General features: G+C 61.0%; 53 protein-coding genes and 1 tRNA gene (2 of these 54 only partly in view). 33 read left to right on the top strand and 21 right to left on the bottom strand.

All coding sequences use genetic code 11. The annotated features are described in order from the left end of the window. A protein-coding gene (locus tag TM1040_RS08995; RefSeq protein WP_011538275.1) for a GNAT family N-acetyltransferase crosses the window boundary here: on the top strand, positions 1–191 show its final stretch. Its footprint begins 421 nt before the window's first position; 191 of the gene's 612 nt are visible here — the last part of the coding sequence; the start codon falls outside the window, past its left edge; its stop codon occupies positions 189–191. A gap of 79 nt (positions 192–270) precedes the next feature. On the opposite strand, the gene TM1040_RS09000 is transcribed toward TM1040_RS08995, so the two are convergent. Next, complete coding sequence (locus TM1040_RS09000) at positions 271–720, bottom strand: GNAT family N-acetyltransferase (RefSeq protein ID WP_011538276.1); 450 nt, start codon at positions 718–720, stop codon at positions 271–273. After that, positions 717–1658 carry a nucleoside hydrolase gene (locus TM1040_RS09005; protein ID WP_011538277.1) on the bottom strand — a complete coding sequence of 314 codons (942 nt, stop codon included), beginning with the start codon at positions 1656–1658 and terminating at the stop codon, positions 717–719. The genes TM1040_RS09000 and TM1040_RS09005 overlap by 4 nt, the downstream gene beginning before the upstream one ends. A gap of 98 nt (positions 1659–1756) precedes the next feature. Between TM1040_RS09005 and TM1040_RS09010 the strand changes: the two genes are divergently transcribed. Continuing rightward, entirely contained in the window at positions 1757–2671 is a 915-nt protein-coding gene (locus TM1040_RS09010; protein WP_011538278.1) for a hypothetical protein, read from the top strand. Here TM1040_RS09010 and mazG read toward each other — a convergent pair. Then, on the bottom strand, positions 2658–3500 hold the full coding sequence (mazG, locus tag TM1040_RS09015) for a nucleoside triphosphate pyrophosphohydrolase (RefSeq protein WP_011538279.1): 843 nt from the start codon (positions 3498–3500) through the stop codon (positions 2658–2660). The two genes, TM1040_RS09010 and mazG, sit on opposite strands and share 14 nt — an antisense overlap. A gap of 62 nt (positions 3501–3562) precedes the next feature. Between mazG and TM1040_RS09020 the strand changes: the two genes are divergently transcribed. The 3 genes from TM1040_RS09020 (at position 3563) to speB (TM1040_RS09030) (ending at position 6725) form a co-directional block, all read left to right on the top strand. Next, complete coding sequence (locus TM1040_RS09020; protein ID WP_011538280.1) at positions 3563–4726, top strand: M20 aminoacylase family protein; 1164 nt, start codon at positions 3563–3565, stop codon at positions 4724–4726. Between the two features lie 89 nt (positions 4727–4815). Next, positions 4816–5781, top strand: a complete 966-nt coding sequence (gene speB / locus TM1040_RS09025) for an agmatinase (RefSeq protein ID WP_044026708.1) — start codon at positions 4816–4818, stop codon at positions 5779–5781. Beyond that, entirely contained in the window at positions 5778–6725 is a 948-nt protein-coding gene (speB, locus tag TM1040_RS09030; protein ID WP_011538282.1) for an agmatinase, read from the top strand. The genes speB (TM1040_RS09025) and speB (TM1040_RS09030) overlap by 4 nt, the downstream gene beginning before the upstream one ends. 272 nt (positions 6726–6997) lie before the next feature. On the opposite strand, the gene TM1040_RS09035 is transcribed toward speB (TM1040_RS09030), so the two are convergent. Next, entirely contained in the window at positions 6998–7327 is a 330-nt protein-coding gene (locus TM1040_RS09035; protein ID WP_011538283.1) for a hypothetical protein, read from the bottom strand. 72 nt (positions 7328–7399) lie between these two features. On the opposite strand from TM1040_RS09035, the gene prfA reads away from it, so the two are divergent. The 3 genes from prfA (at position 7400) to TM1040_RS09050 (ending at position 10157) form a co-directional block, all read left to right on the top strand. Continuing rightward, the gene (gene prfA / locus TM1040_RS09040; protein ID WP_011538284.1) at positions 7400–8452 is read left to right on the top strand and encodes a peptide chain release factor 1; all 1053 of its coding nucleotides are present in this window, start codon (positions 7400–7402) and stop codon (positions 8450–8452) included. Continuing rightward, positions 8449–9285, top strand: a complete 837-nt coding sequence (gene prmC / locus TM1040_RS09045; RefSeq protein ID WP_011538285.1) for a peptide chain release factor N(5)-glutamine methyltransferase — start codon at positions 8449–8451, stop codon at positions 9283–9285. Before prfA ends, prmC begins: the two co-directional genes overlap by 4 nt. A gap of 221 nt (positions 9286–9506) precedes the next feature. After that, the gene (locus tag TM1040_RS09050; protein WP_044026709.1) at positions 9507–10157 is read left to right on the top strand and encodes a DUF4167 domain-containing protein; all 651 of its coding nucleotides are present in this window, start codon (positions 9507–9509) and stop codon (positions 10155–10157) included. Positions 10158–10259: 102 nt separating this feature from the next. Here the strand turns inward: TM1040_RS09050 and rsmA are convergent, their stop codons facing one another. The 6 genes from rsmA to lptF all read right to left on the bottom strand — a co-directional run bounded on the left by rsmA (position 10260) and on the right by lptF (position 17909). Continuing rightward, positions 10260–11102, bottom strand: coding sequence for a 16S rRNA (adenine(1518)-N(6)/adenine(1519)-N(6))-dimethyltransferase RsmA (rsmA, locus tag TM1040_RS09055; protein WP_011538287.1), 843 nt, complete (start codon positions 11100–11102; stop codon positions 10260–10262). Between the two features lie 149 nt (positions 11103–11251). Next, complete coding sequence (gene pdxA, locus TM1040_RS09060) at positions 11252–12232, bottom strand: 4-hydroxythreonine-4-phosphate dehydrogenase PdxA (RefSeq protein ID WP_011538288.1); 981 nt, start codon at positions 12230–12232, stop codon at positions 11252–11254. Then, positions 12229–13503, bottom strand: coding sequence for a peptidylprolyl isomerase (locus TM1040_RS09065; RefSeq protein WP_011538289.1), 1275 nt, complete (start codon positions 13501–13503; stop codon positions 12229–12231). Before TM1040_RS09065 ends, pdxA begins: the two co-directional genes overlap by 4 nt. Then, on the bottom strand, positions 13488–15683 hold the full coding sequence (locus tag TM1040_RS09070; protein WP_011538290.1) for an LPS-assembly protein LptD: 2196 nt from the start codon (positions 15681–15683) through the stop codon (positions 13488–13490). Before TM1040_RS09070 ends, TM1040_RS09065 begins: the two co-directional genes overlap by 16 nt. Then, the gene (gene lptG / locus TM1040_RS09075) at positions 15667–16773 is read right to left on the bottom strand and encodes an LPS export ABC transporter permease LptG (RefSeq protein ID WP_011538291.1); all 1107 of its coding nucleotides are present in this window, start codon (positions 16771–16773) and stop codon (positions 15667–15669) included. Before lptG ends, TM1040_RS09070 begins: the two co-directional genes overlap by 17 nt. Then, positions 16770–17909 carry an LPS export ABC transporter permease LptF gene (lptF, locus tag TM1040_RS09080; RefSeq protein WP_011538292.1) on the bottom strand — a complete coding sequence of 380 codons (1140 nt, stop codon included), beginning with the start codon at positions 17907–17909 and terminating at the stop codon, positions 16770–16772. Before lptF ends, lptG begins: the two co-directional genes overlap by 4 nt. Positions 17910–18130: 221 nt before the next feature. Between lptF and TM1040_RS09085 the strand changes: the two genes are divergently transcribed. Together TM1040_RS09085 and TM1040_RS09090 are read left to right on the top strand one after the other, a co-directional pair. Next, a complete protein-coding gene (locus TM1040_RS09085; RefSeq protein WP_011538293.1) occupies positions 18131–19606 on the top strand; it encodes a leucyl aminopeptidase in 1476 nt (491 codons plus the stop codon). Between the two features lie 6 nt (positions 19607–19612). Then, positions 19613–20077, top strand: a complete 465-nt coding sequence (locus TM1040_RS09090) for a DNA polymerase III subunit chi (protein WP_011538294.1) — start codon at positions 19613–19615, stop codon at positions 20075–20077. 250 nt (positions 20078–20327) lie between these two features. Here TM1040_RS09090 and TM1040_RS09095 read toward each other — a convergent pair whose 3' ends face one another. The 3 genes from TM1040_RS09095 to TM1040_RS09105 are packed head-to-tail and all read right to left on the bottom strand — an operon-like array spanning position 20328 to position 23456. Continuing rightward, positions 20328–20909 carry a retropepsin-like aspartic protease family protein gene (locus TM1040_RS09095; protein WP_011538295.1) on the bottom strand — a complete coding sequence of 194 codons (582 nt, stop codon included), beginning with the start codon at positions 20907–20909 and terminating at the stop codon, positions 20328–20330. A gap of 49 nt (positions 20910–20958) precedes the next feature. Beyond that, positions 20959–21582 (bottom strand): MarC family protein, encoded by a 624-nt coding sequence (locus TM1040_RS09100; RefSeq protein WP_011538296.1) that lies wholly within the window; start codon positions 21580–21582, stop codon positions 20959–20961. Beyond that, positions 21579–23456: an ABC-F family ATP-binding cassette domain-containing protein gene (locus TM1040_RS09105; RefSeq protein WP_044026710.1), complete on the bottom strand. Its 1878-nt coding sequence runs from the start codon at positions 23454–23456 to the stop codon at positions 21579–21581. Before TM1040_RS09105 ends, TM1040_RS09100 begins: the two co-directional genes overlap by 4 nt. 217 nt (positions 23457–23673) lie before the next feature. Here TM1040_RS09105 and TM1040_RS09110 point away from each other — a divergent pair, with 217 nt between their 5' ends. The 3 genes from TM1040_RS09110 to ndk all read left to right on the top strand — a co-directional run bounded on the left by TM1040_RS09110 (position 23674) and on the right by ndk (position 27175). Beyond that, a complete protein-coding gene (locus TM1040_RS09110; RefSeq protein WP_011538298.1) occupies positions 23674–25266 on the top strand; it encodes a DUF2235 domain-containing protein in 1593 nt (530 codons plus the stop codon). Positions 25267–25395: 129 nt separating this feature from the next. After that, positions 25396–26604, top strand: coding sequence for a multidrug effflux MFS transporter (locus TM1040_RS09115; RefSeq protein ID WP_011538299.1), 1209 nt, complete (start codon positions 25396–25398; stop codon positions 26602–26604). Positions 26605–26752: 148 nt separating this feature from the next. After that, complete coding sequence (gene ndk / locus TM1040_RS09120) at positions 26753–27175, top strand: nucleoside-diphosphate kinase (RefSeq protein ID WP_011538300.1); 423 nt, start codon at positions 26753–26755, stop codon at positions 27173–27175. A gap of 117 nt (positions 27176–27292) precedes the next feature. Here the strand turns inward: ndk and TM1040_RS09125 are convergent, their stop codons facing one another. Then, positions 27293–27628, bottom strand: a complete 336-nt coding sequence (locus TM1040_RS09125; protein ID WP_011538301.1) for a TfoX/Sxy family protein — start codon at positions 27626–27628, stop codon at positions 27293–27295. A gap of 344 nt (positions 27629–27972) precedes the next feature. Here TM1040_RS09125 and TM1040_RS09130 point away from each other — a divergent pair, with 344 nt between their 5' ends. Continuing rightward, entirely contained in the window at positions 27973–29295 is a 1323-nt protein-coding gene (locus TM1040_RS09130; protein WP_011538302.1) for a mannose-6-phosphate isomerase, read from the top strand. A 754-nt stretch (positions 29296–30049) separates the two neighbouring features. On the opposite strand, the gene TM1040_RS09135 is transcribed toward TM1040_RS09130, so the two are convergent. Then, on the bottom strand, positions 30050–30664 hold the full coding sequence (locus TM1040_RS09135; protein WP_044027064.1) for a response regulator: 615 nt from the start codon (positions 30662–30664) through the stop codon (positions 30050–30052). 352 nt (positions 30665–31016) lie between these two features. On the opposite strand from TM1040_RS09135, the gene TM1040_RS09140 reads away from it, so the two are divergent. The 5 genes from TM1040_RS09140 to TM1040_RS09160 all read left to right on the top strand — a co-directional run bounded on the left by TM1040_RS09140 (position 31017) and on the right by TM1040_RS09160 (position 37370). After that, on the top strand, positions 31017–31484 hold the full coding sequence (locus TM1040_RS09140) for an oxidoreductase (RefSeq protein ID WP_011538304.1): 468 nt from the start codon (positions 31017–31019) through the stop codon (positions 31482–31484). 66 nt (positions 31485–31550) lie between these two features. Then, positions 31551–34001, top strand: coding sequence for a hybrid sensor histidine kinase/response regulator (locus TM1040_RS09145; RefSeq protein ID WP_254658867.1), 2451 nt, complete (start codon positions 31551–31553; stop codon positions 33999–34001). Positions 34002–34320: 319 nt separating this feature from the next. Next, a complete protein-coding gene (locus TM1040_RS09150; RefSeq protein WP_011538306.1) occupies positions 34321–35247 on the top strand; it encodes a protoglobin domain-containing protein in 927 nt (308 codons plus the stop codon). Between the two features lie 309 nt (positions 35248–35556). Next, positions 35557–36567, top strand: a complete 1011-nt coding sequence (dusA, locus tag TM1040_RS09155; RefSeq protein ID WP_011538307.1) for a tRNA dihydrouridine(20/20a) synthase DusA — start codon at positions 35557–35559, stop codon at positions 36565–36567. Between the two features lie 5 nt (positions 36568–36572). Further along, on the top strand, positions 36573–37370 hold the full coding sequence (locus tag TM1040_RS09160) for a hypothetical protein (RefSeq protein ID WP_011538308.1): 798 nt from the start codon (positions 36573–36575) through the stop codon (positions 37368–37370). 130 nt (positions 37371–37500) lie between these two features. On the opposite strand, the gene TM1040_RS09165 is transcribed toward TM1040_RS09160, so the two are convergent. Genes TM1040_RS09165 through ccmI form a run of 3 tightly spaced genes read right to left on the bottom strand, consistent with a single transcriptional unit; the run spans position 37501 to position 39449 of the window. Continuing rightward, positions 37501–37737, bottom strand: coding sequence for a DUF1289 domain-containing protein (locus TM1040_RS09165; protein WP_011538309.1), 237 nt, complete (start codon positions 37735–37737; stop codon positions 37501–37503). Positions 37738–37740: 3 nt separating this feature from the next. After that, positions 37741–38214 (bottom strand): Holliday junction resolvase RuvX, encoded by a 474-nt coding sequence (gene ruvX, locus TM1040_RS09170; RefSeq protein ID WP_011538310.1) that lies wholly within the window; start codon positions 38212–38214, stop codon positions 37741–37743. Then, positions 38211–39449 carry a c-type cytochrome biogenesis protein CcmI gene (gene ccmI / locus TM1040_RS09175; RefSeq protein ID WP_011538311.1) on the bottom strand — a complete coding sequence of 413 codons (1239 nt, stop codon included), beginning with the start codon at positions 39447–39449 and terminating at the stop codon, positions 38211–38213. The genes ruvX and ccmI overlap by 4 nt, the downstream gene beginning before the upstream one ends. Before the next feature lie 242 nt (positions 39450–39691). Between ccmI and TM1040_RS09185 the strand changes: the two genes are divergently transcribed. The 9 genes from TM1040_RS09185 (at position 39692) to TM1040_RS09225 (ending at position 48054) form a co-directional block, all read left to right on the top strand. Then, positions 39692–40936, top strand: coding sequence for a sarcosine oxidase subunit beta family protein (locus TM1040_RS09185; RefSeq protein WP_044027065.1), 1245 nt, complete (start codon positions 39692–39694; stop codon positions 40934–40936). 52 nt (positions 40937–40988) lie between these two features. Then, positions 40989–41321, top strand: a complete 333-nt coding sequence (locus TM1040_RS09190; protein WP_011538313.1) for a sarcosine oxidase subunit delta — start codon at positions 40989–40991, stop codon at positions 41319–41321. A gap of 74 nt (positions 41322–41395) precedes the next feature. Then, positions 41396–44431, top strand: a complete 3036-nt coding sequence (locus TM1040_RS09195) for a sarcosine oxidase subunit alpha family protein (RefSeq protein ID WP_011538314.1) — start codon at positions 41396–41398, stop codon at positions 44429–44431. Beyond that, positions 44424–44993 (top strand): sarcosine oxidase subunit gamma, encoded by a 570-nt coding sequence (locus TM1040_RS09200; RefSeq protein WP_011538315.1) that lies wholly within the window; start codon positions 44424–44426, stop codon positions 44991–44993. Before TM1040_RS09195 ends, TM1040_RS09200 begins: the two co-directional genes overlap by 8 nt. Before the next feature lie 281 nt (positions 44994–45274). Continuing rightward, a complete protein-coding gene (locus TM1040_RS20500; protein WP_254658868.1) occupies positions 45275–45517 on the top strand; it encodes a hypothetical protein in 243 nt (80 codons plus the stop codon). A 93-nt stretch (positions 45518–45610) separates the two neighbouring features. After that, complete coding sequence (locus tag TM1040_RS09210; RefSeq protein WP_193339805.1) at positions 45611–46054, top strand: hypothetical protein; 444 nt, start codon at positions 45611–45613, stop codon at positions 46052–46054. Positions 46055–46129: 75 nt separating this feature from the next. Then, positions 46130–46591, top strand: coding sequence for a hypothetical protein (locus TM1040_RS09215; protein ID WP_011538318.1), 462 nt, complete (start codon positions 46130–46132; stop codon positions 46589–46591). Between the two features lie 90 nt (positions 46592–46681). Further along, positions 46682–47281: a superoxide dismutase gene (locus TM1040_RS09220; RefSeq protein WP_011538319.1), complete on the top strand. Its 600-nt coding sequence runs from the start codon at positions 46682–46684 to the stop codon at positions 47279–47281. 209 nt (positions 47282–47490) lie between these two features. Further along, positions 47491–48054: a GNAT family N-acetyltransferase gene (locus TM1040_RS09225; RefSeq protein ID WP_049763233.1), complete on the top strand. Its 564-nt coding sequence runs from the start codon at positions 47491–47493 to the stop codon at positions 48052–48054. A gap of 131 nt (positions 48055–48185) precedes the next feature. Here TM1040_RS09225 and TM1040_RS09230 read toward each other — a convergent pair whose 3' ends face one another. Continuing rightward, positions 48186–48728: a TIGR00730 family Rossman fold protein gene (locus tag TM1040_RS09230; RefSeq protein WP_011538321.1), complete on the bottom strand. Its 543-nt coding sequence runs from the start codon at positions 48726–48728 to the stop codon at positions 48186–48188. 149 nt (positions 48729–48877) lie between these two features. On the opposite strand from TM1040_RS09230, the gene TM1040_RS09235 reads away from it, so the two are divergent. The 3 genes from TM1040_RS09235 (at position 48878) to TM1040_RS09245 (ending at position 53313) form a co-directional block, all read left to right on the top strand. Next, entirely contained in the window at positions 48878–50833 is a 1956-nt protein-coding gene (locus TM1040_RS09235) for a LysM peptidoglycan-binding domain-containing protein (RefSeq protein WP_011538322.1), read from the top strand. A 107-nt stretch (positions 50834–50940) separates the two neighbouring features. After that, positions 50941–52761, top strand: a complete 1821-nt coding sequence (locus TM1040_RS09240; RefSeq protein ID WP_011538323.1) for an ABCB family ABC transporter ATP-binding protein/permease — start codon at positions 50941–50943, stop codon at positions 52759–52761. A 303-nt stretch (positions 52762–53064) separates the two neighbouring features. Further along, a complete protein-coding gene (locus TM1040_RS09245) occupies positions 53065–53313 on the top strand; it encodes an EF-hand domain-containing protein (protein WP_011538324.1) in 249 nt (82 codons plus the stop codon). A gap of 359 nt (positions 53314–53672) precedes the next feature. Here TM1040_RS09245 and TM1040_RS09250 read toward each other — a convergent pair whose 3' ends face one another. Continuing rightward, positions 53673–54257 (bottom strand): TetR family transcriptional regulator, encoded by a 585-nt coding sequence (locus TM1040_RS09250; RefSeq protein ID WP_011538325.1) that lies wholly within the window; start codon positions 54255–54257, stop codon positions 53673–53675. 155 nt (positions 54258–54412) lie between these two features. On the opposite strand from TM1040_RS09250, the gene TM1040_RS09255 reads away from it, so the two are divergent. After that, the gene (locus TM1040_RS09255; RefSeq protein WP_011538326.1) at positions 54413–55246 is read left to right on the top strand and encodes an oxidoreductase; all 834 of its coding nucleotides are present in this window, start codon (positions 54413–54415) and stop codon (positions 55244–55246) included. 94 nt (positions 55247–55340) lie between these two features. Here the strand turns inward: TM1040_RS09255 and TM1040_RS09260 are convergent. Next, a tRNA-Asn gene (locus tag TM1040_RS09260) sits at positions 55341–55415 on the bottom strand. A 255-nt stretch (positions 55416–55670) separates the two neighbouring features. Between TM1040_RS09260 and TM1040_RS09265 the strand changes: the two genes are divergently transcribed. Continuing rightward, positions 55671–56185, top strand: partial view of a methyl-accepting chemotaxis protein gene (locus tag TM1040_RS09265; RefSeq protein ID WP_011538327.1) — the 5' end (the start) only. 1312 nt of this gene lie beyond the right edge of the window; 515 of the gene's 1827 nt are visible here — the first part of the coding sequence; it begins with the start codon at positions 55671–55673; the stop codon falls past the right edge of the window.

Genomic DNA, 56185 nt, shown 5'->3' on the forward strand with positions numbered 1-56185 from the left:
GGGCGTTTTCGCGGGAGATCTCGCGGTTCTTTGTCCATACCTGCACCCTCGATAGCCCACAGGCGCTTGGATTCTATATGCGCTCGGGATTTGTGCCTTATGGGCGAGCGGTCGAGATTGCAGAGGATCCCCGGCTGACCGGACTGATCCCCAAGACCGCAGCGGCGCATGTTCCGCTGATCCAGCGCTAGGCTGATCGACTGCTAGACCGGGCAGTCGAGGGGCCAACCCCTCGCACCCCCGAGGTATTTTTGAAAAGATGAAGGACGCTCAGAGCGTGCGGCTCATCAGGAGGTAGCGGTCGCGTGCGGTAAAACGGGCGCGTTTGTACAGTCTCAGCGCGGCGTCATTGTCGCGATCTACCTCAAGATGCAGGGCGCGAACGCCCGCTTCGGCCAGGGTGCGGGGCAGGGCGAAGAGCACTTCGGTGGCGATGCCGCGACCACGCACGGCGGGGCGGATGAAGAATTCGTCGATCATCCCGTCGAGACCGCCAAATTCCACCGACCAGGTGAAGGTGACGATTATGTAGCCGATGGGCGCGCGGGTGGGGCCGATGAGGTAGATGGCGCCGTAAGGTATGCCCTCAAGCAGGGGCAGGAGCGCGCCGCGGCGCTGGGCGTCGTCGCTTTGAATGCCTTCTTCGCTGTGAAAACCCTGAACCAGCGGCAGGAGTTTCTCCAGGTCCTCGGGGCGGGCCAGATGCAGAGAGGCGCTCATAGGCGGGCCAGCCTGTTGGTGAGGAGCGAAAAGAACCCATCGGCATCTATGTCGCCGATGAAAAGAGCATTGGCCGGTCGATCGGTCACGCCCCACCAATCGGCCACAGTCATGCCAAGGGTGAGGGCGGAAGCGGTCTCGATCTCGACGTTGATATGGCGACCACTGAAGAGAGCAGGGTCGATGAGGTAGGCAATCACGCAAGGGTCGTGCAGCGGGCCGCCTTCGGAGCCGTATTTCTCCACGTCGAAGCGTTCAAAGAAATCGAGCATATCGGCGGTGAACGCGCCCACGGGGCTTTGCAGCGCGCGAAAGGCTTCGACGCGGGCGCGAGTGGTCAACGCCTTGTGGGTCACATCAAGCGGCATCATCGTGATCTTGATCCCGGAAGAGAGCACCTCATGCGCAGCTTCGGGGTCGACGTAGATATTGAACTCGGCGGCGGGGGTGATGTTGCCCACCTCAAAATAGGCGCCGCCCATAAGGACGATTTCCTGCACACGCTCCACCACATCCGGCGCAGCCCGAAAGGCGGCCGCGATATTTGTAAGCGGGCCAAGTGGGCAGAGGGTGACCGTGCCAGCCGGTTCGCGGCGCAGGGTCTCGATAATGAAATCGACCCCGTTTTGATCCTGCAGCGGCATCTCGGGATCAAACAGCTCCGGGCCGTCGAGGCCAGTGCCCCCGTGGACATGCTCTGCGGTCACCAGAGGGCGTTCGAGTGGGGCCGCGCGGCCTGCAAAGACTTTGACATCCTGACGTTTGGCGACCTCGCAGACGATGCGGGCGTTTTTCTGGGTCAGCTCCAGCGGCACGTTTCCGGCAACGGCCGTGATGCCCAGAAGGTCGATGTTCTCGGGCGAGGCAAGGGCCAGAAGGATGGCAACCGCATCGTCCTGTCCGGGGTCGGTATCAATGATGATCTTGCGGGCGGGCATGGTATTTGGGCGCTCCTCGAGGTGATGCGCGGACCCTCGCAGCCCCAACCCGGTTTGTCCACCAGCCGATCGGGGAGACAAGTTGGAATGCGCCTGATATGAGTGAAAAAAATCAACAGAGTGCAGATCTAATGGCGCGGCAGTATTTTCTTCATCTCGGGGCGCATCGCACGGGCAGCAGCTCGTTTCAGCTCTGTTTGCATGAAAACCGCGCCGCTCTGGCCAACGCGGGCTATGGCGTCGCTTTTCCCGCGCGCGATGGTATCCGGGCCGGGCAGCTTGCATTGCGCCTGCCGCAGCCGCGCCACGACGCCGAGGCGGAGACCCGGATGGCAGAGACTGCGCGCCAGCACCTGACGCAAGACATTGCCCCGGCGCCGGATCAGAAGGTGCTTTTGTCGGAAGAGAACATTCTCGGCAGTATGTCTCATTTTCAACAGGCCTTGTTCTATCCCGCCTCCGCCAAGCGGCTGCGTGCGCTGCGTCAGGCGATGGAGGGGCCTGCAGCCGCGGTGCTGCTGGTGGTGCGCGATTATGGGCCGTTCTTTCGTTCCTGTATTCGCAAACGGATGGAAGAAACGATCGTGACGGATTTCGAAGGTGCCGTTTCTGCCTATCTGGCGATGGATCGCGGCTGGCTTGAGGTGCTGCGGGAGGTGCGCGACATCCTGGAGCCTGCAAAGCTGATTGTGGCGCGACATGAGGACCGCCCGAAGCGGGTCGATCTGTTGCGAGAGCTGGCTCCGGATCTGGCGCAGGTGGCCTTGATGCAGCCCAGCACGTCGTTGAACATCAGTGCCACGGACCGCGCCCTGAGCGCGTTGCAGGCGCGCTATGCCACCGGTGAGAAACTCTCGCGCAAGGCGTGGCGCGCCACCCTTGCAGAGTGGCGCGATGACGCGACACCCATGGGGCTCACTGAGTTTACACCGCGAGAATTGCGCGCCTTCTCAATGCGCTACGAGCGCGATCTGTCAGATATCGCCAAGGAACCGGGGCTTACTCTGATTTAGAGTCTTGGCCCTTGCGCGCTTTTTCCTCGGCTTTGACCGCGTTCCAAAGCGCGTCCATTTCCTCAAGGTTGCTGTCTTCGGCGCGCTTGCCCCGTTCTGCCAGCTTTGCCTCTACCGCCTTGAAGCGGCGGGTGAATTTCGCGTTGGTGCGGCGCAGGGCCGCCTCAGGTTCGACGCCGAGGTGGCGACCGAGGTTGGCCATCACAAACAGAAGATCGCCGAATTCTTCTTCGACCTCATCCTGAGTGAGCGTGTCGCGCGCCTCGACGAGTTCGGCGGATTCCTCGGCAATCTTGGCGAGCACATTCTGTGCCGAGGGCCAGTCAAACCCCACCCGCGCCGCGCGTTTTTGCAGCTTGTAGGCGCGCAGCAAGGCCGGCAGGCCCACCGCGACACCATCCAGCGCGCCAGTCTCGGCCTTTGCGGCGCGCTCGGCGGCCTTGATGGTCTCCCAGTCCTGCGTTTGCTGTTCGGCGGATTTCTCGCGGCTCTCGTCGCCAAAAACATGCGGGTGCCGCGACACCATCTTGTTGGACATGGTTGTGACCACATCCTGAAAGGTGAAATGCCCGGCTTCGGCAGCCATTTGTGCGTGAAAGACGGATTGGAACAAGAGATCGCCCAACTCACCCTTCAGTTCGTCCCATTTCTCACGCTCGATGGCGTCGGCGACCTCATAGGCCTCTTCGATGGTGTAGGGCGCGATGGAGGCAAAATCCTGCTCGATGTCCCAAGGGCAGCCGCCCTTTGGATCGCGCAGGCGGCGCATGATTTCCAGGAGCCGTTCGATGCCTGCGGTTTCATCGTGGATCAAGCTGTCGTCGCTCATTGCACCTGCCTGCGTTTTCGTGTCTGCTGCATCATCCCGACTATTTGACAGGAGTCCACCCCATGCCGGTCGTGAACCGCATCGCTGATTTTGCCGAAGACATGAAGACCTGGCGTCGCCACCTGCACCAGATCCCCGAACTGGGGTTGGACACAGTAAAAACCGCTGCATATGTGACTGAGATCCTTGAGACATTCGGCGTAGATGAGATCCACGGCGGTATTGCGCAGAACGGGATCGTGGCGATCATCAACGGTCAGGGCGAAGGGCCAACACTTGGGCTTCGCGCCGATATGGACGCGCTGCCGATCACCGAGGTGCGCGACCTCGACTACAAATCCCAGACCCCCGGCAAAATGCATGCCTGCGGCCATGACGGGCACACCACCATGTTGCTCGGGGCGGCGAAATATCTGGCGGAAACGCGTAATTTCAAAGGCCGCGTGGCGCTGTTGTTCCAGCCCGCCGAAGAGATCATCGGCGGCGCCAAGATCATGGTCGAAGAGGGCGTGATGGAGCGCTTTGACATCAAGGAGGTCTACGCGCTGCACAATGCGCCGGGCTTGCCGGTCGGGCATTTCATGACAACGCCGGGCGCTTTGATGGCGGCGGTGGATGAGTTTACCATCAACATCAAAGGGCTGGGTGGCCATGGCGCAATGCCGCATGAAACCCGTGATCCGGTGATGGCCGCCTGTGGCATGGCGCAAGCGATCCAGACCATCGTCAGCCGCAACCATCAGGCCACCGAAGATCTGGTGATCTCCGTCACCCAGATCCACACTGGTACCGTCGACAATGTGATCCCCGAGACCGCCTATGTGAATGGCACCATCCGCACCTTCAATCCCGAGGTGCAAAAGATGGTCATGGCGCGCTTTGACGAGATCGTGAAAGGCTGCGCCGTGGCCTATGGGGTGGAAGCGGAGCTGGATTACGAGGTCGGCTATCCCGCCACGATCAACGACGCGGAAAAGGCGGCTTTTGCCACCGATATCGCGCGCGACATCTCGGGCGAGGCCAATGTGCAGGGCGATGCGGGGCGCGAGATGGGGGCTGAGGATTTCTCTTATATGCTGGAGGCCCGTCCGGGCGCCTACCTGTTCCTCGGGCAGGGGGATACGGCGGGGCTGCACCACCCTGAGTATGACTTCAACGACGAGATCTCGCCTATTGGGGCATCGTTCTTTGCCCGTCTGGTGGAGAAAGCACAGCCAGCGGGTTGAAATCGCGATGTGGGGCGGGCTTTCGGATGACAAGCCCGCCTGCATTGGCTAGGACGTCAGCAGAACCCGAGAACAGGGAGCAGTCCAAAATGGCGCTGGAAGACGCAAAAACGCAGGTAGATCAGGCATTTACGCGCGAGGACCTTAAGGGTCTCAGCTTTGAGAACACCTTTGGAGGGGCCACGTCGTTTCTGCGGCGTCGCTACACCAAGGATCTGACCCACGCGGATATCGCCGTGACGGGTATTCCGTTTGATCAGGCGGTGACAAACCGCCCCGGCACACGGCTGGGTCCGCGCGCGGTGCGCGAGGCCTCGGCCCTGCAAAGCCCCGATGCGCCTTATGGCTGGGATATTTGCCCTGCAAGCGAGCTGGCAATCGTGGACTACGGCGATCTGGCCTTTGACTATGCCAATGTCCCGGCGTTTCCCGACACGCTCACGGATCATATCCGGGGCATTCTGGCCACCGATACAGCATCGGTGGCGATTGGCGGCGACCATTATGTGAGCTTCCCGATCCTCAAGGCCTATGCCGAGAAATACGGGCCTGTTTCGCTCTTGCATTTCGATGCTCACAGCGACACCTGGGCGGATGATGATTTCAGCCGCGTGGATCATGGCACGATGTTCTACAAAGCGGTGAAATCCGGCATCATTGACCCGGCTACCTCGGTGCAGGTGGGCATTCGCACCACCAATGAGGACAATCTGGGCGTGCCGACTATCGATGCCCCCACGGTGCATGAGATCGGCCCGGTCGAGACCGCGCGCCGCATCCGCGAGGTGCTGGGCGACCGGCCAGTCTATCTGACCTTTGACATTGACTGCCTCGATCCGGCCTATGCGCCGGGCACTGGCACCCCGGTCTGGGGTGGCCTCACCTCTGCGCAGGCAGAGGCGATCCTCAAGGGGTTGCGCGGCATCAACATTCTGGGCGGCGACGTCGTCGAAGTCTCGCCCCCCTTTGACACCACCGGCGCCACCGCCATCGCGGGCGCCCATGTGGCCATGAGTATTATCTGCCTTCTGGGCTGGAGGATGACAGGACGATGAGCGAGTTCAATCAACCCATCAGCGGCAATGATCTGGCGCGGTTCTCGGGGCCGGGCACCTTTATGCGCCTGCCGCAGGCCACCTCGCTAGAGGGTCTGGATGTGGCGGTGCTGGGTGTGCCGATGGATATTGGCACCTCCTGGCGTTCCGGGACGCGGTTCGGGCCCAAGCAGATCCGCGCCGAGAGCGCGATGATCCGCCCGTACAACATGGCCACCGGGGCTGCGCCTTTTGATGCGCTCAACATTGCCGATATTGGCGATCTGGCGATCAATACGTTCAACCTCGCGGAGTCGCTGCGCATCATCGAAGACAGCTATGACGCGATCCTCGGTTCGGGCGTGCTTCCCTTTGCGATGGGGGGCGATCACTCGATCACCCTGCCGATCCTCAGGGCGATGGCGCGCAGGTATGGCCCGGTTGCGGTGATCCATGTGGATGCCCATGCGGACGTCAATGACGAGATGTTTGGCGAGCGCGAAACCCACGGCACCGTGTTCCGCCGCGCCTATGAAGAGGGGCTTCTGGAGGCGGATAAAGTTTATCAGATTGGTCTGCGCGGTACCGGCTATGGACCGGATGATTTCAAAGAGCCGCAGAGCTGGGGCTTTCAGCATTTTGTCGCCTCCGAGCTCTGGAACCGATCGCTGCACAATATGGGGGCGGAAATCCGTCGCGATATTGGCGGGCGTCCGGTCTATATCTCCTATGATATCGACAGTCTTGATCCCGCCTTCGCGCCGGGCACCGGCACGCCGGAAATTGGCGGGCTGACCACCATGCAGGCGCTGGAGCTGATCCGCGCCTTCAAGGGGCTCAATGTCGTGGGATGTGATCTTGTCGAAGTCTCGCCGCCCTACGACCCTTCGGGGAATACGGCGCTTGTAGCAGCCAATCTGATCTATGAGATGCTGTGCATCCTGCCAGGACGGGATAGGGCGTAACGCGCCAGAGGTCGCGCGTATCATCACCGCTGGATGAGCCGGGACTAGGTGCGCCGGGCGGGGAGGCTCCCGCCTGTTGCTGGATCAGCAGAGCCGATCGGCCTGAGTTGGGCCGCGCGTGGGGTGAATGCCCGCCGGTTGCGCGGTCAGATCTTTCCTGATCATTCGCATTGCAACGGCTTGCAGGCCGTGACGCTGGTTTTCTCGGAAGCAATGGCTTGGGGAATCTGCGCGCGTGCCCCGGGGCGCCCTGACAGGTGTTGCGAGCGATCCTAAAGGCGCGGCATCACCGCGGGCAGCGGGCTCAGGTGGTTTGAGGCCGAAAGGCAGCCCTCCTGAACCTCACGCCACATGGGTACGTTGAGCGACATCTGGCACTGCGCCATGAACAGGCGCCCATCCACCTGCAGGCAGATGGTTTCCCCAAGCTCAATCCGCGCGCCCTGTTTGTCGGTGCAATAGCAATCTATGGTCTTGCCGCCGGGGCCGACGACATCCGCGTGGGCGCCACCCCCCGTTGCCACAATCAGCAGGCTCACCGCTACAGCCGCCGTATGTGCGGCGCGGGCAGCAAATCGGACAAGACCACTGGCATGTTTCATGCCTCTAGCCTATCACAAATGCAGCCCCGCGCCAAAGCCTGACGCGCGCCCAACAGTGAGACACGCCAAGACATGATCCCCGAAGACCGGCTGCAACAGATTCTGCAACGCTACCAGTACCTCGAGGCCGCGATGGCGGATGGGGCAGGGGGTGATATCGCCAAGCTGGCCAAGGAATATTCCGACCTGCGCCCGGTGGTGGAGCAGATCAGCGCCTATCAGCAGCTGTTGAGCGATCTGGCCGAGGCCGAAGAAATGCTGGCCGACCCGGACATGAAGGCGCTCGCAGAGGAAGAGATCCCGACCCTGAAGGCCGCACTGCCGCAGGCAGAGCATGCGCTGCAACTCGCGCTTTTGCCCAAGGATGAGGCCGACAGCCGAGCCGCCATTCTCGAGATCCGACCCGGCACGGGCGGTGACGAGGCGGCGCTCTTTGCTGCGGATCTCTATCGCATGTACAGCCGCTATGCGGAGACGCAGGGCTGGAAAGTGGATGTCATCGAAGAACAGGCCTCCGAGCTCGGCGGGCTCAAGGAACTGGTGGCGCGGATCAATGGCGACGGGGTTTTCGCGCGGCTCAAGTATGAAAGCGGCGTGCATCGGGTCCAGCGGGTGCCCGTGACCGAGAGCGGCGGGCGCATCCACACCTCTGCGGCGACAGTGGCGGTGCTGCCAGAGGCCGAGGATGTGGACATCAAGATCGACGCAAACGATCTGCGCATCGACACCATGCGGGCCTCGGGCGCGGGGGGGCAGCACGTCAACACCACCGACTCGGCGGTGCGGATCACCCACCTGCCGACCGGGCTGGTGGTCACCAGTTCGGAAAAATCCCAGCACCGAAACCGCGAGATCGCAATGCAGGTGCTGAAGACCCGGCTCTATGACCTTGAACGCCAGCGGATCGACACGGAACGCTCTGCGGATCGGGCTTCTCAGGTGGGGTCGGGAGATCGTTCGGAACGTATCCGGACCTATAACTTCCCGCAGGGGCGGATGTCGGACCACCGGATCAACCTCACGCTTTATAAGCTCGATCAGATCATGGGCGGCGACTTGGATGAAATCATTGACGCGCTGATATCCGAGCATCAGGCGAAGCTCCTGGCGGAGATGGGGCAATGAGCACCACCGCCGCACAAGCCATGGTGGCGGCAACGGCGCGCCTAAGAGCGGCGGGGGTAGAGGACCCCGCGCGCGATGCGCGGGTGCTTTTGGCGCATGCCGCGCGGATTGAGGCGGCGCGGGTCACATTGATCGCGCCCGAGGAACTCTCGCATGAGGTTGCCGAACGCTATGACCAGCTGATTTCCCTGCGCGCGATCCGGGTACCCGTGTCGCATCTCGTGGGCGAGCGGGATTTCTATGGCCGCCGCTTCAAGGTCTCTGGCGATGTTCTGGACCCGCGTCCCGAAACCGAAACCCTGATCGAAGCGGCGCTTGCAGAGCCGTTCGAGCGGGTGCTGGATCTTGGGGTGGGGTCGGGCTGCATTCTGGTGACGCTCTTGGCAGAGCAGCAGCGCGCGCGCGGCCTTGGCGTGGACCTCAGTGAAGCCGCCTGTCTTCAGGCCAGCGCCAATGCGGTGTTGCACCGCGTCGAGGCGCGTGCCGACATCCGCCAGTCGAACTGGTTTTCCGCTGTTGAAGGGCAGTTTGACCTGATTGTCTCCAACCCGCCTTATATTGCGCTTGAAGAAATGGATGGGCTCTCGGCAGAGGTGCGCGATCATGAACCGCAAATGGCGCTCACGGATGGGGCGGATGGCCTCAGCGCGTATCGGCAAATCTGTGCAGGGCTTGCGCCGCATCTCGCAGCAAATGGGCGCGTGATGGTAGAAATCGGCCCCACGCAAGGTCCGGCTGTTGCGCAGATGATGCGCGAAACGGGGCTTCGCGATGTTAGCGTGCTGCCGGACCTGGATGGTCGGGATCGGGTCGTTTTTGGCCGAAATGCGTGACGTGCCGCGTCAATAGCGCTCAATTTTGACAAAAAGAGCCAAAAAACTCCCCGTGCCCCCTTGTTTGTGACAAAGGAACGTGGTTACTCAAGATGTCGCTGTTGCAAGAGGACGTTAGTCAACCTCTCGGCGACGCCAAGCCCAAAAACGTTCGCAGGCCCATGCGCAGGAAGCGCGGTACGCGGTCTTCGACAATTAGAACCAAGGCTGACGTTAGGCATATGAGATCGTCAAAATCACGTTCGCGTTCAAAGTCGAACCGTAATCGTCCAAATGGGGCCAATGTTGTCAACCGCGTGTTCGACAGCTCGGGACCCGAGGGCAAGGTTCGCGGAACGCCGCAACAAATCATCGACAAATACAACCAGCTTGCCCGCGACGCGCAACTTGGCAATGACCGTGTTGCGACCGAGAATTTCCAGCAGCACGCGGAGCATTACCTGCGCATGCTGAATGAGGCACAGCGCGAGATCGAAGCCAAGCGTGAGGAGCAGGAGCGCCAGAACCGCGAACGCCAGGCCGAACGCGATCGTGAACGTGCAGAGCGTCTGGAACGTCAGGAGCGCGAAGCCGCCGAGGCCGCAGCAGGAGATGGCCCGCAGCCCGAGATCGCTGACCCGCGTGAGGCCCCGGTCCAGGAAGCACAAGACGACAGCGGACTTGTAGAGACCCCCGAAGGGAAAACCTCTGAGGGCGAGGCTACGCCCGCCAAGAAAGCCCCCGCTCGCAAGCCGCGCAGCCGCAAGCCTGCCGCACCCAAAGAGGGCGAAAACGGCGAGGCGAAACCAGAGGCAGAGGCGAAGCCCAAGCGCAGCCGCGCCAAGCCCAAGCCAAAGCCCAATCCGGACGAGCCGCAGGAAGCGGCGGAATAAGCCGGGATCAATCCAGATCAGACAAAACCCCCACAGCAGGCGCTGCGGGGGTTTTTTCATGTCCGGCGCAATGGTCGGGGCGGGCCGTAAGAGTGCGCTGGATCAGCCCTTCTCCAAACTACGGGCAAGGGCGCAGAAGTCCTCAACGCTGACCTGCTCGGCGCGTTCGGTTGGCGGAATGCCCGCGGCGTTCAAGTGGTCTTCGATCTGGGGAGAGACGCCTTTGAGAGAGGCGCGCAGCATCTTGCGACGCTGATTGAAAGCGGCGGCAACCACGCGGCTCAGGATCGCGGCATCGGCTGGGTAGCGGGGCTCTGGCAGGGCCGTCAGATGGACCACGGCGCTCGAGACCTTTGGCGGTGGCGTAAAGGCGCCTGGGGGCAGCGAGAGGGCGATCCTGGCCTCGGCACGCCACTGCGCAAGGATTGCCAGCCGCCCGTAGGCTTTGGAGCCAGGTTGCGCAACGATGCGCTCGGCCACTTCGCGCTGGAACATCAAAGTGAGGCTCTGCCAGAACGGGGGCCACTCTTTTGGGGTGAGCCACCGCACCAGAAGTTCGGTGCCGACATTGTAAGGCAGGTTGGCGGCGACGCGGATCGGCGGCGTCAGATGCGCCAGCGGGTCAATCTCCAGCGCGTCCCCGTTGATGACCTCGAGGCGCCCCGGATAGGCGGCGGCGATGTCCTCCAGGGCGGGCAGGCAGCGCTGGTCTTTTTCGATGGCGAGGATCTTGCGCGCGCCTTCGCTGAGAAGCCCGCGTGTGAGGCCGCCGGGGCCAGGGCCGATCTCCAAGACGTCGCAGCCTGTGAGATCACCCGCCTGACGCGCGATCTTGGCGGTCAGGTTCAGATCAAGAAGAAAGTTCTGACCCAGCGATTTGCGGGCCGAGAGCTGGTGGGTCGCGATGACCTCGCGCAGCGGGGGGAGATTGTCGATAGCGCTCATGAGGGAGCTTCATAAGGCGCGCGCGGGCATCTGGAAAGCGGGATTTGCATCCGAAAGGTGCGCAGGGGCTTCCCTGCGCGCAGGTTTGACTTGGGATGAGGGGCGCTGCCCCTCAAACACCCCGGGATATTTGGGGTTAGAAGAAGAGATCAGGGCTGGCGGGTCTTGGCCATGGTTTGCGCCAGACGCAGGGCTTCGATGAGGCTGGAGGGATTGGCAAGACCTTTGCCAGCGATGTCGAACGCGGTGCCGTGATCGGGGGATGTGCGGATGAAGGGCAGGCCAAGGGTGACATTGACGCCCTTGTCGAAGTCGAGCGTCTTGATCGGGATGAGCGCCTGATCGTGATACATCGCGATGGCCGCGTCATAGCGCGCGCGGGCGGCGGCGTGAAACAATGTGTCTGCCGGATGGGGACCGGTGAGCCGGTAGCCTTCGGTCTGCATCTCGCGGATCAGTGCTTCGATCCAGTCACCTTCTTCCTGGCCCATGGCCCCGCCTTCGCCTGCATGCGGGTTGAGGCCAGTGACGGCGATGCGCGGGGCGGTGAGACCGAACTGGTCGCGCAGGCCACGGTCTGTAAGGGTGATGACGCGGCGCAGGTGGTCTGGTGTCAGCACTTCGGGCACGGCGCTCAGCGGAATGTGGATGGTGGCTGGCACCACCCGAAGAGCGGCGCTGGCCAGCATCATCACCACATGGTCGACCCCTCCAAGGGCTGCGAGGAACTCGGTGTGGCCGGGATAGGCAAAGCCGGCGCCATCAATCAGCGCTTTTTTGTGGATCGGAGCCGTGCAGAGCGCTGCGGCCTTGCCCGAAGTTACAAGCTCCACACCGGTCTTGATCGATTGGATCACACCTGATGCGTTTTGCGGGTCGGCCTCGCCCTTGGTGGTGTTTCCGGCAAATTCCAAGGGCCATACCGGCAGCGCATCTGCGCTGACTTGCAACGCCTCTGCGGGGGCAGAGACGGGTTGCCAAGGGTGGGATGAGGGCAGGTGACGCGGATCGCCGATCCAGACGAAGGGGCAGTCCGCGCGCAGTTGATCCCATGCGGCGACAGCGATTTCCGGGCCGATCCCGGCAGGTTCGCCGCAGGAGAGAGCAATGACCTGCGGCGCGCCTGTCATTGGAAATCGATCCGGGCGTTGGCCTTCAGCTGTTCGACATGGGCCTCGGCGAGTTCATTCAGGCGCTGTTGCACAAGAGCGTTGGCCACAGCGACACGGGCGTTTTCCTGCGAGGCGACAACTTCGCTGGTGCGGCCGCAGAGCATCACAAACAGAAGCGTCTGGCCGTTGTCACGGGTCAGCGTCGCGGAGGATTCATTCTCGTCGAAGCGAGAGAGTTCCAGCGCGATATCCTGTGGGATTGCACCGGGGGCCTCGCTGCCGCGGAACAGACGATCGGGGTCTTGCCCTTTGTTGATGCCATAGAGGTCATCGCAGGTGTCGATCTCGTCGCGGATTTCAGTGGCGCGCGCAAGCGCCTCGGGGCTGCGCCCACCGGGGATGCGGTAGGTGGCGTAATCAATCGCGGCGTAGGTCGCGCTGCGCCCGTCCACCTCGCGTAGACCACGCATGCGGAAGATCGCGATGGCACCCTGCATGGGCAAGGGCTGGGTGATCTCGCCGGGTTCCAGCCCGAGGACCACTTCTTGCAGCTGCGGAGGCAGGCGAGAGAGCGACATCCACGGCAGGCGTCCGCCGTCAGTGCGGCTGTCGGCGGCAGAGAATTGTGCCGCGGAGGCGGCGAAGGCCTCGGCGCGGGTCAGTTCGGAGATCTGGATCGCAAGATCCTGAACCTGTGCGGCGTTTTCTTGCGTGAGGGGAAGGATGATTTCAGACAGCAGCACCTGAACGCTGCCGGAGCCAGCGGTGCCCATGGCACGATCAATTTCGGCTTCGGAGGGGCGGGCCTGCGACAGGAACCGGCCGCGGACATACTCGCGCCAGCCAAGACCTGCTGTGGTGAAATCACGCACGGTTTCCGGGGCGACACCGGCCTGGTTCAGGCTGGCGAGAAACTCCTCGAGCGTCAGATTGGCACGCTGCGCAAGCTCGCGCATGCCTTCGGTGACTTCTTCTTCACTGAGGGTCAGGCCCACGTCTTTCATGACCTGACGCTTGAGCCGATCCTCGATCAGATCATCGCGAGCGGTTTCAAACGGATCGCCCTGCACCGAGCCTAGAACGCTCAGGAAAAGGGCACGTTGCTCCAGTTCATAGGTGGTGATCACATCCTCGTTGACGGTGATCGCGGGCGAGAACAGCCCCTGTGCCTGAAGATCCGCCGGGGCAGCCGCGGCAATGGCAAGCGCCAGACCTGCTGCGTAGCTCGCGCGACGGGTCCAGTTGATCAGGGCCAGCGAAATCTGGCGGAAGGTTAGGTTTTGCTGCATGATCGCCTGCTTGTTGTGTTGCCGCTTTTGACGGAAAAGCCGTTGAGCGACAGTGTAAATCCGAAATCCGTTGATGGCTCAACACTTGTCGTCGAGGTATAGCGACGGCTGAGCGATAGGTCGAGTGTCACGCATTCATTGCTGTAGGTGAGGCCAAGACCTGCACGGGTCGCGCGCCCATCGGTAATGTCGTAGCGCATGTTGGCGCCCGCGCGCCATGTCTGGTTCAAGTCATAGGTGCCATCGAACCAGAGTTCCGAGGTTTCTTCCGTGCGGTTCTCGCTCGCGTCGGCCTGCAACCAAAGATAGCTCCCTGCAAGACTGACCCGGTCACGTTCCAGATCGCCGCGAAACTCTGCCTTGGTCACCGACCACTCCTCGTCAAAGAGGGTGCGGGCGGTCAGCGTCAGGTCGTTGCGCAGGCCCAGCTGCCCCGCCACCAAGACGTTGGAGTTGCGGCCATCCAGCCCCGAGGAGGAGGTAAAGCCCGATTGCGCTTGATCGCGGTGGATCTGCGCAATGGTACCTGTTGCAAACCAGCCGGAGGTGTCGAAATGCGCAAAGTTCACGCCGTAAACAAACGTCTCGCCATCCTCGCGCACGTCGGATTCGGGGAACCGCGAGAGCGCCATCAGGTTGCCCTGATCGAACTCGGAGATATTGCTGGCCTCATTCGGGGTGTCGTCGCCATTCACATGGGTCCAGCCAAGCTGCACGATGGGCTCGAGCACCTGAACCGCCCCTGATGCGGTCTGGCGTGTCATCGGGCGGCGCAGGGTCAGCGCCGCCTTGGGCGTGACGCGGGTGGCATCATTGTCAAAGGCTGCATCATCTGACAGCGCAAAACTGTCGATCCCGATCCCGGCGGTCCAGACCGATTCAATCCCCCAGGGCAAAATCCAGCTGCGCAGCCAGGTGGCATCGGCGGAAACCCGGCTCATGTCGCGCCCGTTGGCATCTGTGAGGGTGGCATCAAGCGAGGATTCGCGTCTGAATTGCGAGGCGTTGAGCCGCAGACGGAGCTCGCCGCCAACGGCCTTGGGAAAGAGGCGCTGCTCGAAGGTGCCGGTCACGATGGTCGAGGGAATGAAGTCCTGGTTCTCGGCGTCGCGCAGGGTTTTGTAGTTGGAGATCTTGCCTTCGATCAGCTGGTCGCGCCGCACCCGGATCAGCGAGATTTCGGAGCGAATGCGGTCGGTGTCAGAGATGTCATAGTCAGCGTAGTATCCGTCATCCGAGACAGTGTTCAGATCAAAGCTCAGCTTGAAGTCTCGCGGGATGTCGAAGGCGCCGCGCAGGCTGAGGTAGCCCCGGCCATCATCAGGCTGAATGTCATCGCGGCTGAAGGCGCCGGTGATCTCGATCTGGCCGTTGCGAAAGGCCTGACGGTAGCGCAGGTCGAGCGTTCTGGTCTTCTCGGACAGGTAGGGCGTGATGGTGAGGTCTCTGTGCGGGCCGATTGTTTTGAAATAGGGGATCTTCACCCCTACGCCAAGCGTCGAGGAACTGGAGAGAGAGGGCACCAGAAAGCCATCAGCCCGCTCGAGTGTTGGGTCTGGCAGGCGCAGTGCGGGAAAGTAAAAGACCGGAACATCTTTCACCATCAGCTGCGCACCCTCCAGATAGAGCTGGCGCTCAGCCTGATCATGGGTGATGCGCTCGGCGCGGATCTGCCAGAGCGGGGGGCTGCCATCTTCGCAAACATGGCAAGAGGTCACGGCGGTCTTGTAGAGCTGCGAATAGCGCCCCTCGACGCGGGTCATCTGCAGGGCTGCGAGCTGCACCTGCTGATCAAAGACCATCCGCGCCCCACGCAGGATGCCATTGCGCAATTCACTGTCCAGCTCGGCGGCATTGGCGAGTACCGTGATCGAGCCGCTCTGGTCTATGCGGATCGGCCCCTCCATCTGAAGGATGCCGGTTTGGCGATCATAAGAGATGCGCCGCGCCTGAAGGCGGATATCGCCCTGAAATGCCTCGACATTTCCTTCGGCTACCAGCTTGCGGTCGGGGGATACAAATACCCGGTCCGCCACCAGCATCGCCGGGGCTGGGGTTTCCTGTGCAGAGGTCGCGTTTTGCGCCAGGGCGGGCGCTGCCGCAAGCGCCAACCACAGGGGTACCACCGTCCGCAGCAGCGCGCCTCGCCGCCGTTTCTTCAATTCAACCGTCTTCGGCATGCAGGAGCAATCCCATCGTCAATAGTATCGAGGCCACCGGCGGCGCCCAGGCGGCCAGCAAGATCGGAATCTGCCCGTTTTCGCCCAATATCCGCGCGAAATTATGGACAAAGTAAAGCGCAAACCCCAGGAGAACCGAGGTCAGCACGGCAACGCCAGTCCCGCCAAGGCGGGTGTGGCGCATGGTAAAGGCAGCGCCCACCAGCACCATTGCCACCAGAAACAGGGGGCGTGCCAGTTCGACTTGCAGCCAGACCTGGAAACGGGTGGTTGAAAACCCGGCCTCGGAGAGAGACTGGATCGTCTGGGGCAGGTCATAAATCGAAATCCCCTCCGCATAGCCAAGCGTGTCGCGAATACGCTCATTGGTGAGCGTGGTGGGCAGGCGCAGCTCGTCATAGCGTTTGGCGCTGCGTTCGGGGTTCACACCAAGGATCAGCTGCCAGACTTTTGCATCGCGCAGCACCCAATCATCGCCTTCAAGGCGCGCTTCGGCGGCAACGGTCCGCCGCGTTGGGCCGCCATCGGGCGCGTAGGTCAGGATCGAAACATCGTAGAGATAGAGGTTCTCGGCATCGCCCCGGTAGTTGGCAGCGTGAATAACCGACTGTCCGTTCTGTCCCCCCTGACGCAGCCAAAGGCCTTCTCCGCTCAGCGAAACTGCGGCGGGGCCACCGGTCTGGCGGTAGCTTTCCGAGAGGGTCTCAAACCGGTTTGTGGTCGCCGCGACGATGGGATTGAGCGTGCTGACCGCAAGCCCCCCCAGCACCAGCGCCACCACCACTGGCGGCACGAGGGCCCGGATCCCCGAGCGCCCGATCGCGCGTGTGACCACCAGCTCGCTGCTGCGTGCCATGCCGACAAAAAGCACAATCGTGGTCAGGATCATGATGAGCGGCAGGAACTCGCTAAAGGCTGCGGGCGCATTGAGCAGTGTCAGCTCCAACAACTGCCCAAACCGCAGGTCTTGCGCGTCAAAGCGGCGGAATTGTTCGCTGAGGTCGATCAGCATCACCAGACTCATGAGGACGGCGGCGATCACCATGAACCATTGCAAGAAGCGGCGGGCATAATAGAGATCAAGGATCATGCGTCTGTCTCCTGCGTCTTGCGCCTCGTGAGCCGCATCAGGGCCTGCGGCCGCGTCGCCAGATGCAGAAACAGAACCGAAATCATCACGCCCAACGTCGCAGGCAGGTAGATGAGCGGCCACATCGCCGCATTTTCCCGTACCGGGTCGGCGACGACCCCCCGCATGCCTTCGATCAGGATCAATAGCACAAAGGCCCCAAGCACCTGTTTCCAGATCCCAAAGCGACTGAAGCCCCCCATCAACAGGGTCGAGACCCCGATCATCACCACCGCAAAGGTCACCGCCGCCCGCGCAAAACGCAGGTGCAACTCTTCGGCCTGAGCCCCGGCGCTATGGCCTTCCTCTTCGGTGATGCTTGCGCGTTCGCGCAGCAGATCAAGCGTGGGAATATTGCGCAGCGGGCGCGCGCCTGCAGCGCGTGCGGGCGAAAGATCCCCAAGCGGGTATGAAAAATCCGAGAACGCCGTGGTCGAAAGACGATCGTTATGGGCCTCTTTGCGCTGCGCGAGCCCGTCCACGAGGATCAGGTGGGCTTCGTCGTCTTCACGCACCAGATAGGCGCGATCACTGGTGTATGTGATTTCCACAGAGGGGTCGCGCTGATCTGTAAGGAATACATTCTGCAACGTTCCATCCGGCTCAATCGAGCCGATGAAAAACGTGATGCCCTCGCTTGGGTGGAGGAAACTCCCGGCATTCAACAGCTTGGCGCTGACGCTGCGCGAGAGTTCCGCCTCGCGAAACTGCATTTGCGCAAGCGAGGCCGGCAAGAGAAACAGGCTCAGGGCTGACATCATCGCAGCGCTCAACAGCCCAAAGACCATGGCCGGTCGGGCCAGTTGCCACGGGCTTGAGCCGGTTGCGCGCAATACCGTCAATTCGCTCTCAGAGTTCAGCCGGTTGGTGACCCAGACCGTCGCCGCAAACGCGGCCAGCGGGAGCACCATGCGCACAAGGTTCGGCAGGCTCAGCGCAGAGATCTCGAGGAACGCGAGAACGCTTTGGCCATCGCCAATGAGCCAGTCAAACAGGCTTACGGCCCGGTTGATCCAGAACACGGCCACCAGAATCAAGGCAAAAAAGCCAAAGAACAAAAGATATTGCGACAGCACATATCTGTCGTAGCGTGACACTCGATCCCCCCATAGATCTTGCGATCGAATTGTTCGCCGGACCTTAGAGGAATTGTGCGAAGGGGAAAACTGCAATCTTCCGCGCCAGATGTCGGATGGGCAAGGATTGCAATTGACGTGCTGCCGCACTGGTATTCGGGACCACCAGCCGCTACCTGTTAGGGGACGATCGCCGCGATGTCTGAACGGCGACACGAGCAGATCAACCACAGGAGACCCGAATGAGCGCGCTCACCCCGATCCGTTTTTCCGCCTTTGATCCCAAATCCCTGGCCGATGTCGAAGGTCATCTGGCTGTGGTGGTCACGCCCGAGGGCACAATGGATCAGGCCGCCCGCAGTGCCAATCGGCTGACCAAGGGCGCGCTTGCCCGACTGATCGCCTCCGAGGCCTTTGCCAAAGCCAAGACCGGGCAGGTGATTACGCTGGCCTGGCCGGCCGGTCTTGCGGTCGAGGCGCTGCATGTCGTTGTCTTGCCGCGTCGCCTCACGCCGATCGAGGCCCGCAAGGCCGGGGCGAAACTTGCCGAGGCAAAAGGGCGCAAGCCGCTGGTTGTGAAGGCGGGGAACATGGCGCGCGCCGCGGATCTGGCGCTGGGTCTCGCGCTGCGCAGCTACAGCTTTGATGCACATAAATCCGCCGAGACCGAAAAGGCGGGCACCATCACGATCGGTCACAACAAGCCCGAAGAGATGGAGGCTGCCTTTGCGCCGCTCCTTGCGGTGGCCGAGGGCGTGCATATGACCCGTGATCTGGTCAGCGAGCCTGCAAACATCCTCACCACAACCGAGTTTGCCAACCGCCTCGAAGAGATGACCGAGCTTGGTCTCGAGGTCGAAGTCCTTGAGGAAGCCGAACTCGAAAAGCTTGGCATGCGCACGCTGCTCTGCGTGGGGCAGGGGTCTGCCAGCCCGTCCAAAGTGGTCGTGATGAAATGGAACGGCGCCGATGATAAAGAGGCCGCGCCTCTGGCCTTGGTCGGGAAGGGCGTGGTCTTTGACACTGGTGGCATCTCGTTGAAACCCGCCGCGGGCATGGAAGACATGACCATGGATATGGGCGGGGCCGGCGTTGTTGCTGGCACAATGCGCACGCTTGCGCTGCGCAAGGCCAGAGCCAATGTGGTGGGACTTGTGGGGCTTGTTGAGAACATGCCCTCAAGCACCGCCATCCGCCCCGGTGACGTGGTTAAATCCATGAAGGGCGATACCGTCGAGATCATCAATACCGATGCCGAAGGGCGACTGGTGCTCTGTGATGTGCTCTGGTACGCGCAAGAGCGTTTCAAGCCCGCCGGGGTGATCGATCTGGCGACTCTGACAGGCGCAATCATCATTGGCCTTGGCCATGAAAACGCAGGTGTCTTCTCAAATGACGATGCGCTCTGTGGAGCCTTCCTCAAAGCCGCCGACGCCGAAGGAGAAGGGGCTTGGCGCCTACCGCTCGGTCAAGCCTATGACGATCAGTTGAAATCCAATGTGGCGGATATGAAAAACGTTGGTGGTCGTCCGGCGGGGTCAATCACTGCGGCGCAGTTCCTCCAGCGTTTCATCAAGGAAGGCACGCCCTGGATTCATCTCGATATTGCAGGTGTGGCCTCGGTCAAGGCGGCAACGGACTATGCGCCCAAAGGGGCGACCGGCTGGGGGGTGATGGCACTCAACCGTCTGGTGCAAGATCAGTTCGAGGCCGAGTAACGCGCAATGGGGGCCGCCTACTTCTACCATCTGACGCGCAAGCCCTTGCAGGAAACGCTTCCCGTGCTTCTTGACAAGGCGCGCGGCGCGGGCTGGCGAATTGCCGTGCGCGGCCGCGATCCCGAGCGGCTGGCGTGGCTCGATGATACGCTTTGGCTTGCGGGGGATGCGTCCTTTCTGCCCCACGGCATTGCAGGCGGCCCTCATGATGCGCTGCAACCGATCCTGCTCACCACTGCGTCGGAGGCTGCTAATGGCGCCGATTGCGTGATGTCCGTGGATGGTGCTGAGGTGCAGCCAGACGAGGTGGACGCGCTGGAGCGGGTCTGCATCCTCTTTGATGGCACAGACCCCGAGGCCGTGCAGCATGCGCGCGGGCAATGGAAAAACCTCACTGCGGCAGGTTGCTTGGCACAGTATTGGTCCGAGGAAAGCGGTCGCTGGGAAAAAAAGGCTGAAAGCGGAGGCTGAGGGGCGCTGCCCCTCTTGGCCTGCGGCCAATTCACCCCGGGATACTTGGCGTTAGAAGAACGCAAGATCCGCGGCGCCGAAGGATTTCGTTAACCGAGATCTGTCCTGATATATGTGCGGTACAGGCTGGGAAGCCGATGGCCGCGTTAGGAGAAGGCCTGCTGCAGCGGCGCGCGGCGTCTGTGCAGCAGGTTTTGCTTCTTCTAACCCAAAATATCCCCGCCGGAGGCACGCGCCCCAAGGCGCGTTCTCAACGGGTCAGGATCAGTTCATTGTTGCGAATTTCAAACCCCGAGAACCGCTGAAGATATCCCATTCCCAGGAGAGACTGCGCCAACGCGCCCTCGTTGACCCAGGCCGACACATCGCGATCCGTGATCGGCCCCAAGGCAACGGTATCGAGAGTCACGCGCGCGGTGCGTACTTCGCCATTTGCCGTCATGGCGCGTCCAAAGTAGCTCAGCGCACTGGGATCGATCCCGAGGCGCTCAGCGGTGTCGGCATTGAGCACCATATCGCTGGCACCGGTATCGACCAGGAATTGAACCGGCTGATCATTGACCTGCAAAGTGAGGTAATAGTGACCATCGCGGGCACGGGGGACGCGGATCTGGCCGTCGTCCGAAAGAACTGCCTGCTGTGGCACCACCGTTGTTCGGATGTCATCCCAAAGCCCATAGGCCGCAATCACGCCCAGAAAGATCAGGGCCCAGATCATGAGTTGTTGTGCGGTTTTTCCAAGGCTCTGGCGGTTTTGCACAAAGACCCAGGAGCCCACCACCAGAAGCAGCAGCACCAGATAGATCAGCTGGCCAATATCGTCTGAATTCATGGATCAACATCCTCCGTCACAAGGAGGTAGGTGCGGGCGGCGGCTCTGTCTAGCTGGCAAAACCAAAAGCGCTCAGCCCGTCGAGGACAAATTGCACAGAGAGTGCCGCGAGAAGCATCCCCAAAAGGCGTGTCGCGACATTGATGCCCACGGGGCCGAGCAGGCGTTCCAGTGCGCCGGAGATGGAAAACATCCCAAGCATCAATGCGATGACCGCAACAACGATGGCCATGACCGAGGCAAACCCTTCGATACCGGGGTGCTGCCCGGTCAGAAGGATCACTGTCGCAATGGAGCCGGGCCCCGCGATCAGCGGAATCGCCATTGGAAAGACCGAAGGGTCATCCTCGGGCGCAATCTCGTCGCCCTGGTGCTGACGACGGGCCGTGCGGCGTTCAAAGAGCATGTCGAGCGCGGTTAGGAACAACAGGATACCACCCGCCACACGGAATGCCGGCATGGAGATGCCGATAAAGCCCAGAACGCTTTCGCCAAAGAGCGCAAAAACCGCAAGGATGCCAATACCGGTGATCGAGGCGCGAATGGCAATGGCGCGGCGCTGCTTGCTGGTCATGCCTTGGGTCAGGGCCAGGAACACCGGCATCAATCCAATCGGGTCGATGATCACAAATAGCGTCACAAAAGAGGTAATCAGAAACGCGGTATCAATCATGAGGTTTCTGCTAGCTCCAGTTTTTCCAGCGCGTCCATCCAGATCGCTTCCGCGCGCTCCAAGGCCTCGATGCACTCGGCATGCTTTTTCTGCCAAACTTCGATGTCGGCCTGTTTGCCACTTTCATAGAGGGCAGGGTCCGCGAGCTTGGCATCCAGTTTTTCGCGCATTTCGCTGAGTTTTTCCACCCGCGCCTCGGATTTTCGCACTTCCGAGCGCAGCGCAAGGAGCTGATCGCGACTGGCGCGTTTGGGTTTCTCAGTGCGTTTCTCGGCTGCACTTGCAGCCACAGTTGCGGCCTTGGCGGCGGGTTTGTCGCGCGCCAGAAGCATCTCGCGATAGCTGTCGAGATCGCCGTCATAGGGTTTGACGGTTCCCTCCGAGACCAGCCACAGACGATCGGCCACCATGCTCAGAAGATGCATGTCATGGCTCACAAGGATGACCGCGCCGCTATAGGCGGTCAGTGCCTCGACCAATGCTTCGCGGCTTTCGATGTCGAGGTGGTTCGTCGGCTCGTCGAGGATCAGCATATGCGGCGCATCAAGGGTCGCAAGCAGGAGGCTCAGGCGGGCCTTCTGCCCTCCCGACAGACGCTTTACCTCTACTTCTGCCTGCTGGGCGCCCAGGCCAAAGCCTGCAAGGCGCGCGCGCCATTTTGCGGGCGGCTCGTCAGGGCGCAGGCGGCGCAGATGGTCCAGCGGGGTCTCATTGATATAAAGCTCATCCACCTGATGCTGCGCAAAATAGCCGATCCTGAGCTTTGAAGAGCGCACCATTTTGCCCGCCATCAAAGGCAGCCGGTCCGAGAGCAGCTTGGAGAGCGTGGATTTGCCCTGACCGTTCTTGCCCAGCAGCGCGATCCGGTCGTCCTGATCAATCCGCAGGTTCAGACGCCGCAAGATCTCCACATCACCGTAGCCGGTGATCCCGCCTTCGATCTGGATGATCGGCGGCGACATCTCCTCAGGTTCGGGAAAGCTGAAGGCACGCAGCGCTGCTTCTTGCGGGGTCGAGATCGGCTTCATCTTCTCGATCATTTTCAGGCGCGATTGGGCCTGCTTGGCCTTGGAGGCCTTGGCGCGGAAGCGATCCACAAAGCTCTGAAGATGCGCGCGGCGGTTTTCCTGTTTCTGCGCTTCGGACTGCGCCACGGCGATGCGGGCGGCGCGGGTCTCGGCAAAAGTGTCGTAAGGCCCCTGATAGAGCGTGAGCTTGCGATCCTCGAGATGCAGGATGGCGCTCACCGCGCGATTGAGAAGCCCGCGGTCGTGGGAGACGATCAGAACCGTGTGCGGATAGCGCGCGATATAGCTTTCAAGCCAGAGCGCACCTTCGAGATCGAGGTAGTTCGTCGGCTCATCGAGGAGCAGCAGGTCGGGCTGCGCAAACAGGACCGCTGCAAGGGCCACCCGCATGCGCCAGCCGCCCGAAAAGTCAGAACAGGGACGCAGCTGATCCTGATCGTCAAAGCCAAGCCCCTTGAGGATCGAAGCGGCGCGGGCCTCAGCAGACCATGCATCAATATCCACCAGACGGGTCTGGATCTCGGCGATCCGGGTGCCATCCGTTGCGGTGTCGGCCTCCGCCATCAGCGCGGCACGTTCGGTATCTGCGGCCAGCACCGTGTCGATCAGCGACACCTCCGAGGAGGGCACTTCCTGCGCAACGCCGCCAATCCGCGCCTTGGAGGGCAGGGTGATTGTTCCGCCTTCCAGCGCCAGTTCGCCCCGGATCAGGCGGAACAGCGTGGACTTGCCGGTGCCATTGCGTCCGACAACGCCAACCTTGTGACCGGTTGGAATGCTGGCAGAGGCCTCCTCCATAAGGGGGCGGCCTTCGACGGAATAAGTGATGTTTTCGATCCTGAGCATGGCGTCTCTCATGTCGAAAGGCATCGAGAGGGTCAATCACTATCCTATCTTTGCAGGTCCTTTGTCAGCCCGGATGTCTTGCGCGCCATGGGGCGGGTATTCCCGCCTTGGCGATCCGCGCGCGCGTGTTAGGCTCGGGGATATTTGAGGCGCGCTCCCCCGTGGCGGGACTGAAGGGCGCGAGTTTGCGGAAAATGCGTTTTTTGAGGAATGAGTGATGCGACGACTGGTCATTTGCTGTGATGGTACCTGGAACACCCCGGATCAGCACCGGGGCGGCGTGCGCACGCCTACCAATGTGGCCAAGCTTCACTCTTTGATTGCCAAAACTGGTAGCGGCGCGGGGGTTGAGATTGCTCAGATCACCTACTACCGGCGCGGGGTCGGCACCTCCGGGGGGCTGTTTCGTCGTCTGTTGGGAGGCGCCATTGGGCTGAAGCTCGAAGATGACATCATGAGCGCCTATAAATTCCTCGCCGAGACCTATGAACCCGGCGATGAGATCTTTCTCTTTGGGTTCAGCCGGGGCGCTTACACGGTGCGCAGCCTTGCGGGCATGGTCTCTTCGGTTGGACTGGCCGATCTGCGACCGGCGCATCTGTCGCCCTATGTAGAACCCTGGGATGTGGTGAAGCGGTTGATGCGCAGCTATGCCGCGCGCAAAGCCCAAGGCGATGCGGGCGGCACCACGTCCCCGGACACACGCCCCGCTGCCGTGAGGTTCCACTCCGATCGCGCCGAGGTCGGATTTCGCTTTATCGGGGTCTGGGACACGGTTGGCGCGCTGGGCATCCCGGACGACAAGGGCGTCTTGCGGCTGCTTCTGGGCGATCTGCTGCGGCACGAGTTCAGCAACACGACGCTTGGGGCCAATGTGGCCTGCGCCCGCCACGCGCTGGCGATGGACGAGCGGCGCAAGGATTTTACTCCGACCCTTTGGACACGCTGGGCTGCGGGGCAGGATGTGGAGCAGCGCTGGTTTCCCGGCGTCCACGCCGATGTCGGCGGCAGCTACGAGGACAGCGGCCTCGGCGACCTGACGCTTGACTGGATGCTGCGCGAAGCACAGGCGCAGGGGTTGGCGCTGCGCGAGATCGCGCCCGGCCATCTGCGCCCGGATGCCTACGGGCGGCGCCATACATCCTATCTGGGGTGGTTCCGCCTGCGTCCAACCCGCCCGCGCGCTGTGCCAGAGGTGTCGGCTGCCGGCGCGGAGGTCTTTGACTGGACCAGTCGCACCTGTTTTGACGCCTCGGTGCTGCAGCGCCAGCGCATGCCACCCCCGGGCGAGACGACCTATTGGCCTACCAATGTGCTGCTGAAAGGGCAGAGCGCGACGACCATCGCCGCGGCACGCAAGCGTTGGAACACCACGGGGATCTATCTGGAACGTGGCGGCTGTTACCGGGTCGTGGCGCGTGGGAGCTGGCAGGACGCGGCAATCGAGGCCACGGCAAATGGCGTACGTCGCGGGCTTTCCCTTGGCAAGATCGGCTATGCGCTGGCGGCGCTGCCGGAGGCGTTGCGCCGGATCATTCGCAAACGCAAAGGCTTTGCCACCGCAGACGTGGCGTTTTCGCGTCGTGTCGAAGCTGCGCCCTGGTTTGCGTTGATTGGGTCGATTGCCAATGGGCAGGTTCATGAGGGCAGCGGCGATGAGATTGCCGATCATGAATATCACCGCCTCGGAGAAGAGGCCGCCATGATCGTGCGGCAGAGTGGCTATCTCTATCTTTTTGCGAATGACGCCTGGCAGATGTACGGCAATAACGCGGGTGTCCTGAAGGTCGAGATCACGCGGCTTTCATGAGGGGGCGGCGCGCGAATGCGCGGAGTTGCGCCCCTTGTGTCTGACCCGAGGGCGTTGTTTAACACATGCAGTACTCAAGGCTTGCGCTACGTGCGGATGCCGCAGAGGGCCAAGAGAACGGAGTGTCCCATGCTGCGCCCAGCTCAGACCCCGCCGATGTTGATGACATTGGTCTTTGGCACCGCGTTGTCGGTGCTCTCGCTCAATATGTTCCTGCCCTCTCTGCCCGGCATCGCACAGGAGTTCGGCGTGGACTACGGGCTCGCGAACCTTGCGATTGCCGGCTATCTGACGATTTCCGCGGGGCTGCAGCTCATTATGGGGCCGATGTCCGATCTCTACGGGCGCCGGAGGGTGATGCTCCTGTGCTGCGCGCTCTTTGTGCTCGCCTCCGTGGGCTGCGCGCTGGCCAGCAACATCTGGGTGTTTCTCGGCTTTCGCTTGCTGCAGGGCGCGATCATCAGCGGGCAGGTGATTGCACGTGCCGTGATCCGCGACATGTACCCACCAAGCGAGGCGGCCAGCAAACTCGGCTACATGAGCATGATCATGGCGCTGGCGCCGATGACAGGGCCGATGATTGGGGGCGCGCTTGATATGGCGTTTGGCTGGCGCGCAGGGTTCTGGCTCTATTCCGGGCTTGGGTTGCTGGTGCTCTGGCTCACCTGGGGCGACATGGGAGAGACCAACACCAAGCGCGCGGCGACCTTTCGCGCGCAGATGCGGCTTTATCCGCGTTTGTTCAGCTCGCGCCGCTTCTGGGGGTATTCGGCCTGCGTCGCCTTCTCTATCGGCGGGTTCTATTCCTTTGTGACCGGGGCGCCGATGGTCGCGGCGGCGTGGTTTGATCTGAGCCCGGCCATGGTGGGCCTTGGGATCGGGATTATCACCTGCGGCTTCATGGTTGGCAATTTTGTCACCGGCCAGCTGGCACAGCGCCTGCGTTTGCTGACGCTTATCCTGATCGGCCGGGGGGTGGCCTGTCTTGGGCCGGCGGTGGGTCTTGCGCTGTTCTTCATGGGGCAGGGGAGCGAACTGGTGTTCTTTGGGTCCGCCATCTGCGTGGGCTTTGGCAACGGGCTGACGATCGCAAATGCCAGTGCCGGGCTGATGTCGGTACGCCCCGAGCTTGCCGGCAGTGCCGCAGGGCTTTCGGGGGCGCTAAGCGTGGCGCTGGGCGCACTCCTCACGGCTGTCACCGGTGTGGCCGTTGAACCCGAAACCGCGCCGTTTGCAGTGCTCGGCATCATGTTGAGCGCAAGTGTGCTGGCGCTTGTGTCGGCACTCTATGTGTTGGTTGTAGACCTGCAGGATCCGCTGGAACCCGCGCATGGGTGATCTTCATCGGGCTTTCGGTGCTGCAGTGCGCACAAGGCTCTTCCCAAGGGCGGGCTGTCGTGCTAGGCGGCGCCAGATCGTTGCGGCACCCTGGTTTCGGACGCCGTGACACCTAATCGACCTTAGTATTTCTCAAGGAGATCGCCCGATGGCACTGGAACGCACCTTTTCGATCATCAAGCCCGATGCAACCCGCCGCAACCTGACTGGCGCAATCAACGCCAAGTTCGAAGAAGCAGGCCTGCGCATCGTCGCTCAGAAGCGCATCCACATGACCAAGGCACAGGCCGGTAAATTCTACGCCGTGCACGCCGAGCGTCCCTTCTATGACGAACTGTGCGAATTCATGTCCTCCGCTCCGGTTGTGGTTCAGGTTCTCGAAGGCGAAGGCGCCATCGCAAAGAACCGCGAAATCATGGGTGCAACCAACCCCGCTGACGCAGCTCCCGGCACCATCCGTGCCGAGTTCGCAGAATCCGTGGGTGAGAACTCCGTGCACGGCTCCGACGCACCGGAAACCGCAGCAGAAGAAATCGCCTACTTCTTCTCCGGTCTCGAACTGGTTGGCTAAGTGCTGCGTCGTCGCAGCTGCGACGACGGGCAGGGGCCTCGAGGGGGCCAGCTGAAAATCAAAAACCGCCACGCTGCATGCGTGGCGGTTTTCTTTTGAGAGGGGCCGGGCGCGGTATCAGTCTGTGCGTCGCTCGATCACACCGATCTCGTTCAAGATCGCATCCAGCGCGGACCGGTCGCTGTCAAAGCTCTGCGCCTTCAGCGCATCAAAGCGCTTGCGCAGGACCTTTTTCTCTTCGCCCTTGCAATCGTTCCAGGGCCGCCCCTGAAGCGCCATCACCAAAACATAGTAGCCTATGAAATGCGGTTTGCTGCCGGATTGAAGCAGTTTGCCGTAGGCCGCGTCCGCCCCGAGGGCGCGCAGCTCCTCGGCGGAATGGATGCCCGCGCGGGTGCAGGCGGTCTCATAGGCGGGGCCGAGGTTTTTAATCGAGGAAACAGGTGTGCTCATGCGGCGAGTTTAATCTTTGCTGTTGGCGACGTCAGCAGAAGATCCGCACGCAGCCCCTCTTTTTAAGGGCAGATATGGCACGGACAGCCTGTTGATTCTCTCAATCATGGTAAATGATTCCAGCACGTTAGCCGTTTTATGGTTAACCAGCGTTAGCATTTTTTACACGAAACAATGTTACCTGAAGAAACGGTGATTTTGTAACCCTCGGCGTCGGTGTGTCCTATCCCTTTGGTGGGACCCTATCCTTTGGCGAGCGGTGCAACACCCGATGGATAGGACGTGCGGCAATGAAAGTTCGAATAGATTTGTGCACAACGGAATACAATTAATCAGAGGTTCAAATGTTGCACCCCATTATCCTCGCAGGAGGCGTCACACAGACCAGCGAATGGTCCACCGGGGTGTGCCATCTGGCACTTGAAACCGCACCCGGCGTTCCCAGCAGATTTGAGGGCGTGCTTGATGCGATGTCCGGCGATGTGTTTGCCGACCCGGTGGTTGTGACCACCCGGGACAACATGTCCCTGGTCGAGCGCCAGATCGCAGCACGTCCGGCGGCCCTGATCGTCGAGCCGGAGACCCACAAGCCAGCCGCCGCCCTCCTGAGCGCCGTTCTCTCGCTGCGCCACATGCCCGGTGCACTTGTGGTGGTTGCGCCTGCAACCGCAAACCTCGCCGATACACGCAATCTCGACAAGGCCCTGTGCAATGCCATCCCAGCAGCCCAACGCGGCGAGATCGTGATGTTTGGTCAGCGCACCACCCGCGCCTATGGCGGCTTTGGCATCATGGAGGTGGTTACGCAACCGCATGAAAATGCGCCCGTCGCCGTCAGCCGGGTGCTCGCCTCAGGGCGAAAGGTGACGCTGTCGCATCTTCTCCATGGCAATCACCAGCTCTGGGGCACCGGGCTCTATTTAGCACGCGTCGATGTCTTGCTGGCCGCTTTCAAATCCCATGCAAGCCGCCTGTTTCTGCCGGTGAAGAACGCGCTTTTGCGGGCCGGGACGGTGGATCGCACCACCTTGCTGGACCGGGCCACTTATCGACGTGTAAAGGCGATCACCTTTGAAAAGGCCGTTGCCGAAAAGATTGAGAACATCTGCGCTATTCAGCTCGATCCGACCTGGAGCGCGCTGGAAGAGTGGGATCAGGACGCCGCCGCCGACAGCGCTGTTGCGCAATGGGACGAAGATCTGGCGCAAGAACGTGCGGGTGTCCTGAACGCGCGCGCCGCCGCGCCATTCCCGCATTCGGCAGACATGATGGCGGTTTATGCCAGCCTGTCGAAAATCTCGGCGGAGGATGCCCTGTCGGCTCATGCTACCGAATATGACTGGGGCCGTCTCGAAAGCCTCGCCATGGGGCCGGGGTTCACGCTGCAGCGCATGTCGATCGCTCCGGGTGCGACCCTTGATCTGAACGCCGCGCCCGGCGGGGCGGAACATTGGATCGTCGCGCAAGGCTCGGTACTGATTACGATTGGCGATCATGTGCGCCTTGTCTGGGAAGGTCATAGCGCCCGCATTCCAGCTGGCCGCTCCCGCCGGATCGAGAATCCGGGTTCAGGCACGCTGGTTCTGGTTCAGCTGCAGGTCATGCCCCTCTCTGCAACAGGGCAACCTCAGAGCGCCGCAAGTTTTTCGCCCGCCGGTGTTGCCTGATCCGATCGCGCCTCCCGCGCGCTGCATCCGAGGCTGACGGTCTGTCTGACAGGCTTTGTGGTCAGACCGTCCAACCGAACCCTCGTCTGTGACAATGTCGGTGCGCTCGGAATTGGCCTGCTTTTTACGGCTACCCAGCCGAAGATGGTTCGGGGGTGAGAGGGCGCGGTCGTTGTTTCGCCCAAACACGTTTGGCCGCTGCAGCTGTCTCTCCTTGAAACTCCCTCAGAGGCTGACCCTCATATCTGGCTACTCTTGAACGTGAGTGCGCGCACTGCGGCGAAGGAGCCGGACGATCCACGCGGACTTTGGCGTTCTGCACGGCTCCCCTTGGGAGGTTTTCCCAAGATGCGATGCGCGTTTGGATGGGGACTATCCTATGCGCGGTTACCTTTCAGTAGGGCGTACCCGGAAGCTGCGCCACATGAATAAGCTCGGTCTGATTGAAACAGATCGCGTGGTGCCAGCCCGGAGGAAGCAATCCCCCAGACCTCTACGCGCGCCGACGCGCATATGGTTGTGCATGGTGAACCATCGACCGGTGCGCGGCGCGTATTGGTGTGACATGCTGCATCCGTTGCCCATCACAGAGCCCGCCTTTGCCCAACAGAGGGCCCGCGCGACACAGCGAGGTAAAGCTGATCCGCTGAGCGGATACTGAGACGCGACCGCTGGTTGGCGGTAGCGAGGTCACGTTTTCAAAAGACGAATAGGGGGTGCGGTTTGACCGCCTCGCCAAAGAGGTTGCGCGGGGTTAGAACAACCCTGCTTCTTTGGCGGTCATTGCGGCCTGCGTGCGGTTCTTTGCGTCGAGCTTGCGGCAGAGCGTGCGCACATGCAGCTTGATCGTCACCTCTTGAAGGTTGAGATCGCGTGCGATTTCCTTGTTGGATTGCCCGCGACAGAGCCCACTCAGAACTTCGACCTCGCGGGGGCTGAGTTGGGCCAGGAGCGGATGCTCCGGGGCGGAGGCCTCTTCGCGCATCAGTTCGACCGGCACATAGATTTCTCCCGCGCTCATGAAACGCACCGCATTCAAAAGCGACTGCGCGCCCATGGTCTTGGGGATGAAACCGATGGCACCGGCGTCCAAAGCATCCTGTGCGGTGCGCGTCGGTGCGCTGCCCGAGAGGATTGCAACGCCACGCCCGCCATTGGCCTTTAGCGCACGCTGAAGCCCATCGAGCCCGTTCATGCCCGGCATATTGTAGTCCAGAAGCACCAGGTCAAAGGGACCGTTGTCTTCAAGTTCCTTCATGGCGCGAGGCAGATCAGTGGTCGCAGTGATTTGCGCGCCGCCCTCGGAAGCGAGATAGGCAGAAATCGTGTCGCGCACCATATCGTGATCGTCGGCGAGAAGAATACGCATATTGATATTAAACCCGTTTACACTGTTCATTCACGATCCTACCTCCTGAAACCTTTATATTCTATCAACTTTTAGGACGATTTCGCGACCGCGCCACAGACCGTCTGCGTGAAATACGCAATTTGCGTTGGGTTTATGGCGTCCAGCGGTTGAATTGAGTCGGCTCCAAAATGGTTGACCAATGGCAATTATATAAAACCCTGTCCGTGCGCCCAAGTCACGGGCACAGACGATTTACCGAACGTATACGAAAGTCTAGCAGACTATACACAGGTGCTCATGCTCTTCGATGTCAGATGTGGCATGGTCTTGCCGAGCCCATCTTCGGGCAACCCTATTTTGGAGGTACGTCGTGAGATCACTGTTGGTAGCCATGCTGGCGCTTATTGCATCGATCGGGAGCGTCTCCGCCTCCGAGGGTGAGGTTGTACTGACGCTGAAAAATGCAGATCAGGTCCATGAATTTACGGTCGAAGACCTGCGCAGCATCGGTGAGCGCGAAATCGTGACCACGACGATCTGGAGCGAAGGTGAACAGAGCTTTGTCGGCGTCTCGCTGGATCGTCTCCTGGCTGAAACCGGCGTCGAGGGCCAGACACTCGAAGCCGCGGCGGTCAACGACTACGCAGTGGAAATTCCGACGTCGGATGCGCAGCCTGGCGGGCCAATCATTGCCTATATGCGCAACGGTAACCTCATGTCCCTGCGTGACAAGGGGCCGCTTTGGGTGATCTATCCCTACGACAGCGACGTGGCCTTTCGCACTGAAGAGGTCTACTCTCGCAGTATCTGGCAGTTGAACAGGATAACGGTGAAGTAACGCGCCTTGCGGCGGGCCCATACTGCAGGAGGACTCCAGCGCTTGGTGCGACAGAAGATACCGATTATGCATCGCTGGGTTATTTCCGCAGCCGCCGTGGTTCTTATACTGCTGGCGGCTCAGGCCTATCGTTTGGGAAGCGATGTTCAGTCGCGGATCGAAGCTCTGTCGAGCGCCGCAACCGACAACCTTCAGTGGACTTTGTCACAGGCCGAGGTCGACTATCTGAAATATCGCTCCGCCGCGATGGTGGTGGAAGATCGCAGCGATCTTCCACGCCTTCGACGCCAGTTCGATATCTATTACAGCCGCATCGCGACTTTTCGAGAAAGTGCGCTTTATTCGGAAGTGCGCGCCACCCCTGAAGGCAGTGAAACGCTCGGGCGGCTGCAACAGGGGTTGCAGAGACAAGCGGCACTTATTGACGCGTCTGACGATGTTCTGCTCTCCGAGAAAGAGAATTTGCTGCAGCTGATTGCCGTCGATGGCAATGATGTGCGCGATCTCGCGCTTTTTGGCGTGGCGCTACAGGCCGAGACGGCGGGCGCGGAGCGGGTTTTGCTGCACACATTGTTCACCCGTCTTGCGATTGTGGTTCTGGCGCTTCTTGGGACGCTTGCGCTCACTGCTCTGGTGATCCTGCGCCTGTTCCGGCGGGGGCAGCGGCTTTCGATGCTGCAGGCGCAGGAGGCCGCCCGCACAGAGGCGATGGTCACATCTTCCCTCGATGCGATCCTAATGGCGGATGCGGAGGGTCGCATCACCGCCATCAACGGCGCCGCTGAGGAGATTTTTGGCTACAGCGAAGAGGAGGCGATCGGGATGAATTTCGACTCGCTGATCCTGCAATCTCCCGAGGGTGCCGGGGCTGGCGATCTTGACGATTTTCTGAACGAGAACGATGGCCGGTTCCAGATGACCGCCCAGAGGAAGACCGGCGATGTGATCCCGGTCGAAGTCTCATTGACGGTGAGCAAATCTGATGGAAATCAGGTACTTGTCAGCTATGTGCGCGACATTTCCCATCGCCTGCAAGCCGAGGAAGAACTGCGCCGGGCACGCGATGACGCGCTTGCAGGAGAACAGGCCAAAGATCGCCTTCTGACGGTGATGAGCCACGAGATGCGCACGCCGCTCACGGGTATCCTTGGCTCGCTTGATGTGCTCGAGGGGCTGACGCCGAGCGCAGAGCAACAGCGATACCTGCAGGCCATGCGGGTGTCGGGCGAGCTGCTGTTGCATCACGTCAATGACGTCTTGCAGCTTTCGCGACTCGAATCCGGCGCCGAGGCGGACGCGCCCATTCGCTTTGATCTCGACGAACTTGTGCGTGGCATCGGGGAGAGCCAGCAGGCCAATGCGGCCCGCAACAACAATGACTTAAGTGTATTCTGCAGCCTTGGCGCCGAAACCGGGGTCGAGGGGCATTGTCGTTATGTGCAGCAGGTCCTGCTCAATCTCATCGGAAACGCGCTGAAGTTCACCCAGGATGGCGCTGTTTCGGTGGATGTGATGCGTACCGAAGGCGACCTGGTGGAATTCAGTGTCGCAGATACCGGGAAAGGCATCGCAGCCGAGGATCTGGAACGCATCTTCGACGAATTCACCATGGTAGACCCCAATTACAATCGCGGCTGCGAGGGTACCGGTCTGGGGCTGGCGATTTCACGCCGGTTGGCCCGGTTGATGGGGGGAGAGATCACCTGCGAAAGCGAACCGGGCGAGGGCAGCCTGTTTAGTTTCACCATTCCCCTGCCGCCCGTCGCTCTGGAACAGGGCAAGCCGGTGTTTGCCGCCGATGCTCCAACCCGCCAGCAGCGCCTTCTAGTGATCGAAGATAACGATATCAACCGGTTGCTTCTCGAGACCATGTTGAACGACATGGGACATGAGGTGGTTTCCGTCAACGGCGGCGCGCGCGCTATCGAGGAAATTCGCACCCACCGCTTTGATCTGATCATCTCGGACATCAGCATGCCGGATATCGACGGTATGGAAGTCTTGCGCCGCGTCCGTGCAGAGCAACTCGCAAATGATACCGACATTGTTGCCCTGACCGCTCATGCCGCGCGTGACGATCACGAACGCATCCTCGCCGCTGGCTTTGCAGAGGTGTTGACCAAGCCCATAGATCGCGCGGCGCTGGCCGAGATGGTGCTGCGGCGGTCCGCGGCCGATGCTGCGGCGCCCATTCCTGCGCAATATCCGGGAGAGTCTGACATTTCTCAATTCGTCGCGGCCGTGGGGCCGGAGAAAGCGCGCCATTTTCTCGCAGAGTTTCGCGATGATGTCCGCGCTTTGCGTGAGGCCCTGACCCAGAGCGTTGAATTGACCGATCAGCACCGTAAGGAAGCTCATCGCCTCGCAGGGTCTGCCGCGGTGCTGGGGCTTGCGACGCTGCGCAGCTCGATGCTCGAGATTGAGCAGGCGAATACCAATGCTTTGCCCGAGTTGGCACCTCTGCAAGATGCCTGGGGCAACGCTGAAAAAGTCCTCGCGATCCATGTGGCATCCTGACCGGGGCTTCACCAAAGTGCACGTCCCCCCTCAGGTTGGCCAAGGGTATCACGGCAAGCTGCGCCGCTGTCCGGAGCTGCGCCGCTGTCCCGAAAAGGCTGTTCCCTTCTCAACCTTTCTACCGACGCGCATGAGACGGGGGTTCGGCGTGCGCGAAAGACAATGCTCAAGGGAGAGCATTACAACCGAAAGCATAAAAAGATCGATTTCAGGGCGGTTTCCGCCGTAGGGTCATCTTAACTTTTAAATAGGAATATAATACTTACCTTACGTGATTTGCTGTGGGCGATGTTTGGCCCAATGATAGGAATGAACACGAATGTCGAAATCGCACGCTGTCGTTCACTCCGCTTTGGCTGATGAAGCCAGCCAACATAACAACACCTTGTCCTGGTTTGACATTACGCCTGCCGATCAAGAGCGGGTACGATCGCTTGCCCCCATCGCGGACCACGTTGGCGAGGAGATCATTGCAGATTTCTATGCGCATATTCTGCGGTTTGAGGACGCGGCCCAACAATTTGCGGACGACACGCAAATCGAGCGTGTAAAACGCGGCCAAAAGAAATATTTTCAAGAGCTGATCAACGCCGAGCTTGACGAGTCCTATGCCGAGGAACGCAAGCGGATCGGTGGCATTCACGAACGTGCAGGTATCACGCCCACGCTCTATGTTGGCTCTTACGCCTACTACCTGCAACGACTGAGCCAGTCTATTCTCGAGAACGGGAAGGAGGATCCGCACAAGCTCTTTGGCCTTGTGCTCTCGATGATGAAGATTGCTCATTACGACATGGCGCTCGCCCTGGAAACCTACGTCGAGGCGCGCGAAAAGACGATTGAAATCCACGAGCGGCAGATGCGCGAGCTGCCCACGCCGGTTCTGGAACTGCGCGAGGGCCTGCTGCTGGTGCCCGTTGTTGGTGCGCTGGACAGTCATCGCGCCAGAACGTTGACGATGCAACTGTTGGATGGGATTCGGGATACACGAAGTCGCGCGGTGGTGCTCGACATTACAGGTGCCGTTTCCATCGACAGCAGCGTTGCAAACCATCTGTTTCAGGCCATGACAGCAGCGCGGCTCATGGGCGCAAAGTCCATCCTCGCCGGGATCTCTCCGACTGTTGCGCAAGAGTTGTTTCGGATCGGCGTTGATACCAAGACCTTTACCACAGCCAGAAACCTGCAGCAGGGGATCGAGCTCGCGGCCTCCGCGCTTGAGGCGCATTCCAAGCACTCGGTCTAATCAGTCGGTTTTCATGTCACCCCCGTCGTCTGAGCGCACGCCCCTTGCGGCCTATTGACGGCCTCGCTTGCCTTGATCCATCGCACCTTGCATGGCTGGCGTCTCGCGCCCAAAGCGCAGCTGGCTTGCCGCTCACCCTTCACTCTGGCGACAATCTGTGCAAATTAAGCCTTCGATTCATGGCTATGATGTTTCGGGCAAAGATGTCGTCTCCCGATACTGCACCAGAGAGCCGCGTGCCTCGCGGCATTTGGCGTTCATAGCGAGATGCGCGGCAATCACACGGCTAGAGGCGCTAGGAAAACCTGGATGAGCACTGGTACTCTTTCAAAAGCAGACCTTTGGCGCGCGGCACGGTTGTCGGTTGCGCCGATGATGGATTGGACCACACGGGAGTGCCGCTATCTGCATCGGCTGCTCTCGCGTGAGACCTTGCTCTACACCGAAATGGTGACGGCGCCGGCACTGGTGCGGGGGGGGGCTTTGCATCTGCTCGATCACGACCCAAGCGAACATCCGGTTGCGTTGCAGCTTGGCGGCTCCGACCCCAAGGAACTGGCAGAGGCCGCGCGGCTCGGGGCCGAGGCGGGCTATGATGAGATCAACCTCAACTGCGGCTGCCCGAGCGACCGGGTGCAATCTGGCGCTTTTGGGGCTGTCTTGATGCAGACGCCCGAACTGGTGGCCGACTGTGTGGCCGCGATGGCCGAGGCGGTCTCTGTCGAGGTGACCGTGAAATGCCGCATCGGCGTGGACGATCAAACCCCAGATGAGATCTTGCCAGACTTTCTCGACAAGATCCGCGCGGCGGGGGTCAAGCGGGTGACAATTCATGCCCGCAAAGCCTGGCTGCAAGGGCTTTCACCCAAGGAAAATCGCGACATCCCGCCGCTGGATTACGAGCTTGTGCACGCGATGAAGTCGGCCTTTGCCGATATGCATATCTCGCTCAATGGCGGCATCACCTCGCTTGATGAAGCCCAGGCGCAGTTAGCACGCGGGCTGGATGGGGTTATGGTTGGACGTGCCGCCTATCACCAGCCCGCCGATGTGCTCTGTGCTGCAGATCCGCGGATCTACGGCACCGGGACGGCGAGCGATCCGCTCGAGGTGGTGCGCCAGATGCTGCCCTATATCGAACAGCAGATGCAATCGGGATCGCGGCTTCATCAGATCACGCGCCATATGCTTGGGCTTTTTGCCGGTCGCCCGGGGGCGCGGCAGTGGCGGCGTCACCTCTCCGAGGGCGCACACCGCACCGGCGCGGGCCCAGAGCTTGTCGAAGAGGCCCTCTCCCTCGTGTTGGCGCGGGCGGCCTGAGGCAGATGACGGCAACCGAGGCTTACCTGCAAAAGGGCTGGCTGCGTTTTGCAGCAGAAGAGAGCATCAGAGATTGGGCCGCGCACGCGCAGCGCTGTGCTGAGACGGCAACTGCAGACCCGGCCCATGCGAAGTGGCTGGATTGCGAAGGCACCTGGTTCATCGGTGTTGATGCCTTGCCGAACGATCCGGACGGACGCTTACCGTCCGGTCCGCCTCTCGAGGGGGCAGCGCTCGACTTCATTCGAGCACATTTTGGCGAAATCCCCGCCCTTCACAGGGCGCAGCTGTCGGTGATCTATCCGGGTTACCCCCGACCACGACGCGGCGAGAGCGACGCGGCCTTTGGCTACCGCTGCAAACGGGATGGCGCGCATGTGGACGGCATCAAGATATATGGCACCGCGCGCCGGCGACGGGTCGAAGAACCGCACGCTTGGGTTCTCGGTCTGCCGCTGAACAAAACCAGCAAGAACGCCGCGCCGCTGGTGGTTTGGGAGGGGAGCCATTTGATCATGCGCGAGGCCTTTCGCCTGGCGTTTGAGGGGATCGCTCTCGAGGACTGGGCCCATGTCGATATCACCGACATCTACACTGCAGCGCGGCGCGAGGTGTTTGAAACCTGCAAACGTGTTGAGGTGCATGCAAACCCCGGCGAAGCTTACCTCATGCACCGTCTCTGCCTGCATGGGGTCGCGCCTTGGGCCGATGGGGCCTCGGCCACGGATGGGGCAGGGCGGATGATCGCCTATTTCCGCCCCGAAATGCCGAACTGGCAGGCCCATTGGTTGAGCGACCTTTAGGCGCGGGCGCACACGCGCCCAGTCGCAGGCTCTGCCTGCATACCGCAACAGAACTGCTGATCGCAGCGCCCAGCTTCTTCTAATTCTAACGCAAAAATATCCCCGCCGGAGGCCGCGGGCGCAAGCCCGCTCAGGATTTGCTCTGCAAGCGAGCGGCGCGCCCCCCACGGCGTGCCTTGGGGGCCGCAGTGCGAGTCGGCAAGGCCGCCATGATTTCTGCACGCTCCGCCGGACTCATCTTGGACCAGCGGGTGATTTCGTCAATGGAACGGGCGCAGCCGGTGCAGAGCCGCGTCTGCGGCTGAATAACACAGAGTTTGATGCAAGGGCTCTCGATTTCCTGCCGCTTCCAGACGTCATCGGTCATGGTCTAACTGCTCCTGATGTGGCGCATCCGATCCAGCGCCCCCTGCAGGATATACGACGCCGCCACATGGTCGATCACCTCTGCGCGACGTTTTCGAGACGTATCGGCCTCCAACAGTGCGCGTTCTGCCGCCACCGTCGACAATCGTTCGTCCCAGAAACCGATTGGTAGATCCGTGACCCGTGACAGATTGCGCGCAAAGGCGCGGGTGGATTGGCAACGCGGCCCTTCAGAGCCATCCATATTCCGCGGCAGGCCAAGTAGAATGCCATTGATGTCGCGTCCGGCGATGATCTCAAGCAATCGATTGCTGTCGAGCGTGAATTTCTTGCGCCGGATGGTTTCAAGCGGTGTTGCCACGGCGCCGATCCGGTCCGAGACCGCCACGCCAATGGTTTTCTCCCCGAAATCGAGCCCCACAAGCGCGGTCATCTGCGGCAGGGCGGCGGCGAAGTCTTCAAACGCGTCGTGTATCATCGGGTGGCCTCCAATGGGGCAAAGGCGGCGCCTAGGATGTCAAGAGCACCATCATCCCCGGCAAATTGCTGCTGGGCTTCCAAATAGATCACGCGCGCCTCTTCCATGCGTCCCAGCACACCAAGCGCCGTGATCAGCTGGGCCCATTCCGCCGGGCTTCCACCTTCTTCGGCGAGGCGTGTCGCAAGGCCCGAAACCATTCCTTCGATCATTTCCTGGCGTTCCTCGGGGGAGAGATCCTGCATCGCCTCAACCTGCTCGGCGCTTGGGCCGTTGAGCCGGGCACTTTCGCCACCGGGTGGGATCGGCTGGTAGGCAACCCCGGCAAGCCCTGCCATCTCCGGGATCTGGGCTTGGATCGCGCGGATCCACGGCGCGCCGGCAGGACCATCCTTGAGCGTCTCCGCCCAGATCCGATAGCCGCGATCGGGACGCCCGTTCTGCCCCATCATCAGGCCGTAATAATACCGCGCGCGCCCGTCTTCCGGCACCTGCGACAAAGCCTGCTCCAGCAGCGCCTCACTCTCGGGGGATACATATCCGCCAGCCGCCATCACCTGCAGCTCTGCCTGATCGATCAGGTCGCGCGGGTCGGGGGCGGTATCCAAAAGCGCGATATACCGCGCTTTTGCCTCATAGGCGGCCTTGAAATTGCCCAGCCGCGCTTCGTGCTGCGCAAGCAACGCCTGTCCCTGCAAATCGTCTGGCCGATCTGCGGTCGCACTGCGCAGCTGCTCCACAAGGTTGAGGTAACTGGCATCAGCCTCTGGGGCGGGGGGGGCTGGCATGCGGGCTTCGAACTCGGACTGGCTCGGACGTGTCTCGGCGCGCGTCTTGGCGAGCGCGATGCGCTCGCGCAGCCCATAATCGCCGTAGCCGGGCGCGCCCAACTGCCAATACAGCCCACCCGTGCCAAGGACGATCACCGCAATCAACACAACCGCCATCACGCGACTGGGGCCATTGGGCTGATCTTCTCCGGCTTCGGCGGCCTGAAGCTGTGCATCCGCAGACAGGATCCGGCGCGAAATCTCGGTCCGCAGCCGGTCGGCATCGGCGTCGCTCACAACGCCGCGCGCGACATCTTTGTCCAGATCCTTCAATTGCTGGCGATAGACCCGCAAATCATAGGCCGCAGCCGGCTCTCCCGCGCCATTGCGATTGCGTAGCACCACAAGCGCCAGAATTACCGCAAGGGTCAGGGTCACCGCGCCGGTCAAAATCCAAAAAGCCATCGTCTCTCCGCCGTTTGGTCCCATCTATAGGTGCTGAGGCGCGGAAAAAAGCCCTATTGCTGCGACCCGCTGTCTCGCCTTGGCACAGATCGGCGCGCCGAAAGCAAATGTCGCGCGCAATGGCGCGCGCGGAAACCTGTACGGCATGTCGCAAACCTGACGAAACGCGACGATTAACGGCGCGGGGTCCGATGCGATCCCGGTCATATCTTGAGGCCAGACACGAAGCATTGGATTCGCTCATGAAACGCTATTCAGCCTTTGCAGTGGCGCGGGAAGGCCTTCGCTACCACAGCGGATGGGAACGCGCCTGGCGCTCCCCGGAACCCAAACGTCACTATGACGTCATCATCGTAGGCGCGGGTGGCCATGGGCTCGCTACGGCCTATTACCTTGGGAAAAACTTTGGCATCACCAATGTTGCGGTGATCGAAAAGGGTTGGCTGGGGGGCGGCAATACGGGCCGCAACACCACCATCATCCGTTCGAACTACCTGCAGGATCCCTCTGCCGCGATCTACGAGAAATCGCGCAGCCTCTATGAGGATCTGTCGCAGGACTTCAACTACAACATCATGTTCAGCCCGCGCGGCGTGATCATGCTGGCGCAGACCGAGCACGAGGTGCGTGGTTACAAGCGCACCGCCCATGCCAATGCGCTCCAGGGCGTGTCGACCGAATGGATCGAACCCGCCCGCGTGAAGGAACTGGTGCCGATCATCAACCTCGAAGGTCCGCGCTATCCGGTCCTTGGCGGGCTCTGGCAAGCGCGTGGCGGTACCGCCCGTCACGATGCGGTGGCCTGGGGCTATGCGCGGGCCTGCTCGGCGATGGGCATGGACATCATCCAGAAATGCGAAGTCACCAATGTTCGGACTGAAAACGGCCGCGTGGTAGGTGTCGACACCACCAAAGGGGCGATCGACTGCGACAAGCTGGGCATGGTGGTTGCGGGCAACTGTTCGGTGCTGTCTGAAATGGCGGGCTTCCGTCTGCCGGTGGAATCGGTGGCGCTGCAGGCGCTGGTCTCCGAGCCGATCAAACCCTGCATGGACGTGGTCGTGATGGCCAACACCGTGCATGGCTACATGTCGCAATCCGACAAGGGCGAGATGGTCATTGGTGGCGGCACCGACGGCTACAACAACTACACCCAGCGCGGTTCTTTCCACCACATCGAGGAAACCGTGCGCGCCCTCAACGAGACTTTCCCGATGGTGTCGCGCCTCAAGATGCTGCGCCAATGGGGTGGGATCGTGGATGTAACCGGCGACCGCTCGCCGCTGATTTCCAAAACGCCGGTTCAGAACTGTTTTGTCAACGCTGGCTGGGGCACCGGCGGCTTCAAGGCGATCCCCGGCTCGGGCTGGGCGATGGCGGAACTGATGGCGACAGGGCATTCCAACCTCGCGGAAGAGTTCTCCATGATGCGCTTCAAAGAAGGCAAATTCATCGACGAGAGCGTCGCAGCAGGGGTGGCACACTGATGACGACCCCGCTCACTTTTGCACCGGCCACCCCCACATCGGAGCACGCATCATGCTGATCCTCGACTGTCCTTATTGCGGCGTTCGCGCCGAGGAAACCGAACTCCATGGCGGCGGCGAAGCGCATCTGAAACGCTTCGGCCCCGGGTCCACGGATGATGAGTTCCACGACTACCTCTTCATGAAGGAAAACCCGCGCGGGGTGCATCTGGAGCGCTGGCGCCATGTGAACGGCTGCGGCAAGTGGTTCCACGCAGCCCGCTGCACCCAGACGCTCGAGGTCTTTGGCACCTACAGCGCCCAGACCACGGAGCCGCCGCAAGAGATCAAGGACAAGATCTCTGCCAAACGCCCCGGCTGGTCCTGGCGTGAGTTCAAGGGCTGATCCCACATGTTTCATCTTCTCCTAAATATCCCCGCCGGAGGCTCCCAGACCTCCTGCCGCGAAAGGGTCGCATCATGAGCACGCGTCTCGCCAAACAGGGTCGTCTCATCGACCGCTCCAAGCAGATCGAGTTTTCCTTCAACGGCAAAACCCTCAAGGGGTTTGCTGGCGATACTCTGGCCTCTGCGCTTCTCGCCAACGATCAGATGCTGGTCGGGCGGTCCTTCAAGTACCACCGCCCGCGTGGCCTCGTGGCCTCCGGATCTGAGGAGCCGAACGCGCTGGTGGGCCTCGGTGTCGGCGACCGCTTCGAGCCGAACCAGCGCGCCACTACCACCGAGCTTTTCTCGGGCCTCAAGGCGCAATCGCAGAACCACTGGCCGAGCCTCGAGTTCGACGTGGGCGAGATCAACTCCAAACTGTTCTCGCGCTTCCTGACTGCGGGCTTCTACTATAAGATGTTCATCCACCCGCGTCCCTTCTGGAAGCATGTGTATGAGCCCTTTATTCGCCAGTCCGCAGGGCTCGGCAAAGCCCCCAACAAGGAACTGAAGGACGCCGACACCTACGAGCATTTCTATTATTTCTGTGACGTGCTGGTGATTGGCGGCGGTGTGGCTGGCCTTCAGGCTGCAAAGACCGCCGCGGCGACCGGCGCCAAGGTTCTGGTGCTCGAGGAAAAATCCTATTGGGGTGGTCGGACGCCCGTCGACGGCGGTACCATCGAAGGCCAATCCGCCGAAGCCTGGATCAGCAAGACCGTGGCCGAGCTTGAGGCAATGGACAATGTCACCCTGCGCACCCGCACCATGGGGGCAGGCGTTTACGATCATGGCTATATCCTTGGTTATGAACGCCTCACCGACCACGCGCCGGGGCAGGGCGGTCCGCGCCATCGCCTCTGGCGTATCCGTGCGACGCAAACCGTCACCGCAACCGGTGCCATCGAACGCCCGCTGTCCTTTGCGGGCAACGACGTGCCGGGTGTGATGCTGGCCGCTTCCATGCGCGACTATGTGGTGAACTGGGGGGTGACTCCGGGGCAGAAGGTTGTGGTCGCCACCAACAATGATGATGCTTACCGCACCGCAATCACCCTGCATGAGGCAGGCGTCGAGGTCGTGCGCGTTCTGGACACGCGCGAGAGCGGCGGCGGCGATCTCGCTGACAAGGTCCGCGCGCTTGGTATCCGCGTCGAATGCGGCCGTGCCATCGCCAAGGTGAAGGACGGCAAACGCGTCACCAAGGTCGCCATCTGCGCCCAGAACGGCGAGGGCGGCGCCCATGAGGAGATCGAAGCCGATGCTGTGGCGATGTCCGGTGGCTGGTCGCCCGTGGTTCACCTCTGGTCCCACTGCGGCGGCAAGCTCATCTGGGACGAGGCGCAGGCGCATTTCCGCCCCGACCCGGATCGCGCGCCCACTGGCCATGATGGTCTGCCCTTTGTGGTGACGGCTGGCGCATCCTCTGGTCCGCTCACGCTCTCTGGCGTGATGGCCGATGCGGCCGAAGCTGGCGCGCGTGCTGCCGAGGCCGCCGGCCGTCCTGCGCAAAAAGTGTCGCCGGTTGCCACCTCGGATCTCGCTGAAGCGCCTATGGAAGCCGTTTGGATGATGCCCGCCAAGGCCGACATCAAACTGCGCATGAAAACCTGGCTCGACTATCAAAACGACGTCAAGGTGTCCGACGTGCAGCTTGCGGCGCGCGAGGGCTATGAAAGCGTCGAGCACACCAAACGCTACACCACGCTGGGCATGGCGACGGATCAGGGGAAACTCTCCAACATCAACGGTCTGGCTGTGCTGGCCGATAGTCTGGGCGCCGAGATCCCGCAGGTCGGGACCACCACGTTCCGCCCGCCGTATCACCCGATTTCCATGGGAGCGATTGGCGGTGAGGCGCGTGGCGAGATCTTCCAACCCCTGCGCAAGACGCCGATGTATGACTGGCACGACAGCAACGGCGCCCATTGGGAGCCGGTGGGCCACTGGCGGCGTCCCTACGCCTATGTGCGCTCGGGCGAGAGCGTCCATCAGGCGGTCAATCGCGAGGTGAAAAACACCCGCGAGAACCTTGGCCTTCTGGATGCCTCCACCCTCGGCAAACTCATCGTCAAAGGGCCGGATGCGGGCAAGTTCCTCGACATGCTCTACACCAATATGATGAGCACGCTGAAGATCGGCAAATGCCGCTATGGCCTGATGTGTTCCGAGAACGGCTTTCTTGTGGATGACGGCGTGGTTGCGCGCATCGACGAGGACACCTGGCTCTGCCACACCACCACCGGCGGCGCGGATCGCATTCACGCCCACATGGAAGAATGGCTGCAGACCGAATGGTGGGACTGGAAGGTCTATGTCACCAACGCCACCGAGCAACTGGCGCAGGTCGCCGTCGTTGGCCCCAACGCCCGCAAGGTGCTGGAAAAGCTGAATGAAAAAGCAGGCGGCGGTATGGATCTCTCGAAAGAGGCGCTCGCGTTCATGGAGTGGAAAGACGGCGAGATCGGCGGCTTCAAGGCGCGCGCTTACCGGATTTCCTTCTCGGGCGAGCTCTCTTATGAGATCGCAGTTTCTGCGTCCGAGGGGCAGGCCTTCTGGAATGCGCTCATCGAGGCGGGCAAGGAATTTGGCGTCATGCCCTATGGCACCGAATGTCTGCATATCCTGCGGGCCGAAAAAGGCTTCATCATGATTGGTGACGAGACCGACGGCACCGTGATCCCGCAGGATCTTGGTCTGCACTGGGCGCTCTCCAAGAAGAAAGAAGACTATCTTGGCAAGCGCGCGCAGCAGCGCAGCCACATGGCCGATCCCGACCGCTGGCAACTGGTGGGTCTGGAAACCGTAGATGGCTCTGTGTTGCCCGATGGCGCCTATGCGGTTGGCGATGGAAACAACGCCAATGGCCAGCGCAATACCATCGGCCGCGTGACGTCGACCTACTACTCCGCCAACCTTGATCGCGGCATCGCGATGGGGCTGGTGAAACATGGCCCCAAACGCATGGGCGAGGTGATCGACTTCCCCGGCCTTGATGGGAAAATCTACAAAGCCAAGATCGTCGACCCGATCTTCTATGACAAAGAAGGGGACAAGCAGAATGTCTAAAGCTGTAAGTGCCATGAATGGGGCCAGTTTTGCGGGTCTGGCAAAGGTCGAGGAAACGGGTCTGGGGGGCATGATCACCCTGCGCGGCGACTTTGCCTCTGCTGCGTTCAAAGCTGCCGTCAAAACGGCGATTGGATGTGACGTGCCTGCCGTGCGCAAGATCGCCTTTGGCGAACAGGGCGCGGCGGCCTGGATGTCCCCGGACGAGTTGTTGCTGCTGGTCGACTACGACACTGCAGAAGCCGTGGTAGCACAGTTGAGCGACGCATTGGCGGGCGAGCACCATATGGCGGTGAACGTGTCCGATGCGCGGGCGTGTTTCGCCGTGAGCGGTGAGGGCGCGCGCGAGGTGATCGCCAAGGTGGCACCGGTGGATCTGGACGCGGGTCAGTTCGAGGCCGGAGATTTCCGTCGCACCCGCTTTGCACAGGTGGCGGGGGCCTTCTGGCGCGATGAGGCAGATGTCTTCCACATCGTCTGTTTCCGCTCTGTTGCGGTCTATATGTTCAACCTCCTCAGCACCGCAGCGCATCCCCAGTCGAAGGTCGGCGTCTACGCCTGATCTGACGCTGACGCTATCGTGCAACAGTGCCTGTTTAATCCGATGGCGGCCTTCGCGAGGGCCGCCATTCTTTTTAGACAACAACCAATAGAAGAATTAATTGGAGTTTTTTTATGCTCAATTTCAAAGGTCGGGCCATAGCGGCCTGTGTTTCACTCGTTGTTACGGCGTCTATGGCCTCTGCGGAAACATGGGTTTGTAAATTTTCGGACTCGACGCGCCGTGGAACAATTCCTCAGAAAGTGATCTTTGATTTGCGGTCTGATGGCAGCGCCTTGGTCATGGACCCCTATCTCGTGCATACGGATCAGGCGCCGAAACTTGCACGATTTGTCAAAAATACCTCGAATAAGCTGCGTGTGCGCTGGCGTGTCGATGACATGCCGTTCAGCGGTGGATTGGCCTCTGACATGGATTTCTCGTTGGTACACGACAAAGCACGCGACAAAGCCTTCATTACGTTGAATTTGCCGAGCTTTGATAACCGCGACAGTGGCACCGGCAGCTGTGAGATCGCAAAGTAACTATAGACCTCAGCGAATTCTGTTTGGATGTAGGCTGGCTCAGGAACGCTGTGCCAGCCGCGCCACAACGCACCTCTCATTTGGAGTAAGACCTTGAACTTCTTCAGCCTCTCTGCCGGGGTTGTACTGCTATGTGCGGGGACCACCTTGCAGGCGGCCCAGTTGAAATGCACGCTGTCAAAGGTGTGGTTTGCTCACCCTTTTCTGCCGTCCTCCTTGGTCCTTGAGGCAGATGAGCATTTCCTGAACGTCAAGCTGCGTGATGTTCAGATCAAGAACGTGGCAACCAGTGATACCTCTGCAAAGGTGGTATATCGCGGCCAAAATCGGTTGCGCCTTGAATGGCCCACTGCGGAGTACAGACGCACAGGTCCGGTGGCATTCCCCAATCGTAATGTAGACCGTGACGAAATCATCGACTACCGGCCAACGCTTTCTCTCAACCTAAAAAACCTGAAGTTTAAACTCGAGGTTCAGGACAGGGGAGAGGGTTTGCAACGGGGCCAAGGAGACGGCACCTGCAAAAGGTTGCGTTAAGTTATTTCTCGAAGGCGCTCGCGCCAAGATCGGCGTATTTTGGCGCGAAACACTGCACATAAAGAAGCAATTTGAATGATGAAACGAATGAGAGTGACCTCACAAATAGCGGCCGCAATCTTCGGCCTCGCGTTTGCGGCCAAAGGGGCGTTGGCGGCGACCTATGATTGCAAAGTGACCAGGGCTGACATTCAACACCCCTATCTCGCTGAACGGGTCGTTTTCACAACGGATGCCCGGTTTCAGAAGATCACGATGACGAAAATCGACATCAAGGATGTATCGACGACTGTTGTGCCGGGGGAATTGGCCAACCGGACCCGTAAACGCGTGCGTATCCGATTTCCGGCCCATAGTTTCGTGATGAACGGGCTGCTCCCACGGCAACCAGGAGCTTACAGTCGCCTGAAACCGTCTGAATATCTCTACGAGCTCTCAATCTCGCTTTCTGATCAACGGTACACAATGCGCGTTGTGGATGCCATCTTTGGTCTCAGTTATGGGGCGGGGTCTGGGCGTTGTAAGGTAAGCAATTGAGTCTGGTTTTCCCGCTCTAGCACTTGACCAACGTCGCAGTGGGACGCATGTATCCCACAGGAACGCAACATTAATTGACAGGGGGCCACCATGGCTTTTGAACTTCCCGATCTTCCCTACGCACATGATGCGCTGGCGTCCAAGGGCATGTCTGCCGAGACGCTGGAATACCACCACGACCTGCACCACAAGGCTTATGTCGACAACGGCAACAAGCTGATCGCGGGCACCGAGTGGGACGGCAAGTCTCTCGAAGAGATCATCAAAGGCACCTACAACAAGGACGCCGTGGCCCAGAACGGGATCTTCAACAACATCTCGCAGCTCTGGAACCACAACCAGTTCTGGGAAATGATGGGCCCGGGCGAAAGCAAAATGCCGACCGAGCTGGAAAAGGCGCTCGTCGAGTCCTTTGGCTCTGTCGAAAAGTTCAAAGAAGAGTTCTCCGCCGCTGGCGCGGGTCAGTTCGGTTCCGGCTGGGCGTGGCTGGTCAAGGACACCGATGGTGGCCTCAAAGTGACCAAGACCGAAAACGGCGTGAACCCGCTGTGCTTTGGTCAGGCCGCGCTCTTGGGTTGTGACGTGTGGGAGCACTCCTACTACATCGACTTCCGCAACAAGCGTCCGGCCTATCTGTCGAACTTCCTCGACAACCTGGTGAACTGGGAAAATGTCGCCTCCCGCATGTAATTGCGGTCTGAGGTCACTCCAAAGAGGCTCCGTCCGGTTCGGGCGGGGCCTTTTTTTATGCTGGGGACGCGCGGAGTGTGCCGCCTGCATCTGCGCGTACGTGACATCTTCTGTGGCGCAGTGCACGCTGGATACGCTCCGTGTGACGGGATGACTTCATGCTCTGGTCTTGCGGTGGTATTGCAACAGCGAATTTGGAAGGACAGCATATGATTTTATCTGAGGGAATCGCGGGGCAGGAGGCGCAGTTCATCGCGCTCTTTGAGGCAACCTTTGCAGCGTCCGAAGGCGCCAGCGAAGGTGCCGTGATCGGCGGTCTTGTCAGGGCCCTGTTGTCCAAAACCCCGTCCGAGGACATCTATGTTTTTACGGCGCATGACACACCGCATGACACCGCTCATGACAAAGACACGCTCATTGGCGTGGCCATTTTTTCTCGCCTTGTCTATGCGGAGGACCCGCGCTCTGTGTTCATCCTGTCGCCGATGGCAGTGGCAAGCCATCGGCAGGGGCAGGGAGTCGGGCAGGCGCTGTTGAGACATGCGTTGACCAAGCTGCGAGATGCGGGTGTCGACGTGGCAATCACCTATGGCGATCCAGCCTTCTATGGAAAGATCGGATTTGAGCCGCTCGACCCTGAGAGGGTCGCCGCGCCCTTGCCATTGAGCATGCCGATTGGGTGGATCGGTCAATCCCTGACGGAGACACCCTTGGTCGCGCTGAAAGGCGCCTGCAGCTGTGTTGAAGCCCTGAACGACCCATCCATTTGGTAGCGCACGCCTGTCTTTGCCCGGACTTTTCCCGGACGCAGGGACTGCGGCTCTCGGCAGCGTAACCCTTCTCGCGATCATGGTCAGGCATTCGGCCCACAAGCGCGCCTGAGGCGCAGCTTGGGATCGGAAAATCAGCTCTGCAGGCTGGCCAGCGCGGCCTCGGGCGTGTCGACCCATTGCAGATGTGCGGCATGTGCCGCATCGGCAAAGCCCTCCTCGACCACATGGGTGATGAGCGCGCGCAGTGGCTCCCAATAGCCTTCGGTATTGAGCACCACGATGGGCTTGTTGTGAAGGCCAAGCTGACGCCAGGTGATCGCCTCAAAAAGCTCGTCGAGTGAGCCCATGCCACCGGGCAGCAGCACCACGGCGTCGGCATTGTAAAGCATCACTTTTTTACGCTCGTGCATGGTCTCGGTAACCACATAGGTGGTGAGATCGCGCTTGCCGACTTCCTGTTTGACCAGATGTTCGGGGATCACGCCAAAGGTCTCGCCGCCGGCGGCCTGCGCCGCGCGGGCCACCGTCCCCATGAGGCCGACATCACCGGCGCCGTAAACCAGTCGCAAGCCGGCCTCGGCAAGACCCGTGCCAAAATCGCGGGCGGCGGCCTCATAGGCGGGCTTTGCTCCCATGCGAGAGCCGCAATAGACGCAGACGGATGTGACAGCCATGGCGCACCTTTTTCATTTTCCACGGGATTTTGCACGATACTGCGAAAACATCGTGCTTTGACCCCTCATAGCGGTATTGCTAGGTTTGCTCAACCGAGAGCGCGGCAACAGTGCTCCGGTACAAAGGGACCTAAAGGAAAAGTCGCAAGATGACGAAGACAAGCGGGATAGGCGCGGGGGCCAGTTTGGCCATTGGCACCGTCGCCACGGTGGTGGTCGTTGGAGGCGGGGTCTTTCTCGCACGGGGTGGGATCTTGGGCGAAGGGGCCAGATCCATGGTCGAGCAGCAGCTGGTGGCCCTGGGCCTTGCAGCGCCGCCGGCGCCCGAAGTGGTGCCCGTGAAGCCTGTGGTGACACAGCCGCAGACGGCCGATCCCGAGACGCGCGTGGTCGAGCCTGAGCCGACGCCCGAAGCCACGGCTGGCGAGACGGTAGAAACGCAACAGGACGCACCAACCGCAGAGCCCGCTTTTGTACTGCAGGCGCCCAAGCTGGAGATCGCCCGGTTTGAGCCAGACGGCTCCGGTATCGTAGCGGCGTCCGCTCAGGCGGGGGTCGAGGTGCAGGTGCTTCTTGACGATGAGGTTCTCGATACGCAAACCGTGCCCGCTGCGGGGGAGTTCGTGTCCTTTGTGACCATCGACCTCAGTGACAAGCCGCGGCTGCTGACGCTGCTGGCGCGCCACAACGGGCAGGAGCTGGCCTCGGAAGACAGCTTTATCCTTGCGCCGATGCCCGCGCCCGCCGCGCCGGAACCGCAGGTCGATCAGCTTGCCGCGGCGCAGACCGATTCTGATATCGCTGCCCCCGAGGAGGAGCCAATTGAGCTCGCCGAGGCAACCGAAACCGCCGATCCGAATGTGGCAGATCAGGCGACTGATGCGCCAGATCCAGACGCGCCAGGCGACGGCGCAGCGGAGGGGAGCACAACGGTGACGGCGCAGTCCGAAGAGGTCGCATTGGCTGATGTCGCAGTCGATAGCACCGATCCGGACGCGGAGGGCGATGCCTCCTCGACGGAGTCGGCTGCGAGTGGTGCCGCTGACAATGGAGTGGCAACTGATATGGCCGCCGTCGAAAACACCGGTGATCAACTCCCCGATGCTGCCTCTGAGGCCGTATCTGAAGCGTCACCCGAAGCGGTAGACCCCTCTGTAGATGTGGCCGAGGCCACCAGTGCTTTGCCGGAGACCGAGGTCACAGCGGAAGACGCGCCCGCAGCAGAGGCACCGGAAGAGACAGTCGAGACCGCCGCCTTGGAACAGGCGATCGACGACGAGTCCGCTCGCGAATCTTCTGAAGACTCGGTCCCGGCTCCTGAGCCTGAGGTGGCAGCTGTTGCAGACACATCAGAGCCGCCCGCTCCGGACACGACACCTGCACCGCAGTCCCCGGTCGAGGTTGCCGAGGCCGTTGACACACCCGAGGTGCCATCTTCCAAGACGGACACAATGGCTGCCGTAGAAGAGGTGCAGCAGCCGCAGCCGCAAGACCCCGACACAGAGAGCCCCTCTGGCGAGGCGGCTCCCGCGCCGCAGGCGACTTCCTCTGTCGCGGTGCTGCGCGCTGGTCGCGATGGGGTGACGCTGGTTCAACCTGCGGCCCCAGCCGCACCAGAGCTGGTGGGCAAGGTGGCGCTCGATACGATCAGCTACACCGAGACGGGCGATGTTCAGCTTGCGGGACGGGCCAGGCCCGAGGCCCTGGTGCGTGTCTACCTCGACAACAGCCCTGTGGCCGAGCTTGCCGCCGCGTCCGATGGTCAATGGAGCGGCAGCCTCACCTCGGTGGCGCCGGGGATCTACACCCTGCGCCTTGATGAGATCGACCCTGTTGACGGTATCGTCCTGAGCCGCCTTGAGACCCCGTTCAAACGCGAGGCTCCAGAGGTCCTGCAGCCTGCGGTGACGGCGGATCAGGCGCCAGATCAGGCTGCGCCTGTGGTGCGCGCCGTGACGGTGCAGGAAGGCGATACGCTCTGGGCGATTTCCCAGCAGCGCTATGGCAGCGGTTTTCTCTATGTGCGGGTGTTTGAGGCCAACAAGGGCGATATCCGCGATCCAGACCTGATCTACCCTGGTCAGATCTTCACTCTGCCCGAGTAAAGGCATAGATAGATTGATGAAATGGCGCGCCCCCGTCGTGGGGCGCGTTTTCTCTTGTCCGACCATGGCGCAGACCCAAGTCGGACCAAACTGACAGAGGAGCTGCAATGCCCCCGATGGACGATCCAACCGCCGCCGAAGAACGTCGCTCCGGGCTGCGCACGCTGCGCAAGGTGTGGCCCTATGTCTGGCCAGAGCAGGGGCGTGCGGTGAAGATCCGCGTGCTGCTAGCGCTTCTGGTGCTGGTTGCGGCCAAGGGCATCGCGGTGGTGACGCCAATCTTTTACAAGGGTGCGGTGGATGCGCTGGCGGGCGAGGGCGTGCCGGTGCTGGCGCTTGGGGCCATTGGTCTCACGGTGGCCTATGGCATGGCGCGGGTGATGAACACCGGCTTTCAGCAGCTTCGGGATGTGATCTTTGCGCCCGTCACGCAGCGGGCACTGCGGCGGCTGGCGATCACCACCTTTCGCCACATCCACGCGATGTCCATGCGCTACCATATCACCCGCAAGACCGGCGGGCTCAGCCGGATTATTGAGCGTGGCGTCAAAGGGGTAGAGTTCCTTTTGCGCTTTCTGGTGCTCTCCATCGGGCCGCTGCTCTTGGAGCTGACGCTGGTCGCTGTGGTGCTCGCATGGTGGTTTGACATCTGGTATCTCGTTGCCGTTGCGGTGACCGTGGCGCTCTATGTCTGGTTCACCTTTGCTGTGACCGAATGGCGGGTGAAGCTGCGCCGCGAGATGAACCGCCAGGATACCGACGCCAATCAAAAGGCGATCGACAGTCTCTTGAACTATGAGACGGTCAAGTATTTCGGCGCCGAGGACCGCGAGGCGGCCCGCTACGATGTCGCGATGAAAGGCTACGCCGAGGCGGCCCTTAAAACCGCCTATTCGCTGGGCGCTCTTAATTTCGGCCAGGCTGTGATTATTACCACGGGGCTTGTGAGCGTGATGGTGATGGCGGCGATGGGGGTGGAACGCGGCGCGATGACGGTTGGCGATTTCGTCATGGTCAACGCCTATATGATCCAGATCACCGGGCCGTTGGGCTTCTTGGGGACTGTCTACCGCGAGATCCGCCAAAGCCTTGTGGATATGGGCGAGATGTTTGATCTGCTCGATCAGCCGCCGGATGTGCAAGATGCAACCGACGCCCGTGCGCTGCAGGTGAGCGGCGGCCAAATCCAGCTGGAAAACGTGCGCTTTGGCTATGACCCTGAGCGCGAGATTCTAAAAGGCGTCTCCCTCACTGTGGAGGCCGGGCAGACGGTTGCCATCGTGGGTTCGACGGGCTCGGGAAAATCCACCATCGGGCGGCTCTTGTTCCGGTTTTACGATGTGAGCGCCGGGCGGTTGCTGATCGACGGTCAGGATGTGCGCGAGGTTACGCAAAAGAGCCTGCATGCCGCCATCGGCGTCGTACCGCAGGACACCGTGCTATTTAACGATACCATCCGCTACAACATTGCGTATGGCCGCGATGGGGCGACCGAGGCTGATATCGTGGAGGCCGCGCGCGCGGCCCAGATTCATGATTTCATCGAAGGCCTTCCACAGGGCTATGACACCCCGGTCGGGGAACGCGGCCTGAAGCTCTCGGGCGGTGAAAAACAGCGCGTCGGGATTGCCCGAAGCCTGCTGAAGAACCCGCCAATCCTCTTGCTGGACGAGGCGACCTCGGCCCTTGATACCGACACCGAGCAAGAGATCAAAGGCGCATTGGCGCGCGCGGGGCAGGGCCGTACCGTGATCACCATCGCGCACCGCCTGTCTACCATCGCTGAGGCAGATCGCATTGTCGTTCTTGAGCAGGGGGAGGTGGTGGAAACTGGCACCCACGAGGCTCTGCTGGCAGAGGGTGGCCGCTATGCGCAGCTCTGGCAGCGTCAGCAGGCGGATCGGGACATGGCCTCGGGCGCGGCCTGATCCAGCACTCAATCCAGAACCGGAGGCGCAGCGCTCTGCAGGCTCGCCTTCGGACGTTGCATTGATGCTGCGATAGGCGGGGCCTTGCCGGATCTGGGTCTTACGTGTGGCGGGTAAAGGTCAACGCTACGTCCATGCGCGCCAAGTTGCCGCTTGCAAACGAAAAATCAGGCTGGAGATCGCCTGAATTCAGTTCCTGCGCGACACCCAGTGGCGCGCGTGTCTCTCGCTCTCTAGCGTCCGAAGTGTCGCAGGCAACCGCGTCGCCCGCGACCAAAAGCAACCAGAGAGGAGAGCAGGACAATGAAAACCATCGCCCAGATTGCCACCGCGATTGTGATGACGGCCGCGGCCCCGGTCACTGCCCAGAATTTTGCCGTCGAAGTTGATGCCGATGGCAATGGCACCCTGTCGTTTGAAGAGCTGCGACTGGCCTATCCTGCCCTGACAGAAGAGGTTTTTGCGCAGGTAGACCTCGACGCCAGTGGAGGGGCGGACCTCGAGGAGGTCATCGCAGCGCAGGAGGCAGGCCTTCTGGTGATCAACGGCTGAACGCGGCAGGCGCGCGCGCCTTAGCGGTGGGCCCTTGAATACCTTCGCGAACCCGGCCCCCGGATGTGTAACAGGTCCAAGTGTATCTTGTTGCGGGCAGTCGACTTGGTCGCAGCTGCGGTTCAGTCAGTTCCCGGCGTATCCCGCCCCCAGGATGCGCCCCTCTCACACCCCAAAAGTGAGCTCAACTGGCGATCCGGTGTTGCAACCGGAGAAGACCTCCCGCTTTTGCGGCGAGGTCTTTTTCCCATGCGGCCCCCCTTGGCCCGGAGTGTTCTGGCGCAACATATCACATGCTGCGGGAACACGTGTTTTCGTCTTCCTCGAGTTCGATGTATATTCGAATAACGTGAATTTGACTAATCCTCTGTGTCCGGGGCGCCATCCACGTAACTCTGCAGGGTCGCGGCGCAGAGATCCTCGAGCACGGGGCCATGGCGCGTATTGAGGGCATCGATCCTGGCCATGCGGCGCAGCACATCAAACCCCAAAAGGGCGCTGAAGATCATTGCAGCGCGTTGATCCGCATGTGCCCCTCCAAGCCAGCCGGAGATTTCAGGCAAGAGCCGTTCTTCTACGGCGCGTCGTAGACGCTCGCCGACAACCGGGCTGCCCAGAGAGTTTACAAATGCTGCAGTGGGGTCAAGGTCTATATATTTGAAATCTTTTGAAAGCATGGCGGATGCCGTTCGCCTGCCAAAGCCGTCCTGCGGGCCCGCCAGCAAGGCGTCAATGGTAATCGCCTCTACAACCGCCTCCTCGAACAACTGCTCTTTGGAGCCGAAGTACCGGTTCACCAGCGCCACGTTGACGCCTGCCTCTGCCGCGATTTCGCGCATCCCTGTGGCATCAAAACTCTGTTTGGAAAAACGCCGCTGCGCCGCCGCAAGAATGCGCTTTCGTGTTGATTCTGCGTTTCTCTGTTGGGGGCTGCTTTCGCTCATCTTGGCTTTCTCTTGACGTGTAAACGATTGTTGACTATCTGCATTGCCACATGTAAGCGTTCGTATACATGTGGTGATGCTACAAGTACAGCGCATCCCCGCGCTTGACCAGACGGTTGCGAGGTTTTTGGGTGATTGGAGTGAGTGGAACACATATGACAACATCGAAACATAAGGTCATCGTCGTGACAGGCGCATCTTCCGGCATCGGGAAAACCGGCGCTCTGCGGCTTATTTCCGAGGGCTATACCGTCTATGGCGCGGCCCGCAGTGTCGACAAGATGCAGGATCTCGTCGTGGCAGGCGGCCATGCGCTGCCTCTTGATGTCACTGATGCAAGCTCGGTGAAACAGGCCGTGGCGCAGGTTCTAAAGGAGCAAGGGCGGATCGATGTGCTGTGGAACAACGCTGGCTATTCTGTTGCGGGCGCTGTCGAGGATGTGCCACTGTTGGATGCCCGTCAGCAGTTTGAGGTGAACCTTTTTGGTGTTGCCGAGATCACAAAGACGGTTCTGCCCCAGATGCGCAAGCAGCGCTCTGGGCTGATTATCAATACGAGTTCCGTCGGTGGCAAAGTCTTTTCCCCACTCAACGCGTGGTATCACGCCTCTAAATTTGCGCTTGAGGGGTGGAGTGATGCGCTCCGGCTTGAGCTGGCCGCGTTCAACATAGACGTCGTTGTTCTTGAGCCCGGCGGGATCAAGACCGACTTCGGCCGCACAATGTATGAGCCGCTCCTCAAAAGAGCCGAAGGCGGGGCTTATGAGGCATTTACGCAGAGAATCGCGGCCTCCTACGAGCGCTATTACACCGCCAATGACAGCACTCTCTCGCCGCCTTCGGTTGTGGGGGAGGCGGTTGCAAAGATCGTTCAGAGCACACGCCCCCCGACGCGCTATGCGGTCGGGTACATGGCGCGCACCGCTCTTGCGCTGCGCTGGCTTCTCAGCGACCGCCTATTCTCGCGGATGATAATGACACAGTTCTAGGGGCCCGGCGCTCTGTGTTCGCGCCAGCCTCAAGAAAAAGTCCAACATCCCTCTATGCTGGGTGTCCGTAGATTGATTTGCCAAAGAGAAGTTTTGGCTCCGGCGGTAGGGATCGAACCTACGACCAATTGATTAACAGTCAACTGCTCTACCGCTGAGCTACGCCGGAGTGTGAGCGCTCGTATACCGATGCCCTCCACGGGCGTCCAGCGGAAATTTGCACCCGCCAGAAAATTTCTTGTCTCGGCCTTGTACCACAGGGGTATTGGTCGCTTGCGGATCGCATCACGACACCCGGTGGATCGTTCGGATGTCTAGAAAATTGTAAGATTTATGCTGCTTTTGTGGCAGAAACCTTATCGGCGCTTAAGAGAATAACAATGGATTTCGGCCAGAGTGTTCCCAACTAATTTGGAGAAACACCATGTTCTTAGCATCTTGGTTCCGGAACATGCCCGTGAAGCGTAAGATCCTGCTTCCTGGGATGGCTGGATTGCTCATGATGATCTGCGTGATCACGACTTACTGGACTCAGCGCCTGTCGACGGCGCTCTATAGCGGCTTTGAAGAGCAGGTCGCGCTGACTGAGTCCTACATCGCGGCGCCCCTCGCGACGGCCGCATGGAACTATGATGGCGACTTGGCCAATACGACACTGGCTTCGCTTGCCGAGCGCGAGTCCTTTGTGTTTGCGCGTGTGGTCAGCAGCGGCGATGTGCTTGCCGAAGCCTTCAAGGGAGAGGCGATGGAAGAGGCGTGGATCGCGCAATCTACCAGTCTGCTTGAATCCGATCAGGTGCGGCTGGAGGATGGCGATTTCACCTACTTCAAGACGCCCTTGATGTTCGAAGGTGAAGAAGCCGGCAATATGGTCTGGGCGCTCGACACCTCGATCATTGCCAACCAGATCATGAATGCCAACATTATCGCGGCCAGCCT

Origin of the sequence: Ruegeria sp. TM1040 (assembly GCF_000014065.1) — a bacterium.
Lineage (GTDB): Bacteria > Pseudomonadota > Alphaproteobacteria > Rhodobacterales > Rhodobacteraceae > Epibacterium.

What these genes read in the sequence shown, in the direction of transcription:
- TM1040_RS09000 (WP_011538276.1), bottom strand. Translation starts at nt 720, where the DNA reads ATGAGCGCCTCTCTGCATCTGGCCCGCCCCGAGGACCTGGAGAAACTC.
- TM1040_RS09005 (WP_011538277.1), bottom strand. Translation starts at nt 1,658, where the DNA reads ATGCCCGCCCGCAAGATCATCATTGATACCGACCCCGGACAGGACGAT.
- TM1040_RS09010 (WP_011538278.1), top strand. Translation starts at nt 1,757, where the DNA reads ATGAGTGAAAAAAATCAACAGAGTGCAGATCTAATGGCGCGGCAGTAT.
- mazG (WP_011538279.1), bottom strand. Translation starts at nt 3,500, where the DNA reads ATGAGCGACGACAGCTTGATCCACGATGAAACCGCAGGCATCGAACGG.
- TM1040_RS09020 (WP_011538280.1), top strand. Translation starts at nt 3,563, where the DNA reads ATGCCGGTCGTGAACCGCATCGCTGATTTTGCCGAAGACATGAAGACC.
- speB (WP_044026708.1), top strand. Translation starts at nt 4,816, where the DNA reads ATGGCGCTGGAAGACGCAAAAACGCAGGTAGATCAGGCATTTACGCGC.
- speB (WP_011538282.1), top strand. Translation starts at nt 5,778, where the DNA reads ATGAGCGAGTTCAATCAACCCATCAGCGGCAATGATCTGGCGCGGTTC.
- TM1040_RS09035 (WP_011538283.1), bottom strand. Translation starts at nt 7,327, where the DNA reads ATGAAACATGCCAGTGGTCTTGTCCGATTTGCTGCCCGCGCCGCACAT.
- prfA (WP_011538284.1), top strand. Translation starts at nt 7,400, where the DNA reads ATGATCCCCGAAGACCGGCTGCAACAGATTCTGCAACGCTACCAGTAC.
- prmC (WP_011538285.1), top strand. Translation starts at nt 8,449, where the DNA reads ATGAGCACCACCGCCGCACAAGCCATGGTGGCGGCAACGGCGCGCCTA.
- TM1040_RS09050 (WP_044026709.1), top strand. Translation starts at nt 9,507, where the DNA reads ATGAGATCGTCAAAATCACGTTCGCGTTCAAAGTCGAACCGTAATCGT.
- rsmA (WP_011538287.1), bottom strand. Translation starts at nt 11,102, where the DNA reads ATGAGCGCTATCGACAATCTCCCCCCGCTGCGCGAGGTCATCGCGACC.
- pdxA (WP_011538288.1), bottom strand. Translation starts at nt 12,232, where the DNA reads ATGACAGGCGCGCCGCAGGTCATTGCTCTCTCCTGCGGCGAACCTGCC.
- TM1040_RS09065 (WP_011538289.1), bottom strand. Translation starts at nt 13,503, where the DNA reads ATGCAGCAAAACCTAACCTTCCGCCAGATTTCGCTGGCCCTGATCAAC.
- TM1040_RS09070 (WP_011538290.1), bottom strand. Translation starts at nt 15,683, where the DNA reads ATGCCGAAGACGGTTGAATTGAAGAAACGGCGGCGAGGCGCGCTGCTG.
- lptG (WP_011538291.1), bottom strand. Translation starts at nt 16,773, where the DNA reads ATGATCCTTGATCTCTATTATGCCCGCCGCTTCTTGCAATGGTTCATG.
- TM1040_RS09085 (WP_011538293.1), top strand. Translation starts at nt 18,131, where the DNA reads ATGAGCGCGCTCACCCCGATCCGTTTTTCCGCCTTTGATCCCAAATCC.
- TM1040_RS09090 (WP_011538294.1), top strand. Translation starts at nt 19,613, where the DNA reads ATGGGGGCCGCCTACTTCTACCATCTGACGCGCAAGCCCTTGCAGGAA.
- TM1040_RS09095 (WP_011538295.1), bottom strand. Translation starts at nt 20,909, where the DNA reads ATGAATTCAGACGATATTGGCCAGCTGATCTATCTGGTGCTGCTGCTT.
- TM1040_RS09100 (WP_011538296.1), bottom strand. Translation starts at nt 21,582, where the DNA reads ATGATTGATACCGCGTTTCTGATTACCTCTTTTGTGACGCTATTTGTG.
- TM1040_RS09105 (WP_044026710.1), bottom strand. Translation starts at nt 23,456, where the DNA reads ATGCTCAGGATCGAAAACATCACTTATTCCGTCGAAGGCCGCCCCCTT.
- TM1040_RS09110 (WP_011538298.1), top strand. Translation starts at nt 23,674, where the DNA reads ATGCGACGACTGGTCATTTGCTGTGATGGTACCTGGAACACCCCGGAT.
- TM1040_RS09115 (WP_011538299.1), top strand. Translation starts at nt 25,396, where the DNA reads ATGCTGCGCCCAGCTCAGACCCCGCCGATGTTGATGACATTGGTCTTT.
- ndk (WP_011538300.1), top strand. Translation starts at nt 26,753, where the DNA reads ATGGCACTGGAACGCACCTTTTCGATCATCAAGCCCGATGCAACCCGC.
- TM1040_RS09125 (WP_011538301.1), bottom strand. Translation starts at nt 27,628, where the DNA reads ATGAGCACACCTGTTTCCTCGATTAAAAACCTCGGCCCCGCCTATGAG.
- TM1040_RS09130 (WP_011538302.1), top strand. Translation starts at nt 27,973, where the DNA reads ATGTTGCACCCCATTATCCTCGCAGGAGGCGTCACACAGACCAGCGAA.
- TM1040_RS09135 (WP_044027064.1), bottom strand. Translation starts at nt 30,664, where the DNA reads ATGCGTATTCTTCTCGCCGACGATCACGATATGGTGCGCGACACGATT.
- TM1040_RS09145 (WP_254658867.1), top strand. Translation starts at nt 31,551, where the DNA reads ATGCATCGCTGGGTTATTTCCGCAGCCGCCGTGGTTCTTATACTGCTG.
- TM1040_RS09150 (WP_011538306.1), top strand. Translation starts at nt 34,321, where the DNA reads ATGTCGAAATCGCACGCTGTCGTTCACTCCGCTTTGGCTGATGAAGCC.
- dusA (WP_011538307.1), top strand. Translation starts at nt 35,557, where the DNA reads ATGAGCACTGGTACTCTTTCAAAAGCAGACCTTTGGCGCGCGGCACGG.
- TM1040_RS09160 (WP_011538308.1), top strand. Translation starts at nt 36,573, where the DNA reads ATGACGGCAACCGAGGCTTACCTGCAAAAGGGCTGGCTGCGTTTTGCA.
- TM1040_RS09165 (WP_011538309.1), bottom strand. Translation starts at nt 37,737, where the DNA reads ATGACCGATGACGTCTGGAAGCGGCAGGAAATCGAGAGCCCTTGCATC.
- ruvX (WP_011538310.1), bottom strand. Translation starts at nt 38,214, where the DNA reads ATGATACACGACGCGTTTGAAGACTTCGCCGCCGCCCTGCCGCAGATG.
- ccmI (WP_011538311.1), bottom strand. Translation starts at nt 39,449, where the DNA reads ATGGCTTTTTGGATTTTGACCGGCGCGGTGACCCTGACCCTTGCGGTA.
- TM1040_RS09185 (WP_044027065.1), top strand. Translation starts at nt 39,692, where the DNA reads ATGAAACGCTATTCAGCCTTTGCAGTGGCGCGGGAAGGCCTTCGCTAC.
- TM1040_RS09190 (WP_011538313.1), top strand. Translation starts at nt 40,989, where the DNA reads ATGCTGATCCTCGACTGTCCTTATTGCGGCGTTCGCGCCGAGGAAACC.
- TM1040_RS09195 (WP_011538314.1), top strand. Translation starts at nt 41,396, where the DNA reads ATGAGCACGCGTCTCGCCAAACAGGGTCGTCTCATCGACCGCTCCAAG.
- TM1040_RS09200 (WP_011538315.1), top strand. Translation starts at nt 44,424, where the DNA reads ATGTCTAAAGCTGTAAGTGCCATGAATGGGGCCAGTTTTGCGGGTCTG.
- TM1040_RS20500 (WP_254658868.1), top strand. Translation starts at nt 45,275, where the DNA reads ATGGACCCCTATCTCGTGCATACGGATCAGGCGCCGAAACTTGCACGA.
- TM1040_RS09215 (WP_011538318.1), top strand. Translation starts at nt 46,130, where the DNA reads ATGATGAAACGAATGAGAGTGACCTCACAAATAGCGGCCGCAATCTTC.
- TM1040_RS09220 (WP_011538319.1), top strand. Translation starts at nt 46,682, where the DNA reads ATGGCTTTTGAACTTCCCGATCTTCCCTACGCACATGATGCGCTGGCG.
- TM1040_RS09225 (WP_049763233.1), top strand. Translation starts at nt 47,491, where the DNA reads ATGATTTTATCTGAGGGAATCGCGGGGCAGGAGGCGCAGTTCATCGCG.
- TM1040_RS09230 (WP_011538321.1), bottom strand. Translation starts at nt 48,728, where the DNA reads ATGGCTGTCACATCCGTCTGCGTCTATTGCGGCTCTCGCATGGGAGCA.
- TM1040_RS09235 (WP_011538322.1), top strand. Translation starts at nt 48,878, where the DNA reads ATGACGAAGACAAGCGGGATAGGCGCGGGGGCCAGTTTGGCCATTGGC.
- TM1040_RS09240 (WP_011538323.1), top strand. Translation starts at nt 50,941, where the DNA reads ATGCCCCCGATGGACGATCCAACCGCCGCCGAAGAACGTCGCTCCGGG.
- TM1040_RS09245 (WP_011538324.1), top strand. Translation starts at nt 53,065, where the DNA reads ATGAAAACCATCGCCCAGATTGCCACCGCGATTGTGATGACGGCCGCG.
- TM1040_RS09250 (WP_011538325.1), bottom strand. Translation starts at nt 54,257, where the DNA reads ATGAGCGAAAGCAGCCCCCAACAGAGAAACGCAGAATCAACACGAAAG.
- TM1040_RS09255 (WP_011538326.1), top strand. Translation starts at nt 54,413, where the DNA reads ATGACAACATCGAAACATAAGGTCATCGTCGTGACAGGCGCATCTTCC.